General features: G+C 55.5%; 43 protein-coding genes, 5 tRNA genes, 2 rRNA genes and 3 pseudogenes. 11 read left to right on the forward strand and 42 right to left on the reverse strand.

The genetic code is table 11. The features are described from left to right. From AC5LBQ_RS03870 to AC5LBQ_RS03890, 5 genes are all read right to left on the reverse strand, one after another. On the reverse strand, positions 1-1,901 hold a 1,901-nt coding region (locus AC5LBQ_RS03870; RefSeq protein WP_493264686.1), incomplete at its 3' end, for an ATP-dependent Clp protease ATP-binding subunit. A 77-nt stretch (positions 1,902-1,978) separates the two neighbouring features. Then, positions 1,979-2,461 carry a D-aminoacyl-tRNA deacylase gene (dtd, locus tag AC5LBQ_RS03875; RefSeq protein ID WP_493264687.1) on the reverse strand — a complete coding sequence of 161 codons (483 nt, stop codon included), beginning with the start codon at positions 2,459-2,461 and terminating at the stop codon, positions 1,979-1,981. 50 nt (positions 2,462-2,511) lie between these two features. Further along, a complete protein-coding gene (locus tag AC5LBQ_RS03880) occupies positions 2,512-2,868 on the reverse strand; it encodes a DUF2516 family protein (protein ID WP_493264688.1) in 357 nt (118 codons plus the stop codon). A gap of 1 nt (position 2,869) precedes the next feature. Further along, on the reverse strand, positions 2,870-3,973 hold the full coding sequence (gene ygfZ / locus AC5LBQ_RS03885) for a CAF17-like 4Fe-4S cluster assembly/insertion protein YgfZ (RefSeq protein ID WP_493264689.1): 1,104 nt from the start codon (positions 3,971-3,973) through the stop codon (positions 2,870-2,872). Between the two features lie 48 nt (positions 3,974-4,021). Continuing rightward, positions 4,022-4,972, reverse strand: a complete 951-nt coding sequence (locus tag AC5LBQ_RS03890) for a beta-carotene 15,15'-monooxygenase (RefSeq protein ID WP_493264690.1) — start codon at positions 4,970-4,972, stop codon at positions 4,022-4,024. A 448-nt stretch (positions 4,973-5,420) separates the two neighbouring features. Here AC5LBQ_RS03890 and AC5LBQ_RS03895 point away from each other — a divergent pair, with 448 nt between their 5' ends. Both AC5LBQ_RS03895 and AC5LBQ_RS03900 read left to right on the forward strand, forming a co-directional pair. Then, on the forward strand, positions 5,421-6,041 hold the full coding sequence (locus AC5LBQ_RS03895) for a DUF47 domain-containing protein (RefSeq protein WP_295026402.1): 621 nt from the start codon (positions 5,421-5,423) through the stop codon (positions 6,039-6,041). A 12-nt stretch (positions 6,042-6,053) separates the two neighbouring features. After that, positions 6,054-7,085, forward strand: coding sequence for an inorganic phosphate transporter (locus tag AC5LBQ_RS03900; protein WP_493264691.1), 1,032 nt, complete (start codon positions 6,054-6,056; stop codon positions 7,083-7,085). Positions 7,086-7,159: 74 nt separating this feature from the next. Here the strand turns inward: AC5LBQ_RS03900 and AC5LBQ_RS03905 are convergent, their stop codons facing one another. From AC5LBQ_RS03905 to AC5LBQ_RS03915, 3 genes are all read right to left on the reverse strand, one after another. Continuing rightward, positions 7,160-8,149 (reverse strand): NUDIX hydrolase, encoded by a 990-nt coding sequence (locus tag AC5LBQ_RS03905; RefSeq protein ID WP_493264692.1) that lies wholly within the window; start codon positions 8,147-8,149, stop codon positions 7,160-7,162. Between the two features lie 121 nt (positions 8,150-8,270). After that, on the reverse strand, positions 8,271-10,745 hold the full coding sequence (locus tag AC5LBQ_RS03910; protein ID WP_493264693.1) for an RNA degradosome polyphosphate kinase: 2,475 nt from the start codon (positions 10,743-10,745) through the stop codon (positions 8,271-8,273). A 96-nt stretch (positions 10,746-10,841) separates the two neighbouring features. Further along, positions 10,842-11,477 carry a hypothetical protein gene (locus AC5LBQ_RS03915; protein ID WP_493264694.1) on the reverse strand — a complete coding sequence of 212 codons (636 nt, stop codon included), beginning with the start codon at positions 11,475-11,477 and terminating at the stop codon, positions 10,842-10,844. 250 nt (positions 11,478-11,727) lie between these two features. Between AC5LBQ_RS03915 and AC5LBQ_RS03920 the strand changes: the two genes are divergently transcribed. Next, a tRNA-Lys gene (locus AC5LBQ_RS03920) sits at positions 11,728-11,800 on the forward strand. A 293-nt stretch (positions 11,801-12,093) separates the two neighbouring features. Here the strand turns inward: AC5LBQ_RS03920 and AC5LBQ_RS03925 are convergent. The 8 genes and pseudogenes from AC5LBQ_RS03925 to AC5LBQ_RS03960 form a co-directional block, all read right to left on the reverse strand. Next, positions 12,094-12,306, reverse strand: coding sequence for a TOBE domain-containing protein (locus AC5LBQ_RS03925; protein WP_493264695.1), 213 nt, complete (start codon positions 12,304-12,306; stop codon positions 12,094-12,096). Positions 12,307-12,521: 215 nt separating this feature from the next. Continuing rightward, the gene (locus AC5LBQ_RS03930) at positions 12,522-12,803 is read right to left on the reverse strand and encodes an addiction module antidote protein (protein ID WP_493264696.1); all 282 of its coding nucleotides are present in this window, start codon (positions 12,801-12,803) and stop codon (positions 12,522-12,524) included. Then, positions 12,800-13,108, reverse strand: a complete 309-nt coding sequence (locus tag AC5LBQ_RS03935) for a type II toxin-antitoxin system RelE/ParE family toxin (protein ID WP_493264697.1) — start codon at positions 13,106-13,108, stop codon at positions 12,800-12,802. The genes AC5LBQ_RS03930 and AC5LBQ_RS03935 overlap by 4 nt, the downstream gene beginning before the upstream one ends. Positions 13,109-13,209: 101 nt before the next feature. Further along, positions 13,210-13,416 (reverse strand): annotated as a pseudogene (locus AC5LBQ_RS03940) (type IIL restriction-modification enzyme MmeI); the annotation flags it as partial. A 367-nt stretch (positions 13,417-13,783) separates the two neighbouring features. Further along, positions 13,784-14,023: pseudogene (locus AC5LBQ_RS03945) on the reverse strand (HNH endonuclease family protein); the annotation flags it as partial. A gap of 15 nt (positions 14,024-14,038) precedes the next feature. Next, complete coding sequence (locus tag AC5LBQ_RS03950) at positions 14,039-15,475, reverse strand: DUF262 domain-containing protein (RefSeq protein ID WP_493264698.1); 1,437 nt, start codon at positions 15,473-15,475, stop codon at positions 14,039-14,041. A gap of 140 nt (positions 15,476-15,615) precedes the next feature. Then, positions 15,616-15,714, reverse strand: a pseudogene (locus AC5LBQ_RS03955) (type IIL restriction-modification enzyme MmeI); the annotation flags it as partial. A gap of 171 nt (positions 15,715-15,885) precedes the next feature. After that, on the reverse strand, positions 15,886-17,250 hold the full coding sequence (locus AC5LBQ_RS03960; protein ID WP_493264699.1) for a DUF5692 family protein: 1,365 nt from the start codon (positions 17,248-17,250) through the stop codon (positions 15,886-15,888). 250 nt (positions 17,251-17,500) lie between these two features. Here AC5LBQ_RS03960 and AC5LBQ_RS03965 point away from each other — a divergent pair, with 250 nt between their 5' ends. Then, on the forward strand, positions 17,501-18,553 hold the full coding sequence (locus AC5LBQ_RS03965) for a hypothetical protein (RefSeq protein WP_307742127.1): 1,053 nt from the start codon (positions 17,501-17,503) through the stop codon (positions 18,551-18,553). Positions 18,554-18,555: 2 nt separating this feature from the next. Further along, complete coding sequence (locus tag AC5LBQ_RS03970) at positions 18,556-19,569, forward strand: DUF5692 family protein (protein WP_295027730.1); 1,014 nt, start codon at positions 18,556-18,558, stop codon at positions 19,567-19,569. A gap of 91 nt (positions 19,570-19,660) precedes the next feature. On the opposite strand, the gene AC5LBQ_RS03975 is transcribed toward AC5LBQ_RS03970, so the two are convergent. The 4 genes from AC5LBQ_RS03975 to AC5LBQ_RS03990 all read right to left on the reverse strand — a co-directional run bounded on the left by AC5LBQ_RS03975 (position 19,661) and on the right by AC5LBQ_RS03990 (position 20,646). After that, positions 19,661-20,257 carry an isochorismatase family protein gene (locus tag AC5LBQ_RS03975; protein ID WP_295027731.1) on the reverse strand — a complete coding sequence of 199 codons (597 nt, stop codon included), beginning with the start codon at positions 20,255-20,257 and terminating at the stop codon, positions 19,661-19,663. A gap of 101 nt (positions 20,258-20,358) precedes the next feature. Further along, positions 20,359-20,434, reverse strand: a tRNA-Phe gene (locus tag AC5LBQ_RS03980). A gap of 35 nt (positions 20,435-20,469) precedes the next feature. After that, positions 20,470-20,543: transfer RNA gene (locus tag AC5LBQ_RS03985), tRNA-Asp, on the reverse strand. Between the two features lie 30 nt (positions 20,544-20,573). After that, positions 20,574-20,646, reverse strand: a tRNA-Glu gene (locus tag AC5LBQ_RS03990). Positions 20,647-20,758: 112 nt separating this feature from the next. On the opposite strand from AC5LBQ_RS03990, the gene AC5LBQ_RS03995 reads away from it, so the two are divergent. Next, positions 20,759-22,315: a mechanosensitive ion channel family protein gene (locus AC5LBQ_RS03995; protein ID WP_295027732.1), complete on the forward strand. Its 1,557-nt coding sequence runs from the start codon at positions 20,759-20,761 to the stop codon at positions 22,313-22,315. Further along, positions 22,312-23,358 carry an endonuclease/exonuclease/phosphatase family protein gene (locus AC5LBQ_RS04000; RefSeq protein WP_493264700.1) on the forward strand — a complete coding sequence of 349 codons (1,047 nt, stop codon included), beginning with the start codon at positions 22,312-22,314 and terminating at the stop codon, positions 23,356-23,358. The genes AC5LBQ_RS03995 and AC5LBQ_RS04000 overlap by 4 nt, the downstream gene beginning before the upstream one ends. Positions 23,359-23,474: 116 nt before the next feature. Here AC5LBQ_RS04000 and eno read toward each other — a convergent pair whose 3' ends face one another. The 5 genes from eno to AC5LBQ_RS04025 all read right to left on the reverse strand — a co-directional run bounded on the left by eno (position 23,475) and on the right by AC5LBQ_RS04025 (position 30,455). Then, the gene (gene eno / locus AC5LBQ_RS04005; protein ID WP_295027734.1) at positions 23,475-24,752 is read right to left on the reverse strand and encodes a phosphopyruvate hydratase; all 1,278 of its coding nucleotides are present in this window, start codon (positions 24,750-24,752) and stop codon (positions 23,475-23,477) included. 168 nt (positions 24,753-24,920) lie between these two features. Then, on the reverse strand, positions 24,921-25,511 hold the full coding sequence (locus tag AC5LBQ_RS04010; RefSeq protein WP_321075752.1) for a hypothetical protein: 591 nt from the start codon (positions 25,509-25,511) through the stop codon (positions 24,921-24,923). Positions 25,512-25,578: 67 nt separating this feature from the next. Then, positions 25,579-29,076, reverse strand: coding sequence for a transcription-repair coupling factor (gene mfd, locus AC5LBQ_RS04015; RefSeq protein ID WP_493264701.1), 3,498 nt, complete (start codon positions 29,074-29,076; stop codon positions 25,579-25,581). A 51-nt stretch (positions 29,077-29,127) separates the two neighbouring features. Next, the gene (gene pth, locus AC5LBQ_RS04020; RefSeq protein ID WP_493264702.1) at positions 29,128-29,796 is read right to left on the reverse strand and encodes an aminoacyl-tRNA hydrolase; all 669 of its coding nucleotides are present in this window, start codon (positions 29,794-29,796) and stop codon (positions 29,128-29,130) included. 32 nt (positions 29,797-29,828) lie between these two features. After that, a complete protein-coding gene (locus AC5LBQ_RS04025; protein WP_491680454.1) occupies positions 29,829-30,455 on the reverse strand; it encodes a 50S ribosomal protein L25/general stress protein Ctc in 627 nt (208 codons plus the stop codon). A gap of 401 nt (positions 30,456-30,856) precedes the next feature. On the opposite strand from AC5LBQ_RS04025, the gene AC5LBQ_RS04030 reads away from it, so the two are divergent. After that, positions 30,857-31,606 (forward strand): NADPH-dependent oxidoreductase, encoded by a 750-nt coding sequence (locus tag AC5LBQ_RS04030; RefSeq protein WP_491680453.1) that lies wholly within the window; start codon positions 30,857-30,859, stop codon positions 31,604-31,606. Positions 31,607-31,629: 23 nt separating this feature from the next. On the opposite strand, the gene AC5LBQ_RS04035 is transcribed toward AC5LBQ_RS04030, so the two are convergent. The 3 genes from AC5LBQ_RS04035 to AC5LBQ_RS04045 all read right to left on the reverse strand — a co-directional run bounded on the left by AC5LBQ_RS04035 (position 31,630) and on the right by AC5LBQ_RS04045 (position 34,261). Further along, positions 31,630-32,601, reverse strand: coding sequence for a ribose-phosphate diphosphokinase (locus AC5LBQ_RS04035; RefSeq protein ID WP_493264703.1), 972 nt, complete (start codon positions 32,599-32,601; stop codon positions 31,630-31,632). 83 nt (positions 32,602-32,684) lie between these two features. Continuing rightward, positions 32,685-34,148, reverse strand: coding sequence for a bifunctional UDP-N-acetylglucosamine diphosphorylase/glucosamine-1-phosphate N-acetyltransferase GlmU (glmU, locus tag AC5LBQ_RS04040; protein WP_295027741.1), 1,464 nt, complete (start codon positions 34,146-34,148; stop codon positions 32,685-32,687). Positions 34,149-34,190: 42 nt separating this feature from the next. Then, a tRNA-Gln gene (locus AC5LBQ_RS04045) sits at positions 34,191-34,261 on the reverse strand. A gap of 269 nt (positions 34,262-34,530) precedes the next feature. Between AC5LBQ_RS04045 and AC5LBQ_RS04050 the strand changes: the two genes are divergently transcribed. After that, positions 34,531-35,052, forward strand: coding sequence for a MarR family winged helix-turn-helix transcriptional regulator (locus AC5LBQ_RS04050; RefSeq protein ID WP_295027742.1), 522 nt, complete (start codon positions 34,531-34,533; stop codon positions 35,050-35,052). Here the strand turns inward: AC5LBQ_RS04050 and AC5LBQ_RS04055 are convergent. From AC5LBQ_RS04055 to AC5LBQ_RS04100, 10 genes are all read right to left on the reverse strand, one after another. Beyond that, complete coding sequence (locus AC5LBQ_RS04055; RefSeq protein ID WP_307742099.1) at positions 35,049-36,194, reverse strand: ABC transporter ATP-binding protein; 1,146 nt, start codon at positions 36,192-36,194, stop codon at positions 35,049-35,051. The two genes, AC5LBQ_RS04050 and AC5LBQ_RS04055, sit on opposite strands and share 4 nt — an antisense overlap. Then, complete coding sequence (locus AC5LBQ_RS04060) at positions 36,184-37,104, reverse strand: ABC transporter permease (RefSeq protein ID WP_493264704.1); 921 nt, start codon at positions 37,102-37,104, stop codon at positions 36,184-36,186. Before AC5LBQ_RS04060 ends, AC5LBQ_RS04055 begins: the two co-directional genes overlap by 11 nt. Then, positions 37,095-38,030, reverse strand: a complete 936-nt coding sequence (locus AC5LBQ_RS04065) for an ABC transporter permease (protein ID WP_295027745.1) — start codon at positions 38,028-38,030, stop codon at positions 37,095-37,097. The genes AC5LBQ_RS04060 and AC5LBQ_RS04065 overlap by 10 nt, the downstream gene beginning before the upstream one ends. Before the next feature lie 58 nt (positions 38,031-38,088). Then, on the reverse strand, positions 38,089-39,234 hold the full coding sequence (locus AC5LBQ_RS04070) for an ABC transporter substrate-binding protein (RefSeq protein WP_295027746.1): 1,146 nt from the start codon (positions 39,232-39,234) through the stop codon (positions 38,089-38,091). A gap of 99 nt (positions 39,235-39,333) precedes the next feature. Further along, positions 39,334-40,305 (reverse strand): 4-(cytidine 5'-diphospho)-2-C-methyl-D-erythritol kinase, encoded by a 972-nt coding sequence (gene ispE, locus AC5LBQ_RS04075; protein ID WP_493264705.1) that lies wholly within the window; start codon positions 40,303-40,305, stop codon positions 39,334-39,336. Beyond that, complete coding sequence (gene rsmA, locus AC5LBQ_RS04080) at positions 40,302-41,231, reverse strand: 16S rRNA (adenine(1518)-N(6)/adenine(1519)-N(6))-dimethyltransferase RsmA (RefSeq protein WP_493264706.1); 930 nt, start codon at positions 41,229-41,231, stop codon at positions 40,302-40,304. The genes ispE and rsmA overlap by 4 nt, the downstream gene beginning before the upstream one ends. Positions 41,232-41,240: 9 nt before the next feature. Then, positions 41,241-42,413 (reverse strand): resuscitation-promoting factor, encoded by a 1,173-nt coding sequence (locus tag AC5LBQ_RS04085; RefSeq protein WP_493264707.1) that lies wholly within the window; start codon positions 42,411-42,413, stop codon positions 41,241-41,243. Between the two features lie 129 nt (positions 42,414-42,542). After that, positions 42,543-43,514 (reverse strand): TatD family hydrolase, encoded by a 972-nt coding sequence (locus AC5LBQ_RS04090; protein WP_493264708.1) that lies wholly within the window; start codon positions 43,512-43,514, stop codon positions 42,543-42,545. A 21-nt stretch (positions 43,515-43,535) separates the two neighbouring features. Further along, positions 43,536-45,353, reverse strand: coding sequence for a methionine--tRNA ligase (gene metG, locus AC5LBQ_RS04095; protein WP_493264709.1), 1,818 nt, complete (start codon positions 45,351-45,353; stop codon positions 43,536-43,538). Between the two features lie 30 nt (positions 45,354-45,383). Next, entirely contained in the window at positions 45,384-47,138 is a 1,755-nt protein-coding gene (locus tag AC5LBQ_RS04100; protein ID WP_493264710.1) for a dolichyl-phosphate-mannose--protein mannosyltransferase, read from the reverse strand. A gap of 35 nt (positions 47,139-47,173) precedes the next feature. On the opposite strand from AC5LBQ_RS04100, the gene rsmI reads away from it, so the two are divergent. Next, entirely contained in the window at positions 47,174-48,040 is an 867-nt protein-coding gene (rsmI, locus tag AC5LBQ_RS04105) for a 16S rRNA (cytidine(1402)-2'-O)-methyltransferase (protein WP_493264713.1), read from the forward strand. Here the strand turns inward: rsmI and amrS are convergent. Further along, a complete protein-coding gene (gene amrS / locus AC5LBQ_RS04110) occupies positions 48,037-49,089 on the reverse strand; it encodes an AmmeMemoRadiSam system radical SAM enzyme (RefSeq protein ID WP_493264711.1) in 1,053 nt (350 codons plus the stop codon). The two genes, rsmI and amrS, sit on opposite strands and share 4 nt — an antisense overlap. A gap of 22 nt (positions 49,090-49,111) precedes the next feature. Between amrS and AC5LBQ_RS04115 the strand changes: the two genes are divergently transcribed. Further along, the gene (locus AC5LBQ_RS04115) at positions 49,112-49,849 is read left to right on the forward strand and encodes a glycerophosphoryl diester phosphodiesterase (RefSeq protein ID WP_493264712.1); all 738 of its coding nucleotides are present in this window, start codon (positions 49,112-49,114) and stop codon (positions 49,847-49,849) included. Between the two features lie 22 nt (positions 49,850-49,871). On the opposite strand, the gene AC5LBQ_RS04120 is transcribed toward AC5LBQ_RS04115, so the two are convergent. From AC5LBQ_RS04120 to AC5LBQ_RS04130, 3 genes are all read right to left on the reverse strand, one after another. Beyond that, positions 49,872-50,699, reverse strand: coding sequence for a Sir2 family NAD-dependent protein deacetylase (locus AC5LBQ_RS04120; protein ID WP_297346596.1), 828 nt, complete (start codon positions 50,697-50,699; stop codon positions 49,872-49,874). A 148-nt stretch (positions 50,700-50,847) separates the two neighbouring features. After that, a 5S ribosomal RNA gene (gene rrf / locus AC5LBQ_RS04125) occupies positions 50,848-50,964 on the reverse strand. Between the two features lie 178 nt (positions 50,965-51,142). Continuing rightward, a 23S ribosomal RNA gene (locus tag AC5LBQ_RS04130) occupies positions 51,143-51,399 on the reverse strand; the annotation flags it as partial.

Raw genomic sequence — 51,399 nt, forward strand, 5'->3', positions numbered from 1 at the left:
CCCACTTCATCTAACAGCACTACGCTGAAGGGCTTGCGGCGCACCTTTTCGGTGAGCTGACCGCCCTCGTCGTAGCCGACATAGCCCGGAGGCGAACCGAACAGTCGGGAAGCCGTATGCTTCTCCGAGAACTCGGACATATCTAGCTGTACCAGGGCGTTCTCGTCTCCAAAGAGGAATTCTGCCAGTGCCTTGGCGAGCTCGGTCTTGCCCACCCCAGTCGGGCCGGCGAACACAAACGAGCCGCCGGGACGCTTCGGGTCTTTCAGACCAGCACGGGTGCGACGAATGGACTGGGACACAGCTTTGACCGCTTCGTCCTGACCGATGATGCGCTTGTGTAGCTCGTCCTCCATCCGCAGCAGTTTCGAGGATTCTGCCTGGGTGAGTTTGAACACCGGAATGCCGGTGGCCATCGCCAAAACCTCGGCGATTTGTTCTTCGTCAACCACCGACTCGGAGGTGTCTTCACCTTGTCGCCACTGGGATTCCTTCGCCGCGCGTTCTTCCGTCAGATTCTTTTCTTCGTCACGCAGCTGGGCAGCCTTTTCGAAGTCCTGGGCGTCAATGGCGGCCTCTTTCGCTTGACGGGCCTTGGCGATTTTCTCGTCAACTTCTTTCAGCTCCGGAGGTGCCGTCATCCGCTTGATGCGTAGGCGCGCCCCAGCTTCGTCAACCAGGTCAATCGCCTTATCTGGCAAAAACCTGTCAGAAACGTAACGGTCAGCGAGCTGAGCCGCGGCAGCGAGAGCCGCGTCAGTAATCATGACCCGGTGGTGGGATTCGTAGCGATCCCGCAGCCCTTTGAGGATGGCGACGGTTTCTTCCACACTGGGTTCTTCGACTTTCACCGGCTGGAAACGGCGTTCCAGAGCGGAGTCTTTCTCAATGTACTTGCGGTACTCGTCAATGGTGGTAGCGCCAATAGTCTGCAACTCGCCACGTGCTAGCATGGGCTTCAGAATCGAGGCGGCGTCAATCGCACCTTCTGCCGCCCCCGCACCAACCAGGGTATGAATCTCATCGATGAACAAGATGATGTCCCCACGGGTGCGGATTTCCTTCAGTACCTTCTTGAGACGTTCCTCGAAGTCACCGCGGTAGCGCGAGCCCGCCACCAAGGAACCCATATCCAAGGAATAAAGCTGTTTATCTTTCAAAGTTTCCGGGACGTCGCCGCGGACAATGCCCTGAGCCAGGCCTTCCACCACGGCGGTTTTACCCACCCCGGGTTCGCCGACCAAGACGGGATTGTTCTTGGTGCGCCGGGACAGGATTTGCATGACGCGTTCCATTTCCTTGGTCCGCCCGATAACTGGGTCAAGTTTGGACTCGCGCGCAGCCTGGGTGAGGTTGCGTCCGAATTGGTCCAAAATCGCCGAGTTGCCCCCCGCGTTGGGATTATCCGCTCGCCCGCCGCCGACACCCACCGTGTCGCGACCGCTCTGTTGAGGCTGGCTGCCTTGGTAACCGGACAGCAGTTCAATGACAGTCTGGCGCACATTGTTCAGGTCAGCGCCGAGTTTGATGAGGACTTGGGCGGCGACCCCATCGCCTTCCCGCAGCAGCCCCAGCAGGATATGTTCGGTACCGATGTAGTTGTGTCCCAGCTGCAGGGCCTCACGCATAGAAAATTCCAGCACCTTGCGGGCGCGCGGCGTAAAGGGAATGTGGCCGGTGGTAGGCTGTTCACCTTCACCGATAATCTCAATGACCTGAGCGCGCACGGCCTCCAGCGAGATACCCATCGTTTCCAAAGCCCGCGCCGCAATACCGTCACCTTCGTGGATTAGCCCCAGCAGCAGGTGCTCCGTGCCGATGTAGTTTTGGTTCAGCCGGCGGGCTTCGTCTTGGGCTAACACCACCACCCGGCGGGCTCGGTCGGTAAATCTTTCAAACATACGCACTCCCTTTTACACTCGTAACCAATTTATGCCCCCGCGTCGTGAAAACGCGACCGTGTTCACTACCGGCTAATTCACACTTCCAACAGAATCGTGAAAGGCCCGTCATTGGTGAAACTAACTTTCATGTCTGCCCCGAAAATTCCCCGTTCCACCCGCATGCCTTGATCCTGCAACGCTGCCCCCACCGCATCGACCAGCGGCTGAGCGACCTCTCCCGGCGCCGCCGCTACCCACGAGGGCCGATTGCCCTTGCGAGCGTCTCCGTAGAGCGTGAACTGACTAATCAACAGCACCGGCAGACCCAGCTGGAGCGCGGAAACTTCCGCACCACGCGCTTGTGCCAGCTTCTCAGACCCGCCAGCAGCATCGTAGGCACCCGGGGCATCAAAAATACGCAAATTCGCAATCTTGCGCGCCATTTTTTCGACCTGTGCCGTACCGTCAGTATGCGTGACTCCCAACAGTACCACCAGTCCAGGTCCGGCAAATTCGCCGGTAACCTCGCCGTTAACCGCGCATTTTGCGCCTGCAACACGTTGAATCACTGCCCGCATGAGTTTTCGCTCTCCTGTTCTGTGCCGTTTTGGCCGGTCTGTTACGGGGTTCACCAGGGCGTGGGGGGACGTTGGCCGGTTCCTCGCGAGTTCTTGCCCCGCCGGCGCCACGAAGCCACGGCGGGACGCACATCCGCCAGGTAAACCGCGGGAATAATCAGAGCCATCATCACCCCGAACAAGCCAACAAAAGCGTTGGGCGTCAGTCCCAGAAAGGAAATCACGAGTGCCAGCAGATTCAGCAGAGCCCAAAAATTGCGAGTTCGTTTACCTTCCGTTGGAAAAGCCTGGACGGGGGTAGTCAGGGCGTGTATCAAGGCATACAGGCTCATTCCCACCACGACCAGGACCAATCCCAGCACCAGTAACGTTTGCACCGAGTTGATGGCCGCGAAAACATTCGACATTTTATTTCCTCGCTTTCAAGCCCAGTAAGCCGCCCAGCTGGCTGTCATCCAGGCGGCGCGGGTTTTCCCCGCTCGGATCCACGATGATGCTTGGGGCGGCACGCATTCCTTCCACCAGCAGCATTTCCGCAGGGTCAACCTGACGTTTGACCAAACCCAGACCGATTTGCCCGTCCGTGGGATGGTAAGCCACCGAGGTCAGCACCCCAACTTCGCAACCGTCAGACTCCAAAGTCAGGGGGGAACCTATGGCTGGAAGTTCCTCGCGGGACCCATCTAGGTCCAAAAACGTGAGTCGGCGCGGAGGACGTCCCCGGTTGGTTAGTTTCGCCACGGTTTCTTGACCGGGATAGCAACCCTTTTGCAAACTGACGGCGACGCGCAGCCAGTCCAACTCATGAGGGAGGGTCCCCGGTTTGCCTTCACGTCCCAGGCGGGGGCGCCACAGGGCAATTCTCACGGCTTCCCAAGCACCCAAGTCCGCTTTCACCAGACCGCTCACTGCAGCTTTGGCCTCGAACTTGGGCAGGTCTGTACGCGAAACTACCGCCAGTTTACGGTGCGGGGCTGCGGGGTTGTCTCCCGGATGGCTGGTGCCCGCTGTGGTGAAAGTAGTCGTGTTTCCCACCGGACCGGGCCACGGATCAGTCCAAGTCACAGGGGAATGCTCGCTCCAGAACCGGTCCGCTGGGGAGATAGCATCGCCAGTGTTCAGAAAGCCCAAGACCGCAAAGTCCGCGCTCACATCGGCAATTTCAACGCGGGAACGGAATCGCATCGACTGGAAAAAATTGGCGGCACCCCCCGGTTCTTCAGTCAAAATCCACACGGCGCTGTCATCATCGACTGCGAAAAAACTCAGCTCTATGTGTCCGGTGGGGTCGAGGATGAGGGCTTCGCGCGGCGAGGCAGGCTCCCAGTTGGAGAAGTCCTGGGTGCTGATAGAGTTCAGCCAAGCCCAGCGATCCGGCCCGGAGACTTTTAGCACTCCCAGAGGAATAGTGGCGTAGCCACGGCCTTCGAGCAGTTCTGTGCCGTGATTCCAGCCCGCCTCTATCGCCGTTCCCGGCCAGGTCCGGTCGATACTCGGATAGGTGACCTGCATTTTTACCCCCTGTTCACCACTTTGGACGCTGACGTGAGAAACAATCCCTCAAGCAAGTGTAGGACCCTGCCCCACTAAGAGCCGCGCCAGAATGTATAGCGGAACGGACGCCGCCAGAACGGGAATGAAAGCCTGGCTCACCGCAGCCGAAACTGTTGACGGAGCCAAGTCTCCGCTGAAAAGCACGGTCAATGACGCGAACGCGATTCCAAACACCACTCCCAACAGCAGGCCGGAAACTAGGGCTACGGTCAGGCTGGGGAGGTGGCCTCCAGCGAAAAGCACCAGCTGATCCCGGGAGGTTCCTTCCATCACAAGGATGGCGGCCCCGGCTGCCAAACCGAAAATTACCGAGAACAGGATTCCCGTGAAAACTCTCCATTTCAATTGCCAGTTGGCGCTCATCGCCATCCCGATGCATCCTCCGATGAGAGTGACTGCTCCGGGCACCAAGAGGAAGTACCACAGTGTTTCCGTCTCTAGCATGACCCAAGCCCCGGCAGTGGAAACGATGAGGATTCCCGCCACGTTGCCCGCAACTGAGTTCAGCAAGTCCTGCCGGGGGCGACGCACCATTTCCGCGATGAAAGCCCCAATGACTCCCAATCCCACGACTTCTGCCACTATCGAGAAATCTCCAAAGATTCTTCCCGACAACAAAGCCAACACCCCGAATACGGTCAGCAGGATGAAAGAGGCTCGCGGGGCGGGCAGATGCGCCAAATGCGCCCAGCCGTAAGCAAAACATACCACCGCGATGGCTGCAGCTACGGTCAGAAAATCGGAAGGAAGCAAAAAGATCAGGGACATTCCCAAAGCAGCCAGGGCGGTAATAATCTCAGGGTGGGCACAGATAACTCGCCCTATCAGGGACTCAGGAACTTTCGGCAGCTTTTCAATCTTTTCTGCCTGGTGTTCCTCCCGCCGCACGCGGCGCGTAATTTTTACCGTATCGGTCAGCGAAGGATCCGGCATCTCCACGTTGGGCTGGGAAGTCATATTCCGATTCTCTCATAAGTTGGGGAACTCTCAGGAACTGACCGGATTACGTGTTCCGAGAGGGTTAAACTTTGAAGGCTCCGACGAGCGGAGCCTTCAACGACACCGAAACCGTAAAGCGCCTGTCGGCGCGAAGGCCGCTCGTAGCGGCAGTATATGGAGCCCGGGGCTTCTACGGACATCGATGTCTTATATTTAAGTTACCACACCCGCGAACCCTTGTCTCTAGATTTAAAATAAATTTCTCTTTAACTTGCCTTTAACCTGACAAAGCTCCAGGCGATGCCCTCAGTACCGCGCGCATTGCCCCAGAATTTACACCGTTTTTACAATGAAGGCTCCGAACGGATAGAGTAATCAAGGCTGACAAAACGGACTCTGCCAGAACTGTTAAACAGGTTCTCAAAGTCCCCAAGTTCGCCGAATCCATCACAAAGAAGGGTGAAAAATGGGCCTGTTCCATCGCGCCAAAGACGAGAGATTTTTCGAGCAGCTCACCGAAATTGCCGGTAACCTGATTGAAGGTACCGATATCTTGGCAAAGTTGATGGCTCTCCCCCCCGCTCAGCGCGACGCAGAGCGCAACGACTTGCACGCGGTCGAGAATTCCTCCGATGATTTGACCCACGCGTTCATGAACAAAATTAACCAGACTTTTGTCACCCCTCTCGATCGTGACGACCTCAGCGAACTGGCTTACCGACTCGATGATTGCATGGATTTGATTGATGAAGCCGGGAACCTCATCGTGGTCTACCAGTTGCAGGAAATCCCCGAGTGCTTGCACAAACAGGCGGCTATCCTCCAAAAGTGTGCCGCTGTTACCGCTAGTGCTATGCCCCGCCTGAAAACTTTGGACGAACTGCGCGAGTACTGGGTGGAAGTCAACCGCTTAGAGAACCAAGCCGACCAGATTTATATGCACTGCCTGTCCGACATTGTGAATAATAATCCTGACCCGATAGCGGTCATCAAACTAAAAGATGTCACCGAGCGGCTGGAGGATGCCTGCGACGCATTCGAGCATCTGGCTGCTCTGGTCGAAGGCATTGCGATTAAGGAATCTTGAGGGTTCTCCCAGATGGACATTTCTCTGGTACTGGTTGTTTGCGTCGTTATCATCGCAGTTGCTTTTGATTTCACCAATGGTTTTCACGATGCCGCCAACGCCATCGCCACCGCAATTTCCACGCGAGCTTGGGAACCGCGTACCGCCTTGGCTATGGCTGCGGTCATGAACCTAGTGGGATCTCTACTGGGAACTGAAGTAGCAAAGACCATCGGGTCTGGAATCATTGATATGTCTGGATATGCTACGGCGGTTTCCCACGCTGAAAGAGCCCACGGCCTGTTGATTATTCTTGGTGGCTTGATTGGGGCCATTTGTTGGAACATCATCACCTGGTATTTCGGATTGCCTTCCTCGTCCTCTCACGCGCTGATTGGTGGCTTGGCGGGAGCGGGTTTAGCTGCGGGAGTCACCGTGAACTGGGCGACGATTACTTCTCACGTCTTGATTCCGATGGTGGTTTCCCCGCTCATCGGTTTCACGTTTGCATATGTGCTGATGAGCCTGGTCATGGTGTCTATGAAGAACCTGGCTTACCGCCGAACCATGCGTAAATTCCGGGTTGGTCAAAAGTTTTCCTCCGCGGCTCTAGCCCTAGGTCACGGTTTGCAAGATGCCCAAAAGACCATGGGGGTCATTTTCATTGCTCTGGTAGCTTCCGGTCACGTTGACTTGGACGACCCCATTCCACTGTGGGTCAAGTTCACGGCGGCTATGGCCATTGCGGCCGGCACTTTCGTAGGCGGGTTTCGCATCATGAAAACCTTGGGTTCTCGCGTGATTCATGTTGATCCGGCCAATGGTTTTGTCTCCGAGACAGTTGCCGCGGGGGTGCTGTACTTCACGGCGTTTATTTGGCACGCTCCGATTTCCACCACTCATACCGTAACCACCGCCATCATGGGAGTGGGCGCGACCCGCAGGCTTTCCGCAGTGCGCTGGGGAACAGCCGGAAACATTGTGGTGGCCTGGGTTCTGACTCTCCCCGCCGCCGCGGTTGCAGCCGTGGTCTACACCCTGTTGGAATTCCTGTTTCGGATTTAGGCAACGCTGCCCACCGACAACCGAGAGAACTCGAAAAACCGGCCGAATAAACTTGTGATTACCGAAAAATCACATTAATCCAGCACGTAACCGACAGGAGGTTCGGCTCCTGCGTGCTCGGCGGCAATGAGCTTTGGGCTGCCCTCGGCGTCTGAGATTACGTGAACAATCAAGGATTCCCCGGTTTCCAGAGGCACCAGGGTTTCTTCTAAGAAGTCGTTGCCCAAAGCTCGAATCAGCGGAATCAGGACGGGAGCATGGGAACACAGGGCAGTCGGGCCTTCCGTCAGCGCCGCCTTGAGCTGTGTACGCAACAGTTCCAAGCCGCCATAAGGATTGGAGGCAAAGCCGTCCTCGCTCAACACATCCGGGTATTCACACCTAATCCCGCTAGCTTTCAAGTACGGGCGTACCGTTTGCTCGCAACGTTTCCACGGCGAACAATACAGCCGAGAAATCCCGAATGCACTCAAGGTGGAGGCCAATGCCGCGGCCTGGTGCTTACCACGTTTTTTCAAGGGACGCAGCGAATCATCAGTCTTCCACTTCAGTCGATTCTTGGCTTTTCCGTGGCGAACCAACATGACTGGAGCCGAGTCGCCCCACCCCTGCGACAGACATTGCTCCGCGTGGGCTACCAGATTGCGGTCGTATTCTTGAGTCAAAAGCTCCTGCGCTTGGGCCTGGTCGACCCAACGGGTTTCGTTTATCTCGTATGGCGAGGCCGGTTCCGCATAGGGGCGGGCCAGTATCGCCGCACTGTGGCGCACCTGAGCCAACCAGTACGTCACCTGTTTCTCGGCACCCTCCACCGGGTAAGTCGTGACCCCAAGCTGGGGGCCCAGGCAAACCTGAACTCCCGTCTCCTCGGCGATTTCACGTACCGCACAAGCAGGTAGCAGTTCACCGAGTTCCAGTTTTCCCTTTGGCAGGGACCAGTCGTCGTACTTTGGCCGGTGGACGACCAAAAATTCATAAGGGGTTTGGGTGGGTGTCCCCTCCAAGGCAGGACGAACTTCCCCACCGCGCCAAACCACCCCGCCGGCAGCTAAAACTTTGCTCATTCACTTCCCTTTTCTGTCTACCCAACCTTGCGAATCTCACCGACCGGGCTTTTCCGTACCGTTCCGACACGGTCTAGCCTGGCTCATTACGTCACAACTCGGATACCGCGGCACGTCGACCTCAATGCCGGGAGACACCGCCACGTCCCGACACGCGCGAGGAAGCGCGGCTCATCAAGGTTTCCTGGATGTCCTCCAGACGCAACCCAGCCTCATTCGTATTGACTCGCACCCACTGCTGGTCGGGCATCAACCGCCACGAAGCGGTAGTGTCTGCCATGCCGTGTTTGACCAGATCAACCAAATATTGAATCTGTTCCGGGTCCACAATTTTCACCAGCGCCTCGACGCGGCGATCCAAGTTACGGTGCATCAGGTCCGCGGACCCAATCCAGACTTCCGGATCCCCATCGTTCTTAAACGCATAGACTCGCGAATGCTCCAGGAATCGTCCCAAGATAGAAACGACCCGAATGTTATCGCTGAGGCCGGGGATACCTGGCTTAATGGAACAAATGCCGCGAACCTGAATCATCACCGGAACCCCCGCTTGGGAAGCCCGGTACAGTGCGTCCGTCAGGCGTTCATCCACAATCGAGTTGATTTTGAACAGGATTTCCGCTTTCTTACCCGCTTTCTTGTTAGCAATTTCGCGGTTAATCCGCTCAATCAAACCATCACGAATGGAGCGGGGCGCGACCAGCAAACGGTGGAAAGACGAACGCGGCGCGTATCCGCTGAGCTGGTTGAACAAACGCGTCAGGTCCTGGGCAACCTCGCGGTCATCGGTCAGCAGACCCAGGTCCTCGTACCCGCGAGCTGTCTTGGGGTGATAGTTGCCGGTACCAACGTGGCAGTAGCGATGCAGCCCATCGGGTTCCTGACGCACCACCAGGCACAGCTTACAGTGAGTCTTGAGACCGACCAGGCCGTAAACCACATGAACCCCGGCGCGTTCCATCTTGCGAGCCCAGCCGATATTGGCTTCCTCATCGAAACGCGCTTTAATCTCGACGATAGCCACGACCTGTTTACCGGCGCGAGCCGCGTCAATCAGGGCCTGAACAATAGGGGAATCGCCAGAAGTACGGTACAGGGTCTGTTTGATTGCCAAAACGTTCGGATCTTGAGCCGCCTGCACGATGAATTGCTGCACCGAGGTGGCGAAAGAATCATACGGAAGGTGTATCAGCACATCGTGATTACGAATAGAGCTGAAAATATCCGCGGTTTTCGATGATTCTTTTTCGGCCAGCCCGGCCGGGGTCACGGGAACATAGGGGGGATATTTGAGTTGGGGAATATCCAGATCATGCAGGTCGTTGAGACCGCGTAAGTCCAGCGGCGCGGGGAGCCGGAACACGTCGGAAGTCCCGATTTCGAGGTTTTCTTTTAAGAAGTCCAGCAGGAACGCCGGCATGGATTCTGCCACTTCCAGACGTACCGCCGGCCCGAAACGCCGTTTCGCGAGTTCGGATTCCATTGCGGTCAAAATATTTTCCGCATCGTCTTCCTCGACTTCCAAATCTTCGTTACGGGTCACCCTGAACTCGTGGGCTTCTTTAATTTCCATACCGGGGAACAAATGGTCCAGGTGCGCAGAAATAATCTGTTCGATAGGCACGAAATGGACCTTTTCTCCCGCCAGAATCACACTGGAGGGGTCATTTTCGACCCCGTTTTCGGTCACTGCCACGAAACGCGGCAGGATGGGCGGCACCTTAATCCGAGCAAAGTGTTCTTTGCCGGTGTTGGGGTTGCGCACAATTATCGCCAGGTTCAGCGACAGCCCAGTGATGTATGGGAAAGGGTGCGATGGGTCTACTGCCAGCGGCGACAGGATAGGAAACACCTGGTTGCGGAAGTAGCGGTGCAGGATTTCGTGATGGGTTTCGTTCAGGCTATCCCAGTCGGTGATGACCAAACCAGCTTTATCCAAGGCCGGGCGAATCTCGTCTTGGAAATAATGGTAGACGTTACCGGTCATCTCATGAGAGCGACGGCTGATTTCGCCCTCCAACTGACGCGGTGTCAACCCCGAAGCGGACACTGTCGCGAACCCAGCGGCGATGCGGCGCTTCAGACCCGCGACACGCACCATATAGAACTCGTCCAAGTTGGAACAATAGATAGTCAAGAACCACGCCCGCTCCAACAGGTGCAGGCGGGGGTCTTGGGCCTGCTCAAACACGCGTTGGTTAAAGGCCAGCCAGGACAGTTCCCGGTCGGCGAAGCGTCCTTTGGGTAGCTTCGGCAGTCCGTCGGGGGTCAGTCCGTCTTCTTTCCTAAGCGCCAGAGGCTTGTGGTCGGATTTCTTTGACGATTTGTTCTTTTTGACCTTCGAGCCCAAGGCGTCCGCACGAGCAATCATTACCGAGTCGGGCAGTTGTTCCTCTCGGGGGGTGTCCGGTTCCGTGAAGTCCGCGTCATCGTATTCTTGGGAACCACCCGCGCTGAGATCTTTTTTCGGGAACATTTCCTCGGCGGTAGCTCCCTCGAAAAGGGATTTCTTTACTTCCCCGGGCAAGGGAGGAGGAGTCGGAACTCCTGTCTCATTGTTTTTCTGTGTATCTTGGTTTTCCTGGTTCTCAGACACCTTATGTCCCCTCAACTTTTTCGTTAATTTTGCTCAAGTATTGCCTGGTTGCACAGCTTTCTGTGCCGCCGCTGAGCGCGGCGTGCGGCGCAGTGGTCAATCCAAGCGGCCTTCGCGGTACATCGTCGCCGCGTCTAGCAGTTCGTCGGCGGTAGCCAGCAAGGCGTTGTCTCGCAGGGTCACCGCGTTGGCCAGCACGTCCTGAGGATTTTCTTTCATCCAGACCGACTCGCTGGCTGCCAACACCCGCAGCACAGCTTGAGACGTATCCAGAAAATCGGCGAAATTATCGTCGAAACTGCCTCCCAAGATTTGTCCTAGCTGTTTTTTCCATCCCGGAAAATCCAAGGAATGAGCCCCTTCGATATCAAGGTGTTCAGACAGTCGCGGCGAATTTAAACCCTGCTTAAAACGGGTATTCACGCCTTCCGGGTAACGTTTCACCCACTGGTCTATCAACAGAAGCCGCCACAAAACGCCCGGCAAGGTATTGACCGGGGAACGTGACCACAGCTCAGCCAGTTCGTCTACGCCGTTATCCTGCATATGCTTCAACAGGCGTTCCTTGGTTTCCGGATCGGGATCAGACCACTCCCCATTGGGGGATTTCACCAATATCCGGGCTGAGGTGTGGGCTGATTCGCTGGACAGCGCCGGGTCTTCCTCGCCTTCCAAGTATTCCAAGGTCTCTGGTTCGATGATGGCCGGGCGTCGCGGTTTCCTGGTTTCCATGGTTCCTCCCTGTTCGATTCACTTTAATTATCCCCGTTCACCCGGGATTTTGTGTGGACTTGGTAATACTTCCCTGCGGACTTGACCTAACTGGTAACAATGGTACGAACACCGCAGAGAGCTGCAGTACTTGCACTCTGGGTGCATGTTAGGCCGGAATACGGGACAATCCGTTGCTGGGCCTGAGTTCCAGAATGAACCAGCCGCTCAGTTGTCGTTAGGCAGACTTTTTACCTATAATCTTTCCTACGGGCCTATAGCTCAGTTGGTAGAGCAGCGGACTTTTAATCCGTGGGTCGGGGGTTCGAGCCCCCCTGGGCCTACCTTTGTGGGGTCGGGCGAGTTGCACTCGCCCGACCCCACAAATTTAACGCCACGGGGCTCGAAACCTCGACGCAGTCGCGCGCTGGCAGCAGCCGAAGGCTGCATGCGCCAGCGCGTTACAGCGCGGAGGCGTTAAAAAACGGCACCGATGTGCCGTTTTAGCCGAAGCATCAAACAGAAAAAGTCCCTCTTGGGCCTACCCACAACCCAAACCCCGACCGATCAACCCAACCGCACGAAAGTATTAAAAAACGGCACCGAAGTACCGTTTTTTAACAGTTACTCGGAGAGATTAAGCGTCAACGCCCACCATTACAGAGGATGCTTTCACGATGGCGTAAGCATCTGAGCCTTCTGTGAGCCCCAGATTATCAACCGAAGTGTTGGTAATGGACGCCGCGAAGCAAACCCCAGGTGCAACTTCAATCTCCACGATTGAATTGACTGCGCCGCGTTCAATGTTCTTTACCTTGCCCTTGAACTGGTTACGTGCAGAAATTTTCATGTTCATACCTCTTCTATTGTCTCTGTCCCAGCCATCTGCGGGACTCCATCAACTTCCAGGCAATACACCCCTGGATTCACCCCATTTTATCATGACGCTATCTCCGCATTTGCTTGCAAATACAACGTTTTAAGCCTCTACTGCTGCCTCTCTCGGCCAGTATCAAGCTAGGGTCAGAGAGGGGATGCGTCAATCTTTTACGGCGAGGATTTTTCCTACGCCAGAGTTAGCTTCAGCCCCAAAGCATTCATAATTTTCGTGATGGTTTCAAAAGATGGATTCCCGTCTTTTGACAGTGACTTGTAAAGGGATTCTCGGTTGAGTTCCGTTTGCTTTGCAAGCTGGCTCATGCCGCGAGCTTTGGCGATATCTCGTAATACGACTTGTACAGTTTTCGTGTCCCCATCTTCAAGGGCTATGGCTAGGTAGTCGTGAATCGCTTCGGGACTATCCAAGTATTTACTTGCGTCAAAAGCTGCAAAACTCACATCTTTCATGATTGCTCCTCTCGGATTTGTCGGGCTAATTTTTGAGCCAGCTGAATGTCTTTGGGCTGAGTTGATTTGTCCCCTCCAGCTAGAAGAAACACCGTAATAGCGCCAATCTGGGTGTAGTAAACACGATAGCCAGCCCCAAAATGGAACTTCAACTCGCTAACTGCACCTCCTACCGACTTGATATCTCCAAGCATCCTGCCATGCGCTTCACATCTGGCGATTGCGTGCAAAATGCGACGTTGAGCATGTTTATCTTTCAACCCATCAAGCCAGGCATCGAACAGATTGCTGGAAAGAATCTCCACAAATTAAAGTGTAGCCTACAGGCTACACATGTCAAGAGATAGACAAATATTGACCCGTACCTCTCATTACACGTCGCCCAGAACGTGGATAAATGCCGAGGCTAGCGGGTTTTGGCGGCATAGAGAGCAAAGAGGTGCGAGACGATGTCCGCCTCATCACTATCGGACGGCAGGCCGTAAGCTGCCTCGACCGCGCGGTCGTTTTCGCGGTGTGCCGCCCGCAGCTCCGCGGGCATCAAGTCGGGGTCGTAGAGTGTGGCGAGGGAAGCGTCTGGATAGAGCGCACGCGCCTCTAAAATCCCCTGCGACCAATGCGGCTCATGGTACGGATTGAAAACCTGGCACGCGGGCACCAAATACGAGAAAAGCATCTGGCACTACAACCACAAATACGACGGTGAACAAAAATGCGCCACCCCAAGCCTCGATTAAGAAACCATCGAAACCGCATTCACAACCGTTCTGCAGCAGATGTTGGACGGACAGACCGGCGTGGACGAGGTGCTTGATCAGGCTGTGCGGGCCGAATTGGATACCAGTGTACTCGAAAGCCGAAACCGAGAAACTCCTCGCAGAAGTTGAATCGGCCGCACCGTCGTCAAGACAGACGCACCATCGAATTCACTTTCAGGGACGGCTCGACAATGACGACCGTGCCCCGTAGCGGGAACTCGCTTAAAGATCCCACTCCTCAGTGAGAAGGTTCAGTAGTTTTTGTTGGCGTTGCCGGATGATTGTCGGCGTCCACTCGGATTCTGTAAGCACCTGCGTTGTTAGGGCGAACACAGACACGCCCTTGCCCGAGGTGAAGTATTTTTCTTTCTTTACTGTGAAGTCATAGTTCTGGGCTGCAGAATTCGCGCGCCGACTCAGCAACAGCAGATTGCCTAACTTATGGGTCCATTCTGCCGTTTCCTCTTCGGTGAAATCTTAAACCCACCGGCTATCAGCTGTAGGATTCTGCGGGAGCACGTGCTCGACCGTGACGACCCGATGGTCATAAGACGCTCCCGGATCTTGCGCCAAAATAGAGTCAAGGCGAAGGAGAACATATCGCCGTACCGGTTTTGAGAGATAGATGTCTCCAGCTAAACGTTCCTTTGTATCGGCGCGCTCCTCGTTCGACAACTTGAAAGCCGCTGAGTCAAGGCCGTCACCAGCCGCAAGCTCCTTGAGCAGATCCATGTAGCGGCGCTGTCGGGGTGTTGTATATACCCGACGCACCAGCATACTTGCTGCCAGCCGCTCAAGCTTTGCGAAGAAACTAACCAAAAACTCTGGGTTCTCACCATACTCAGTCAATGCCCATAGTGCCGATGGTCGCCAGTCATCATTATCGAGCTGATCAAGTCGTTTAAGCCAATGATTGACCCGGCTCCATCGAGGATCATCTCCTTGGAAGTCTTGATCCAGTAGTCGAATATCTGCCTTGGCGTATGGCTCAAGAACTTCACGAATAAATCCGGAACCATTATTTGGCAAGTACTGTTTGAGGACCTGTTCAGGGAATTCTTGAAGCAAGCTCTTCACCCCACGGGTGCGTGCCTTAATCGCACGAATATAAAAGAAAAGATTACCAAACTCGTCGCGTCCGAGATTTTCTTCAAGACGCTCCCAGAGATCAGCGTAATGTTGTTTTTCATTCTCATCAATAGTGCCAATGACCTGTGATTTGAAGATATCTTGAGGAGACAAGGGCAGACCACGAGCGTTCATGACTGAAAAAATACGGTAAGCGCTATTGAGATCTGAAGTTGACACTGTCACCAGGAAAGCTCGTCCAGCAATCAGGCGAAACAGCTCTTTAAGCTGCTCCGGGCTCAGCTGAATTAGTTCATCACGAAGAACCTTTGCATTGTCACGAAGGCCACGCTGTGAATCAGTTTCAGGGATATTATCACTAAGCTCAACCAACTTGGTTGTGCCATCCATTGCCTGCACGTACTCATAGAAGAACTGGTTGTCGCGAGGACGTATCTTTAACCGGCGACAGGCCGGTTGGTTATCCCATTCTACGGCTGGCTTCTCAATCAATGAATGAATGCTACGCCGAAGATCGCCACCTTCAACGAGATCACGGATCAAAGCTAGCAAGAGCGTCAAAGTTGTGATTCGTTGCTGCCCATCAATAACCTCGGAACGGGGCTCGTTTGGAGTCTTCACCAGCACGATTGATCCTAGGAAGTAAGGCTCATCGGTATCTCGGTCAAGAGCGCCTAGAAGATCAGATAGCAGCTGGCTGGACTCTTCCTTCCCCCATGCGTAAGGTCGTTGGTATTCAGGAATCACAAATTCGTAATCACCGCTAGTTAGCAGTGTCCCCACGTTGATCTCAGCCGCTTCCAGTCTTCGAGTCATCCCAGTCATTGTTTTCCTTGCTCGAGTAAGTTCGGTTCTGCCTCTATTGAACCCCTGCCCCTATTGTGAACCCGCTAAGCCGCGAGCACCGGACATTCGCTGTTATGTATCCAATCCGAGTAGCAAGTTTCCAGGAACCGCAAACTGAGCAACAGCAGCGTCCAGAACTTCTGGCACTCGCCTTTCTCGTAGCCCTTGCCAGCCCATTGAGCCGCAAACTCCCGAGCAGCTGCCAAATCCGCAACCATCACCAACCCGACCTCTCCAACGCGCCTTGTGCCAACACTTCAGTATCTCACCACGTCCAGACGGAAAGTCGAGAAATCGAAAACAGACCGACATACCAAGTCTGTTAGACAAGGTCGAGCATCGTCCCTGCGCGGGAAATCTGGGAGGGCTAGCGCGTCGCCGCCCCCGTCTCAGGAGTCAGATTTTGCGTCCCCGTCAGGCTTCTCCCGCGACTTCTCTTCCAGGCGCGCTTGTACGACCGGGTCAGCACTAAGAGGGGTATGCGGCTTGCCCAAGTAACGTTTGTCCTGACGCCACCACGGCATGATGCCCACCCAGCCGTCATCCGGGGGAACCAAGGTGTCTGGCTTAAAGCCCAGCTCCATGGGGGTTTGCGGGATTTGGTCGACGATGAAGTACTTGTCTTTATTGTCAAAGTGGGTCAGCATGACCTTGCGGAACGCCCCGAGTTCACAGAACAGAACTCCGGTAATCGGATTGCGTTTCTGTCCGATGATTTTGTACAGCCAGTAGCCAAACAGAGCCACATTGGAAATGAGCGCCAGCCAGGCACACACGATGTTGGCCACCGGGTTCATCGTCGCGTAGTTGAACATTCCGGAGGGCTGCACCAGCAGTTCGGGCAGGATGTTGTTCGCCGCAATCCAGAACATGAGTGTGAAGCACCTGAACCATATCCACTGACCTTTTGCCCACGTGAAAGCGGGAATGGTACAGGCCAGCAACAGGGCGAACGTACAGTACCAGGTGTAATCAGCCAGCGAGTTGTACAGGAAAGCGTGATTCCACAGGTCGTAGGCGATAATCCAGGGCCACACCATATCCACCCAGATGAGTCCCTTAACCTTTTGCTTCGGATTTGAGGTGATGGCAATCTTGCCGAGGCCGGTAATGGTGATGATGTTGAGCACGCCCGCCAGCGCCGAAAGCAAGTTCCAGTACCCCCCGATGGTGCGGAACCCGGTTGCGGGATCGATACCGATGTGGGCTTGGGCAAAGTTGGCAGCCACCGCCTGATACCACGCCTCGGTTCCCACTGCCGCCGCAACGCCGCGAGTTTCGGGCAGTCCCGGAATCATGGGTATACTGTGCGCTTGGTCGATAGCCTGCAGGCACTGCCAATCAGCGGCACAGGAATAGTATTCGCTGGCTTGCAGGAATATGGTGACATCGCGGATATTGGCTTCCATGATGTTTACCGCCAGCCCAATCCACAGCGCGAGCCCGAACCAGAAAGCATAGCGGTGTGCCTTGAGCGGATGACGTTTCCCGTAGAACAGCAGGAATCCGGTCATGGTCGCGGTTAAGACCATGATGGTGAATTTTCCAAAGGGGAACCACCCTACCATGGGGATTCCGTGGGTAATCACATAGGGCATGACCGCGATTCCTCCCACGGTCCACAGGACGAAAATCGTCCAGTTCCAGCGACGGTTTATCTCTGCTATCGCAATCTGTGCCAGCAAAACCACGATCCAGAACAAATAGACTCGCGGAGTTCCGATTTCCCACAATCCTAGAAAGGTATTCACCACTGCTCCTTTGTAGCTGCTTATTGGCTTATAGTGTAAAACCACTATTCAATGTTTTTGTTAGGACGTTGGTCCTGAAATGTGTTTTTATAAATTTATCGACCGAAAGGGACACATTTTTCACAATAGTGTGCTAGTTTCCTCTCAATAGGTGTTCGTACTCGGTATGTCCTCAGAGCGAATTCTTTTAAAATCTGTCAGCTTCGCCCTCTCGGCGAAAAAACCACGAGGAGTTAGGAACTAGGTGATTGAAATGACTACTTCGTCAAAAAGCCACAATTTTTGGAAACTTGCCGGTCTAGCGGCCCTTCCTATTTTCGGGGGAGTGTTCGCGTTTTCGCAGCTTAGCGGTAAAGCGACTCGGGCAGAACAAGACTGGGTCTACCCTGCCGATGACATTATTGACCTAAACTACACGAATGGTAAATCTTCTACTTATGCTATTGATATTGACGCCCCCGCCTATGCGGTTTATCGCATTCTGAAACAAATCGGGGTACAAAAATCAGGCTCATTCAGCAGCGAATTTCTCGAAAGAACTTTCGCACGTCTCCCATTTTATAATCACTATGAAATCCAGGAAGAATTCCAAACTCCAGATGCTATTCAGCCCGGTGATATTGCCGGTTTTGATTACCACGGCATGTCTATGGAGTGGGCCGATGTCGTCCCCGGAAAATACCTGGTGCAATGGGTCGATACTAAGAACCCGCCCGCCGCCCCCGGCAGTTACGCTTTCCGGTTCCCCTTCATGAAGCACTACGCTTCCGCCTGGTGCTTTTACGTTATCCCCCTCAAGGGCGAGCGTTGCCGCTTACTCAATCACTGGCGAGTCGGTTTTGAGCCGGACAACCTCTATACCCGTGTCGTCAACTGGCTCAATATCGAACTGGTCGGTGGGGTGATGGCCCACATGCAAAATATTTACGTAAAACGCGTTGCGGAGTTCCGCAAGAAACAGCAGTGGCACGGAAAGTTTATGCGCGGAGTCCTGGGCGGACGCTTCTTCCGTTCCGAAACCCCCGCTGGCCGCTGGGACGGAACCCCCCTGTTTGAGGACACCTATACGCAATGGTTCCGTTACGGGAGGCGCAGCCCGGCGGTGGCCGAAATCCGTCCCCCCGTCACTGACAACCCGAACTGGCCGCCCGCCGAACCGGGCAACCCGTGGGAGGACATCGTCGACCCGGACTATTTCGTGGACTGGAGCGAGCCGGAGTTCAGCTGGGATGAACAGATCCGCCAGAAGCGCGAACGCACCTACCTGCCCGGCTGGGGAAAGCATCAGTCGAAAGAGGGTGACTAATCATGTCCATGCCGCTCGAGGCTCCCAACCTGTTCTTTTTTGAAGTCGGACAATGGTGGGATTTCGCGATGCTTTTCCTGGTCATCGCGGTGTTAGCCACCCTCGCCTGGCTCGCGATTCGCTTCAAGTGGGCTGCCATAGCGCTGTTTATCGTCATACCCGTGCTGCTCACGATTTTCTGGTGGCCGCACTCGATTCCGGGTACCCAAAGCGAAGGCTGGTTCGCGATTGCCAAACAGTATTCGGCACTCGCCGGCTCACTGTGCTTGGTCGCTTTGCAGTACTTCCCGAAGCTGCGCCGCAACCGCTTCTACCTGCTGATTCCCCCAATCATTCTGTCAATCAACATCCTCGAAGCCGTGATACGTGACTTCCAATGCTATTCCCTGCACGGAAATGTCAACAACGGCATGTGGGTCTGGGGCGGTCCGTGGAACATCATGAACGGGATTGCAGGGATTCTGAACCTGCTGATGATTGCCGGCTGGACCGGAATCTATGTGTCGAAAACGAATCGTCACATTATCTGGACTGACCTCACGATTGGCTGGATTATCGCCTACGACCTGTGGAACGTGGCCTATTGCTACAACTGCCTGTCGGATCGAGCCTGGTATTCCGGCGTGGCGTTGCTGCTGTCCTGTACGATTCCGGCATTTATGGTGATGGGCAGGGGCGCCTGGATTCAGTACCGCGCCTACACCCTGACTTTCTGGTCAGCATTCGTGCTCTCGTTCCCGCACTTCACCCAAGACTCCATGTTTAGCCACGTGGCGAGTCAAAACCACGCCGCGCTGTTCCTGCTGTCTTTCTTGGCGTTGGCAACCAACGCGGGACTGGCCATCTACCACGTGTGGAGGATTGTAAAGACAAAGCGCAATCCGTTCAAGACCGAGCTGTACGCGGATTTGCCGCAAAACGTTAAGATTATCCGCCGCACCGCGACTGATGAAGTCAAAGAGCGTATCGCAACTCGTTTAGGAAAGACGCCACAGGAGCTGGGGTATCTGGACTAACTAGGCTATCCGTAACCGGTTCGAGGGCGCGCTCTCGAACCGGTTACACTTTGCCCCCCGAGATGCTCTCCGGCACAAAAAGCCCAGAGGATCAGTCCTCTTCTTTGAAAGCGTCAGCGCTAGGAATTTCGTCTACCCCGGCCTGTGCCATTTCTATGCGCGCAGCTTGACCGAGCTCAGCCGAAACCGGGACAGTGAGGTCCTCAAGAACTCGTGTCGGCCAACCCAAATCTAGGGAATCCAGAGCGGTTTCCTTCACGCAGTGTGATTCCGCGATACCGACCACATCCACGTCGGTGATGTCGGCACGACGCAAAATCTCTTCTAAGGTATCCCCCGCCTTGTTCACCCCTTCAAAGCCTGAATAAGCGGCTGCGTACTGGCCTTTCTTAACGGAGTCGTCAAAGGGGAGGGCGGCAATGGCGTCGTGCAGTTCCGCCTGCGCCGTGCCCGCCACGCCGTGAGGCGGCCAGGTGTCGACGAAGTCAGGATGGTCGGAAAAATGTTCCCCTGGATTGATGTGCCAATCCTGAGTGGTGACGATAATCTCGTATTCGTCCTCGTACTCGGTGACAAAGTCCGCAATCCGCTCCGCGACATCGTTACCGCCCACCACTCCTAAGGCTCCGCCCTCGCAAAAGGTCGGTTGGACATCAACAATCAGCAGTGCGCGTTTCATTTCGGCCATAGTTCCTCCGTTGTTTTGGGGATACCTCTATTATGACCTGGAACAGCCGTTAATCTAACCGAAGTGTAAAAAACCAAAAGTCCCCGCTTTACGCGAGGATTTGGTGGCTCCGACCGGCGTCGATCCGGTGACCTAACGATTTTCAGTCGTTCGCTCTGCCAACTGAGCTACAGAGCCAACGTTCGTCTTAGCTTGTGGCCATCGACGAACTGCGACCCTGACGGGACTTGAACCCGCGACCTCCGCCGTGACAGGGCGGCGCGCTAACCAACTGCGCTACAGGGCCATTCAAAGCGCAAACCCGAAGGTTTACATGTACTCCCAACGGGATTTGAACCCGTGTTGCCGCCGTGAAAGGGCGGAGTCCTAGGCCGCTAGACGATAGGAGCGTCGCCTAAGCCCAGGGGGCTAAGGACTTGAAATAGTTTAGGTGAAAAAAGCCTAGAGTGCAAAACTTCCCGTCCCCCGGTCATCCCGAGCGCGATAACCTATGCTAGAGACATGAGTTTTGTGTTCAGCCAGACCCCGGAGCCGAATCCAACCCCGGATACCGCCGTCAAGGAAGTCCTGGAAACTTCCCTGGACATCATGGCAGTTCTGGCTGCCAGTTTGGTCTGCATCCTAGCTTTACTGGTGGCTTCCCAGGTCATCGGATTTTTGTTGCGTCGCTGGGGACGCAAACACCGCCTGATTAAATATCTGGAGCGTCGTTCCCGGGTGGGCGGATCTCTGACCTGTGTTGCTCTGGGGGCGACAATCGGGTGGCATTGGACGGTTCGCAACCCCAACGTTCCTGGTTACGACATAGTTTCACACAGCTTGCTGATTTTCATGATTGTAGCCGTGACGGTGTGGATGATTGAACTGTGCGCTGTCCTAGAGGACATGACCCGGACGCAGATTGAGGGCGGGTCGAAGCCGAACCGTCTGGTTACGCAAGCTCAAGTCCTACACCGGGTTTCACAAGTTTTCTTCGGCGTTTTTGGGGCTATCGCGATTGCGTTGACGTTTCCAGAAGCGCGTGCCGCTATGGGGTCGGTGCTGGCTTCTGCCGGCATCATCTCCCTGATTGCTGGTATCGCGGCACAAGGAGTGTTGGCCAATATGTTCGCTGGGCTCCAGATTGCTTTCTCCGACCCGATTCGGGTGGGTGATGTAGTCGTTGTGCAAGGCCAGCAAGGCACGATTGAAGAAATCACGCTGACATATATTGTCATTCATCTGTGGGATGAACGCCGCCTCATCCTGCCGTCCAAGAAATTCACCGAGGAACCTTTTGAGAACTGGACCAAACGGGACACCAATTTGTTGGGAATAGTGGAACTGCGTGTGGACTGGCGTCTGCCGTTGGCGGCATTCCGTAACGAAGTGGATCGATTGCTCTCAGAAACGGATTTGTGGGATGGACGCACCGCCAGTGTGCAGGTCACAGACAGTTCCGAAGAAACCATGCTGGTGCGTTTGGTGGCGAGCGCCGCGAACTCCGGGGATTTGTGGGATCTCAAGTGTTTCCTACGAGAACGCCTCATTGAGTGGATTCAAGGCGAAGCCTCCTACGCCCTGCCACGCCGCCGCATTGAAACCGACAAAGTGACAGAAGTCAAGCTGCCCGTAGATGAAATCGAGATTGAGAAACAGGCTCGCGAGCTGGCTATCGCCACAATCCGGGAAGCAAACAGCGATCGCCACGCCGCGGCCGCCGCGAAACAGGAGCACGAAGCTGTCCCGACTAACCCTTACGGGGAGCCGCTTTTGGACCAGTATGCCCGCAAAATTCAGGAAAGACGCCGCTCTTGGCGCTCTAAGGCACGACATCTGGATGCAACCCAGAGCGAAGCTCCCGGACAGCTTCTCCCCTCCCAAGATGCCCTGCAAGATACCAAGTTGATGAGTACCACCGCCACGATGACTTGTGACCGGCTCTATTCCGGGACTCCCGATGCAGAGGAACGCCGCAAACTTGTCACGGGACCCAAACAAACTGACCGCAAGCCAACTGCTGACAGTGACAACACAACTAAAGACACCATCCCACCTTCTGAGGAGGCACAGAAATGAGCCGGAGTAAACGCTCTCGGAAACCTGCCCCCGCCCAAACCCGCTCGGCCACCCACACTATGCCGAATCCGGATTACCTGCGGATTATTACCTGCAATTTACAGTGGGGTACCCCGGCGGAGGGCTGGCCCGATATCCAAAAGGCGAATTCAAGAACGGGAGCATTTATCCGAGGTTTGGGGGAACGCTGCCGCAGTCTGTTCAAATCGGGTTCGGTCAATACTCGCACCCAGCTGACGGAGGAAAATCTGCGACAGACTGCCCTGGTACTCAAGCGGTTGAAACCGGATATTTTGGCGTTGCAGGAAGTCGACAAAGGACAACGACGTTCTGGTTACCTCCACCAGGCGCGCATACTGGCGCAATCTTTGCACCTGCCCTATTGGCGTATCGGAGCGTCTTACGCAGGTCAGTCCCAAGTCCTGCACCGCCGCCCTTTGGACAGCGAGTTAAAGGCGGAAAGCGGGTACGGTATCGCCCTGCTCTCCCGCTGGCCGGTGAAATCTTGGCACTTTAAACGGCTCGGCAGAGTCCGGGCCCGCATAGTGTGGGGCAGCGACCCGTGGAAGGGATTTTCTCACGGCTTTCTCGAGGGTTTACGCGACCTTCCCGATGCTGCAAAAGGGACCGGGATTCGGTTTGGTCAGATGCGGGTGCTGTTGGCGGCCCGGCTGGCTACTCCGCTGGGGACCGTTGCTCTAGGCACAACCCACCTCGAAATTCACCGCCCCACGGCCGCTTCTCAGCTGCGGCGTGCCTGGCGGTCCCTCTACCACCTGCGTTCTGAATCATGCCTGCTAGTGGGGGATTTCAACCTGCGCGATCACCACATCGACAAAGTGCTACAGCCTTTGCCCACAGAACAACACCCCGAACTGCATGCGGCGATCCCGTCGTATCCGGCAGACAAGCCGTGGATTACCCTGGATCAGTTGCTGGGCAACGGTTGGGAGTTGGTGGGCGAACCGCGAGCTTTGCGTCTGCCCATCTCGGATCACCAGGCAGTCATCTACGATTTGCGCCCCGTAAAGGCCACGCAATAGCCCTTTGGCATCGCAGTAGTAGCCATCCGGGAGGAAGCTCGCGAGCCCGAGCGGGTAAAAAGTTTCCCAGGCCGATGATGACGCCAGCCTGGGAAACTAATGGAAACGAAATGAACTTAGCCGCGGAAGCGCGGGAATGCAGACTTACCGGCGTAAACGGCGGCATCGCCAAGCATATCCTCGATACGCAGCAGCTCGTTGTACTTGGCGACGCGTTCGGTACGAGCCGGGGCTCCAGTCTTAATTTGGCCGGCATTGGACGCTACCGCCAGATGCGCAATCGTGGTGTCCTCGGTTTCGCCCGAACGATGCGAAGTCATGGTGTGGAATCCCGCCCGGTGGGCCATCTCGATAGCTTCGAGCGTTTCGGTGAGCGAACCAATCTGGTTGACCTTTACCAACAGAGCGTTTGCCACACCTTCCTTGATGCCACGCTCTAGGCGTTCAGGGTTCGTGACGAACAGGTCGTCGCCCACCAGCTGTACCTTGTCGCCAATGGCGGCGGTGAGTTTCTGCCAGTCCTCCCAGGCTTCCTCATTCAGCGGATCTTCAATGGAAACAATCGGATACTTTTCAATCAGTTCCTCGTAGTATTTCTCCATGTAAGCCGCATCGCGGGCTTCGCCCTCGAAGTTGTACTTGCCGTTCTCGTAGAACTCAGAAGAAGCTACGTCCAGAGCCAATGCCACGTCCTTGCCGGGCTTGTAACCGGCCTTTTCGATAGCAACCAGAATCAAATCGAGAGCTTCCGCGTTAGACTCCAGGTTCGGCGCAAACCCGCCTTCGTCGCCCAAACCGGTGGCCAGACCCTTGTCCTTCAAAACGGACTTCAGGCAGTGGTACACCTCAGCGCCCATCCGCAACGCTTCGGCGAACGTCTCGGCACCAATCGGGGCAATCATGAACTCTTGAATGTCCACGTTGGAATCCGCGTGGGATCCACCATTCAGGATATTCATCATCGGCACTGGCAAGACGTGAGCATTAGGACCGCCGAGATACTCGAACAGTTCCAGACCGGCATCCTCGGCCGAAGCCTTCGCCACTGCCAGGGACACGCCCAGAATCGCATTCGCCCCCAGTTTGCCCTTATTGGGAGTGCCGTCCAGGTCCATCATTGCTGCGTCAATACTGCGCTGTTCGACGGTATCAAATCCCACCAACTCGGGAGCAATAATGTCGTTTACCGCCTTGACCGCCTTTAATACGCCCTTACCTTGGTAACGTCCCTTATCACCATCGCGGAGTTCCACCGCTTCGAACTGGCCGGTCGATGCGCCAGAAGGAACCGCAGCGCGAACCATACCCCCTTCGTACTCAAGCTCGACTTCGACCGTGGGGTTACCGCGGGAATCGAGAATTTCGCGACCGTAAATACTTTCGATGATTGCCAACTGAGTCTCCTTATGTGACAGGTTGTTATTTTTCCGCCGCTCCGCCCGAAAGAGGGCACAGGCAGCCACTACTATTCTTTCGTAAAAATGCGCATTTGTCCGGGGATTTCTCCCCGGACAAACAAATTTTTCTCGATTTAACTTTCCAGTTCTCGCCGCAGTTTTCGCTTACTGCTGGGCCTGACCCATCATCTGCATTTGCGCGGCACGTTGCTGAATCAGCTGAATAGTTTGATTCATCCGATTCGACAGCTTCGCATTATCTAGGTCGAAACCGGCCTGGTAAGCCTGTTCAATCTGCGCCGCCACCTGCGAATTGACCGGTGACACACCCAACTCGTGAGCGACTCCCTGATCTGTGGCGGTGGCGCACAGCAACAGTTGCATGACATCGCGAGTTTCGGGGGACATCTGTGCAGGGTCCACCTTGAACAGGTCGGTTTTAATCTCATCAAGCTGCGGGCACTGCGAGAGCAAATCCTTGCCGCCTTCGTTGAGAGTCCGCAGATAACGTAGGGCATAAATGCGCGCGGTCTGCATATCCGGCGTGTCGTTGAGGTTAATTCCCGCTTCGGCCAGTTCTTTGGTGACCGTTCCGATTTGCGCTTCGGTAACGACCCATCCATCGCCATAGGCGGCCACTCCTGGTTTTGCTTCGCATCCGCTCAGCAGTCCCCCCGCGAGCGCCAGCGCGGCAACGCCCGTCATCAGCTTGGTTGCGGTTTTTGTGGTTTTGGTCACGAGGGACTTTTCCGCCATCGTTTTTCCCTTCAATAGTCCGGCCCAACGTTCCCATCTTAGCTTTTCTTTGACTGGGGAGGGAATTTTAAACCAAGGGTTTGATGATGCCTCGAATGACTTTCTGTACCCATTCCATAAGCTCCAGGTCCACAATCGGAGTTTCGCTCAACCCATTTTTCCTGGTTGGGGCGGGTATGAACAATTCGCGCGTAGTCAGTTTCAGCCGCGCCCCCGGATACAGGCGCTGCAGACGTGCCATCTGCGAATCTGCCAACTCAACGGGCGCAAAGCGAATAAATTTACCCAAGACCTTTATTTCCTGCACCTTTTGAGTCCGCGCCAGGTTACGCAGTTTCGCGACTGCCCCCAAGCGTTCAAACGGTTGCGGAGGTCGTCCGTACCGGTCGGTCATTTCCTCCAGTAACTGGTCAATCTCCTCATCAGTGGTAGCCGAGGACAGACGCGTATAGGCATCGAGACGCAGCGACTGCACATCCAGGTAGTCCTCGGGAATGTAGGCATCTATGGGAAGCTCAATAGACACACTAGTGTCTTCTGGGGCTTCCTGGCCTTTATAGGCCGCTACCGCTTCGCCCACCATGCGAACATACAGGTCAAAACCGACTCCGGCGATGTGTCCGGACTGTTCGCCACCCAACAGGTTCCCGGCCCCGCGAATTTCCAGGTCTTTCGTAGCGATAGCCATCCCAGACCCCAGCCCGGTGTTGGTTCCAATCGTTTTCAGTCTCTCAAAAGCCGTTTCATTCATAGTAATGCCGGGCGGATAGAGGAAGTAAGCGTAGCCTCGTTCCCGCCCGCGGCCGACTCGTCCGCGCAGCTGATGCAGCTGGGACAGGCCAAAACGATCCGCACGGTCCACGATGATTGTGTTGGCGCTGGTTACATCCAACCCGTTTTCGACAATAGTTGTGGACACCAGCACATCGAATTCTTGGTTCCAGAAATCCACCATGACCGATTCCAGCTGTTTTTCCGACATTTGCCCGTGGCCCACCCGAATCCGCGCTTCGGGCACCAGCTCGGCGAGGTGAGCGGCAACCTTATTGATGGATTGCACGCGATTATGCACAAAAAATACCTGACCGTCACGCAAAAGCTCGCGCCGGATAGCGGCCGCAACCTGCTTATCCGAGTAGGCTCCCACGTAGGTCAATACCGGGTGGCGGTCCTCCGGCGGGGTGGTGAGGGTGCTCATGCCACGAATCCCGGTAATAGCCATTTCCAGGGTGCGCGGAATCGGGGTGGCGCTCATGGTCAAAACGTCAACGTTAGCACGCAAAGCCTTGAGGGCTTCCTTGTGCTCCACCCCGAAACGTTGTTCTTCATCAATCACCACCAGACCCAGGTCTTTAAACCGAACATTGCCCGACAGCAGGGCGTGGGTTCCGATTACGACTTCGATAGAGCCGTCTTTCAACCCGGCCTTAATCCGAGTGGCCTCTTTGGCAGTAGTAAAGCGCGACAACGCCGCTACCGTCACCGGGAATCCCGCAAAACGGTTCGTAAACGTTTCCGCATGCTGGCTGACCAGCAGGGTCGTCGGAGCTAGAATTGCCACCTGCTTGCCGTCCTGAACAGCTTTAAAGGCCGCGCGTACCGCTATCTCGGTTTTTCCGTAACCCACGTCGCCGCAAACCAACCTATCCATCGGAACGGTTTGTTCCATGTCGTGCTTGACTTCATCAATGACCGTGAGCTGGTCGGGAGTTTCCACGAACTCGAAACTATCTTCCAACTCGCGTTGCCAGGGGGTATCCGGGCTGAAGGCATACCCGGTGGTGGCTTGGCGAATAGCGTAGAGACGCACCAGTTCGCGAGCGATTTCTTTCACCGCTTTCCGGGCTCTGGACTTGGTTTTTGCCCAATCTGCCCCGCCCATCTTTGACAGCGCCGGGGATTCTCCGCCCACATACTTCGAGAGCAAGTCCAGGGAATCGGTAGGAACCCAGAGCTGATCAGCGGGCCCGTTGCGTTTGCTGGGGGCGTATTCCAAAACCACGTACTCTTTCGAGGTGGCTTCTCGACCTCGTCCCATGGTGCGCTTCGCCAGTTTTACGAAACGTCCGATGCCGTGGTGCAGGTGAACCACGTAGTCTCCCTGGTTCAACGTGAGAGGGTCAATAGCTTTACGTCGTCTGGCGGGAAGGTTTGCCTTGTCGGAGGCATGGCGGGACTTCTTTTTGCCCAAGACCTGTGCCTCACCCACCACCAAAAGTTGCGCTGCGGGGACCTGGTACCCCTCGTCCAGGGGTGCCACCGTAATCTGTACCGCGCCGCTGCTCGTCGCTGTGGCATCAGCAACCACCTTCGCCGGGACATCCGCCTCGCTGAGGACATCCCGCAGACGGCTCGCCATCCCTCTACCTGTCGTAGTAATCACGACATTCCAGTTTTGTGACACCAAATCGCCGATTGTACCAATCAGTCCAGTTTCTCCGGCGGGAGGCTCCATCACGATTTGCGCCCCTACGTTCTGGGCGTTTTCACCTACCGCAAAAGGAGAGACGAACACGGTTTCCATACTCGCCTCTCGGGCGGCGGCGTGGAGCTGTTCCAAGGTTAGAAATGAAGCCTGTTCAATCTCCAGGGGCACTTCCCCGCCGCCCGCGGCCGCTGACCAGGAAGCCGCCAGGAACTCTTGGGTCGTTTCCACCAGTTCTTTCGCGCGTGCTTCCAAACGGGGACGATCGGTTGCCACCAGACGGGCTCCAGGCGGTAGCAAGGAAAACAGGGGCACCATTTCCGCTCCCAGCAGTGGACTCAAGGACTCCAATCCTTCGCCGTACTTGCCCTCAGCTGCGAGATTCAGTATTTCGCCAGCTTGGGGCATTTGGTCGGCCAGGCTGGCGGCCCGCTCTCGCGCCGCGTCGTCGAGGAGCAGTTCGCGGCAGGCCGGGGCAACCAGCTCCCGGATGTCGCCACCGAATGTCCGCTGATCCCTAGCCGTAAATGCCCGGATGGTGTCTACCTCGTCGCCAAACAGTTCGATACGCACGGGATGGGCGGCTGTGGGCGAAAAAACGTCAATCAGACCCCCACGCACCGCAAACTGACCGCGCGTTCCGACCATATCAACCCGTTCGTAACCCAAACGCAACAGGTCCGCAGCCATGGCGTCACGCTCATAAGTGTCTCCCACCTGCACCGTAAACAGGGGATAGTCAGCGATATGCGCGTTCACCGGGGCTAGAGCGGCTCGCATGGGCATGACCAGAAAATGTACCGCATCTGACGGATGGGGATGCGTCACCCGATGCAAAGCCCAAATTCGGCGCGCCATCGTGTCTGCCCGGGGGGAAAGCCTCTCGTGCGGCAAGGTTTCCCAGTCAGGAAACAGCTCCACTCCCGTAGTGTAGGCTCCCAGTTCACGTGCCAATTGGGTGGCGGTACGAGTGCTCGGCGCGAGGACCACGGTTAGACCTTCGCGGCCACCGGGCAAACCCGCAATGAGCGGGGCATAAAACCCGGGTGGCGCCACGTATTCGCACACCGAACCCGCCGCATCAGGCTCCAGGCCTACCAAAGCAGCCCCGGTCGCCTCCAGTAAACCGTGCAAACTCATGAATGAACCTGACCCCCTCAGCTCAGACCAGACTTGGGAACGCGCCGCCCCTTACTTGGGGTTGCCCAAATGTAACCTGGCTTGAGCTTTCGCCAGTCCGTTTTCCGCAATATCCGTCACGCATTGTACCGCTCGGTCCAAAACCTCATCGAGGATACTTTGCTGGGACTTCGGGATACGTCCTAGAACCCAGTTGATGACGTCAGACCCCCCACCGGGCAATTTGACCGGACGCCCGATACCAATGCGTAAACGCGCAAAATCTTTCGTCCCCAAAGACTTTTGGATGGATTTCAACCCGTTGTGCCCGCCATCGCTGCCGCCAACTTTCAGCTTTGCGTAACCCATTTCGAGGTCTAACTCATCATGAACCACCAGCAGGCGCTCGGAGCCAAGCCGGTAGTAATCCAGCAGTTCTTTCACTCCCGAACCGGATTCGTTCATGAACGAGCCGGTGTGAGCCACGATAATCTTGGGGGCATCGACCCCGTAGCCCAAGCTCACTGTTGCCACGCGCGCCACCACTCCCGCACGCGCCAGGGACTGATTCCGATACGTTTGGCCAGATTGCTTTACGAAGCGATTAGTCACCAGGTATCCACAGTTGTGCCGGGTTCCGGCATATTTTTCACCGGGATTGCCGAGCCCCACCACGAGCCAGGTTCCCTCCTCGTCTACCAGACGAGAAGGATCCAAACGTGGTTCGTGAGTGGGGCTCATCAGCAATCCAAGCAAGTGTCAGAAAACCGCTACTACTCAGCGGATTCTTCGGTTTCTTCCGCAGCCTCAGCCTCGGTAGTTTCTTCTTCCGCAGCCTCAGCCTCGGGAATTTCAACTTCCTGCGGAGTGGTGACGCTCAAGACAATCGCTTCCGGATCGGTCTTGGCTTCCACGCCCTCAGGCAACTTGATGTCGGCCACGCTCAACACCACGCCGTCTTCCAATCCGTCCACGCTGACCTCGATCTTTTCCGGAATAGCAATAACCGGAGCAAAAATTTCCATGTTCAGCAGGTCTTGGTTGGCAACCAAACCAGCCATAGGCTCGCCGATGATTTCGATAGGCACTTCCACGTCCACCTTTTCATCGGCCTTCACCAGCAGCAGATCCATGTGCATAATCTGGCGCTTTACCGGGTGGCGCTGAATGTCCTTGACCAGGACCATCGCCGGGTCTTTCAGTCCCTTCAGGGAAATAACGGCATTCGCGTTGTCCTTCACCAGCAGGAAAGTGTCGTGGTAGGGCAGCAGCAGGTGCACCGGATCGGTGCCGTGCCCGTAGAGAACTGCCGGAATCTTGTCGGCGACCCGGGCGCGGCGAGCAAAGCCCTTACCAAAATCCGTGCGCTGTTCGACTTGCAAAGTGGGGTTATCAGCCATGTTTTGTATCCTCCAAAATATGTAATCAGTTTGTGTTTTCCCGGGAGGACCGCGGAATTCTGTTGCGGGACCGCCTGTCCGAAGTATCGTTGCTCCCCTCACGGGTGAGCAGACGACTCCGTTTCCTGCCACGAGACAGAAAAACCCGCCATGCTCAAAACAGCAAAAGCGGGCGAAGGGCATCCAGCAAAGTTACCGGGCCGCGTCGATAACGGTTCACGCCGCGGAATGACCGCCACGTTCCCCCTCGCCGAGGCAACCCGACAATAATAGCGAAAACACCGCAATTTTGCTAATTTGCGGAGGCGTTAACCTTCTCCGTTACTCGCCGGTCAAACAGTAATCTGGCCAGATTCAATATTTGGGGATACCTAAAGGTAAAAACGTGAAACAATAGTTTTATGAATGAAACCATCGATGTCCAGCTCAAGCATCGCACTATTCGTGAGTTTAAATCGGATCCTATTCCCGAGGATACTTTCCAAACCCTGATGGACGTAGCCATGCACACTCCTTCGTCCCGCGGGATTCAAAATGCCTCGATTATTCGGATTAAGGATCAAGCAAAGCGCGAAAAGCTGGCTGAAATTGGTGGTCAAGAATATGTTGCCCGCGCCCCGGAGTATCTGCTGTTTATTGCAGATTTAGCTCGGGGCGCAGCCATTCTGGAGGAAATGGGGTTGTTTCCTCAATCGGCCGCCACGATAGATACATTCCAGGAAGCCTTCACCGATGCGGTTCTCATGGTGCAAAACGTGGTGGTCGCAGCCGAGTCGTTGGGGTTGGGGGCCAATATTTTAGGCAATATTTTGAACGACCCCAAGGCGGTGGTCACGGCTATCGGGCTGCCTCCTTACACCTTCCCAGTACTGGGCCTAACCTTGGGATATCCCGGCGAGGAACCGCAGCTCAAACCGCGGATGCCCAAAGAATTCCGGGTCATGACTGACACGTATGTGCGTCCGGATTCCTACCTGGAAGCCCTCAAGGATTACGACGCGCAGATGCGCGAATACTATGACCTGCGCAATAAGGGCAGGCGTGAGGACAAGTTTACGAGTCAAATCTTTCAGAAGCTCGGCAAGGTACGCAACCGCCGCGCTTCCCTCCTGGATGATATCGAGTCTCAGGGATTCCTCATGCACCCCTAGACTCCAGGGGAATCGCGCCCGTTTTACTCGAACAGGGCCGTCACGGAGCCTTCCTCAAAGACCTGGCGAATTGCCCGGGCCAGCAACGGCGCAATCGGCAGAACCTTGAGCTGCGGGAAACACTTATCCGGAGGAATCGGCACCGTATCCGTAACGATGACCTCGCGGGCTCCACATTCGCTCAGCCGCTTTGCCGCGGGATCGGAAAACACCGCGTGCGTGGCCGCCACCAGCACGTCTCTCGCCCCGGCGTGCTTCAAGACCCCCACGGCTTCCGCGATTGTGCCGCCGGTATCAATCAAGTCATCGACCAGCACACAGGTGCGTCCTTCAACATCGCCCACCACGCGGTTGGCGACAGCCACATTGGGACGGGAAGTATCGCGACTCTTGTGCACGAAAGCCAGAGGGTATCCGCCCAGGCGGTTCGCCCACTTTTCAGCCACGCGAATCCGGCCCGCATCCGGTGACACCACGGTCACGTTATTCAAATCCACGCGGGTGCGGACATAATCAATCAGCACCGGCATCGCCTGGAGGTGATCCACCGGGCCGGTAAAGAAACCCTGTTCCTGCGAGGAGTGCATATCGATGCTCATCAAACGAGACGCTCCGGCAGTCTTGTACAGATCCGCAATCAGACGGGCCGAAATCGGTTCGCGCCCCTGATGTTTCTTATCTTGACGGGCATAGGGATACAACGGGGCGACCACGGTGATGCGCTTGGAGCTGGCTCGCTTCAGGGCATCAATCATGATGAAGTGCTCCATTAGCCACTTAGAGACATTGCCGGAAATGGACTGGATACAGAACACATCGCAGCCGCGCACTGACTCGTTGTAACGCACATAGATTTCGCCCGAGGCAAAGTCGTAGATGGTCGTAGGCAGCACCTCCACGTCAAGTTCCTTAGCAACCTGTTCAGCCAGTTCGGGGTGCGATCGACCCGACACAATCACCAGGCGCTTGCGCGGGGTATCAAACAACTCTGCCATTTGTTTTCCTTCTTTTATCGGAGTTTTTCTGTTGTTGCAAAGGTTTTCATAAGGGTGGTTGCCCTCCCTTTCATTCACCGGGACTATTTCGTACCGTCTGTTTTGTCTGGGGAGTTCCCTTCGGCTTGTTTAGCCCGCATCGCCTCGATGGCGGCGATAGTTTCTGGACGATTCTGGGCGACCCAGCCGGGAATTTGGCGCATCTGGAAGTCATTGACCGCCAAGCATCCCTCCGGGATGTCTTGGCGCACGATGGTCCCCCCGCCGGTATAAACGCCGTCTCCGATATTGACCGGGGCAATGAACACGTTATTCGCGCCCGTTCGGCAATGCGACCCAACGTTGGAGTGATGCTTATGTACCCCATCGTAGTTTGCAAAGATGGTGGCGGCGCCGATATTGGTGCCTTCCCCGATGGTGGCGTCCCCCACATAAGACAGGTGAGGAATCTTGGTGCCTCGCCCGACTTGAATGTTTTTCGTTTCGCAAAAGCCTCCGACTTTCGTACTTTCCGACAGGATGGTTCCCGGACGTAGGTAAGTGAAAGGCCCGATATAGGAATGGGCGCCAATTTCGGATGATAGGCCATGAACCCGAAAGACTTCCGCGTCGTCTCCGACTAACATGTCGATAAGCGTCGAGTCCGGTCCGATACGGCAGTCCTCTCCGATGGTGGTGTGGCGGCGCAGCTGCGTATTGGGGTAAATCGTGGTGTCCTGACCAATGGTCACGTCGGCATCAATCCATGTCGTCGTCGGATCGATGATGGTGACACCCTGCAGCATCCAGTACCGAGTGCGACGGCGATTGTATTCGGCTCGCAGTTCGGCCAACTGAGCCCGGTCATTGCAGCCTTCCGCTTGCGCCGTGTCTGCCAGCAACACCGAAGAAACTTTTAATCCTTCCCGGCGGGCAGCCTTAATGGTGTCGGTTAGATAGATTTCCCCTTGGTCGTTGTTTGTCGACAGGGTCGGTAAGCAGCGGTTTAAGAATTCGGCATCGAAGGCATAAATCCCGGCGTTGACTTCTTTGATTTGCTTTTGAGCATAGGTTGCATCACGTTCCTCAACAATGCCGGCGACGTGTCCGGCCACTCGCTGAATTCGCCCGTAGCCGAAAGGATTGGCTATCTCGGTAGTTAGCAAGCACAAGGCCGCCCCTTCGTCCTCGCGAGTTTCCGCCAGGGACAGAATAGTGGAGGAATCGAGCAGGGGTACATCAGCAGAGGTCACCACCAAAGTTCCCGTCGCAGCCCCCAGTTCCTCGAGCTTTTGTAAAGCACACCACACCGCGCGACCGGTACCGGGCACATCGTCCTGGTGAGCAATCGCAATGTCGGGATTGACTGCTAGAGCTTCGGCGGCTACAGCATCGGCCTGGTGACGGACCACTACCACGATCCGTTCCGGTTCGACTTCCATAGCGGTGTGGATAGCGTGAGAAAGTAGGGTGCGCCCTGCGAAAGAGTGCAAGACCTTGGCCTTCTTAGACTTCATACGGGTGCCTTGGCCTGCAGCCAAGATAACGATGGTGCTGACGTTGGTCATGTTCCTATCCTAACGCCTTGCCCGCCCCTAAAAAGCAAAACGTTCCGCCCCCAGGATTCGAACCCAGACTAAAGGTACCAAAAACCTCTGTGCTGCCATTACACCAGGGCGGAATGCGCCGCTGACTACAGTCGAAAACAGCGCCCGTCCATTTTGCCATTTTTCAACTTTTTTAGAAAGTTGAAACCGAGGCTTAGCGTGGCCATAATCTGCAAGTGCTACACAGTTCTGCAACACGGCTGGAAGTTTTACAGCCACTCCCCGCAGTAGGCCGCCGGTAGCCGCCACGGAAAATTTCACTACGTCACAGCGCTTTTCTCCGCGACAAAGAATCTCGACCTCAAGTATTATTAAAGAAATTTTCCTCTAATAGGACGGTGCTATGGTTCCCCCCTCAGATTTATCCGAAGGCGACGAAGTCGACGGCATCCTCAAGGCTTGGCGTTCCCTGCTTCCCCGTGCCGATTTAACTCCACTTTCAGTGTTCTCCCGAGTTTCCCGCCTCGCTCGTCACCTTGACCAGGCACGTCGCGAAGCGTTCTCCTCAGTAGATTTGGAGCCCTGGGCTTTCGATGTGCTTTCTGCCCTACGCCGGGCAGGAGAACCATTCTCCCTGACGCCCGGCGTACTCATGCAGCAATCTCTGGTGTCCTCCGGAACCATGACGAACCGCATCGATCGGCTGGAAGAACGCGGACTGGTACGCCGCTGCGCCCACCCGGAGGACCGCCGTGCCATTCTGGTGGAACTCACCGAGGACGGCAAAAGGCACGCCGATGCCGCGATAACTAAGCTGATGGCTACGGAACGGGATTGGCTGGGCGACCTTTCCGAAGCAGATGTGAACGAATTGGCACGGCTGTTGCGAGCCGTGCTCCTCCCCTTCGATGCCCAGTCACGCTAGGAGACCTGCGAGGGTTGTTTCTCCTCGACCCGCGTCACTACTTTGATAGGGTCAGCCTGGGGGACATCGTCAGGTGCTACAGCAAGTACAGCTTTCGGCTCGATTCGCAGCGCCACGCGTTGTCCCTTCGTGACCATCATGGATTCCGAAGGGGTGATCTGAGCCGTCAACGTGATTCCCGAAGGCATCTCTACCTCAACTTTCGCGGTTGATCCCAGGAAAGTCAGGTTCTTCACCACGCCTTGATTGGCTAATCGGGGGGCGTGAGGCCGCACCATCTCCAGCTGTACAGATTCGGGACGCACCAAAATTGTGGCCTCCCCGTTGGTGCGTTTCGTTGAGGTTTTCAGAATCGGAATTTCTTGGTCTCCTACGAAAGCCGAACCATCCCGTATCACAGCGGGAATACGGCTGGATTCACCGATGAAAGTCGCCACAAATTCGTTGGCGGGTTCGTTGTATAGCTCCCAAGGCTCGGCGATTTGCTGCAGCTTGCCATCTTTCATCACACCGACCCGGTCTGCCACAGCCAAAGCCTCCTCCTGGTCATGCGTCACGAACAAGGTTGTCAGACCGGACTGCAACTGAAGCCGGCGGATTTCTCCACGCAACTGCACCCGCACTTTGGCATCCAAAGCCGAGAGCGGCTCATCGAGAGCCAACACCGCGGGTCGCAACACCAACGCTCGCGCCAGGGCCACCCGCTGCTGCTGCCCTCCGGACATTTGGTGAGTGTACTTATCAGCTTGGTTAGCCAGACCCACCATCTCCAGGGCTTCCATAGCCTGACGAACCCGACGTTTAGAGTCGACTTTGCGTACCGTCAGACCGAACTCTACGTTCTGGCGCACCGTCATATTGGGAAAAAGGGAATACTGTTGAAACACCATGGCCATATTTCGCTTTGCTGCGGATGTGTGGGTGATGTCTCGCCCGTTGACCACAATCTGGCCCGAATCAATCTGCATCAAGCCTGTCAGAGCCCGCAACGCGGTTGTTTTCCCGCATCCTGAGGGTCCCAGCAGCACGACCAGTTCTCCACTGTGGAATTCACAGTTGAAATGATCCAGAGCCTTGGTGTGTCCATATCGTTTGTTCAGGTCCCGAAATTCAACCTCGGCACCGACAGCCTCATTTGGCATTTTTCTCTCTCTTCTTTTTCAATTCGTAGCTTACGATTTCCAACGTCATCAACACCACGATGCCAAACACCATGGTCAGCAGGGCCAGCGCGGTGGCGGTCATAGAGTCGTCTTGACCCAACTGGAATATGGCGACCTGCAGGTTGTTGCGGTTCAACAGCGATGCAATGGTGAACTCTCCCAACACCACGGAAATCGTGATGAAGGATGCGGCTCCAATGGCTCCACGAAGGTTGGGGATAATGACTTTGAACATAACCGTTGGCCACGGCGCACCCAAGGAACGTGCAGCTTCTACCAGTGTCTTTACCGGAATCGTAGAAAATCCAGCATCGAGCGCCCGGTACGCGAAGGGCAACGCCAAGATGGTGTAGGCAAACGCCAACCAGATTGGATCCGTGTTTAGCAGGTTAATCGAAATAAAGCGGTATATCGGTCCTAAACCCACCACCAGCACGATGGCTGGAATCGCGAGGGGAAGCAGACAGATAAACTCCACTACGCGAGACAGTTTGGAAGGTCGGATTTTTAGCGCCAGCATAGTTGGTAACAGCAACGCCAACATCAGCACCACGGTAAATACGCTCAATCCCAAGGAATTCAGTACGCCGTTCCACAGAATAGACATGTCCGCCCCGGAGGCGGTGGTTCCTGACAAACTAAAGATAGACTGCCAAGCCCCGCCTGACCACGCCCCGGTAAGCGGAAACCGCACCGAAAAAATTAACATACCTAACAACGGTATAAATAAAAACAGCAGTACAGCGACGAGGATGACCCACTGGTAAATGGCTACGCCTACGTGTGCAGGCCGCTTCCGGCTTGTGCGGCGTGGCGCGACCTCGATAGAGGACGCGGTCAACGCATCCTCCGGCTTAGAATCTACGGAATCCGTGAGGTTTACTCCCATTTCGCCGTCCTCTTTTGCAGTTGTGCGTAAGCTGTCATCACCACAGCCACTACGACCACCATCAACAAGGCGAGGGACTGCGCGAACCCGTTTTGCCCGATGTCTTGCTCGTTACGCAGTGCGCTTTGAATCATCAGCGGCACCAGGATGGAGCGTTGCGTAAACAGTGCTGCCGCGGTGGCGTAAGCAGAAAAAGCGTTTGAAAATAACAGCAAAAAGGCACCGAGGAATCGCGGCCACAGAATCGGACCTGCCACCCGGAACCAATAGTCCCAAGTCGAGCCCCCCAAGTTCACGGTCGCTTCCTTCCACTGGGGACGCAGCGAGTCCATCGCCGGTAAGAACACGATAATCATCAGGGGAATCTGGAAGTAGCAATACACCAGCACCAGCCCCGGCAGGGAGGCCAGCCAGTTAGGATCCAGCTGAATTCCGGTGGTCGCGAACAGAATCTGAGTGCCGATACCGTTAATCCCGATGGTGGCGATGAATGCAAAAGCCAGCATGACCCCGCCAAACTGAGCCAATACGGAAGATACGGCATTGATTAGGCGGCGCAGCAAACCGGTTTGGCTGGAACGAGCCACCAGGGCATAACAGGCCAGTGCCCCCACTACGGCTCCAATCAGAGCCGAAGCGATGGAGACAAAAACTGAGGTACCCAGCGATTCTAGAGTGTTCTTTTCACCCAGACGCGCCAAGTTTGCCAAGGTAAATCCCCCCGTCGCGCTGGTGAAGGCTCCCGCAATCACGATTGCAGTGGGGGTGAGCAAGAATATTGCCACATAGAGGAAAAACGGGATAGTGACCAGGTTCGTGGACTTGCGCCGCCGCCCTGACGAGGGGTACCAGGTCTTTGACTCGGCTAGTAACTGTCCGCGCCAACCAGTTCGTTTATTGACCTCTGGTTTTACATCTGTAGGCACGAGCCGGGAGCCCGGATCGGTATCCGAGCTCCCTGGCCGTGTATCTTCTTGAAAAGACTTAGTTGCCAATAGCCTTGTCCCAGTTCTGCTGCAACCAACTGGTGATTCGAGCTGAATCATCTGGGCTGTAAGTCAACGGAGGTTGAGAGGTTTCAATCAAGGTGGCTTTAGCCTCGGCATCAATAGTGCCGTCCTTTTCCATCTGTTCCATCAGCACCGGCATTGCCCCACCCTTCATCCACAGGTTCTGGGCTTCCGGAGTGTAAAGGAATTCCTGCCACAAACGTGCGGCCGCCGGGTGGGGAGCTTCCTTGTTGATGGCCTGCTGGTAGTAACTGCCGACCTCGGTGCCGGGGAACACGATGACGCTCCAATCAACTCCCTGACCCTTTAAGCGGTCACGAGTCGAAATTTGGTTATAAGACCAGTCGAACACCGCGGCGGTCTGGCCGGAATCGATGGTAGCCGAGGTCACATCAATGGTGTTCAAGTTGCCGATGCTCTTGAGTTCTTTAAAGAAATCCAGACCCGGCTGGAGGTTTTGCAAATCCCCACCATTGGCCAGATTCGCCATAATAAAGCCATTGAATGCCGCCCCGGCTTCCGCGGGTTTGCCGTTGAGCGAGACGACGCCGGCAAACTTCGGGTCTTTCAAGTCCTCGATGGACTTGACATCACCGTACTTGGTCTTATTCCAGCCCAGAGACATCACACCGGTGTAATCAGGGGTAAAGAGCTTGTCTTTATTCTTAAGTTTCGGATCAATCTTTGCTGCCCCTTGAGTTTCATACGCCGCGAAATACTGGGTGGAATCCACGGCTACGGCTAAACCAACGTCAACGGTGTCCGGAGCTTTATCCGTCCCGGCGTTCGTCTTAATGGCATCAATTTCTTCTTTCGAAGACGCGTTGGGGCTCTGTTCGTTTACAGTGATTTCGGGATATTTATTTTTGAACGCCTCAATCACTCCCCCCCAGTTTGACCAGTCGTGCGGCAACGCGATGAGGTTCAACTGACCTTCTGCCTTCGCTGCTTTTTCCAGTCCTTCCATTCCGCCAAAATCATCGATGGAAACGGCTGCCTGGTACTTCGTCTTGTCTGCGGCGCTTTCCGCATTTGCCGCGCTGCCACCGCAAGCCGTCAATCCTAACGCGGCGCTGACAAGGATTGCAGTGCCTGCCATCAGAGAAAATGTCTTGTTCAAGGGTTTTCCTTTCCTGAAACTTTATTAGCGTCTCTAGGTTAGGAAACTCGCGTTAGGACTTACCTGCTTAATTTGTTAAAACTAGGTAAGTTTACCTTTTCACTGGTTAAAACTCGCGGATTCAGAGTCTGTGGTATCCCCTCTTGCCGGTCCGGCAGCACTGAAAACTCGTGCTACCAAAGGGTGAGCGCCAAGCCTCGCCGCTACATTTTCTTGGGAGGGCGCGTCTGGGCACAGAGCGGCGATGGTCGGACCAGAACCCGAAACTACGGCTTTCAGAGCTCCGGCCTGCTCTGCCGCGGCGATGACTTGGGATAGTTCAGGGAAAATGTCGAGGGCAGCGGCCTGCAAATCGTTGTGGAGGTATCCGGCCAGCTCGGCGACGTCCCCGTCCAGTGCTGCCACAAAGTCTGGTGAGAGCGTAGCGGGCAGCGGTTGCGGATCAGGAATCAACCGGTCGAAGGCCCCAAAGACTTTGGGGGTGGACAGTCCCCGGGGGAAAACCGCCAGGACCCAATAACATTTTGTACCGCCCGGTAAACTCAGCATTTTATCTCCGAAGCCGAGCCCCAAGGCGTTTCCACCGGTTAACCCGAAGGGCACGTCCGCACCTAGTTTCGCCCCCAGAGACTGCAGTTCAGCGAGGGTGAATCCCAGTTGGTAAAGCGCGTTCGCTGCGTAGAGCACGCCGGCGGCATCGGCTGACCCTCCAGCCATACCTCCCGCCACCGGAATATTTTTCTCAACCTTAATGCTGGTGGGGGGCACTTTGGCGCCGTTTACACGCAAGGCCTGGATTGCTTTGAGCGCCAGATTTCCCGGCCCGTCCAGGTTCTTTGGTCCAGTCAGTCCCGGCGCCAGCACAGTCTGAACCACATCCATTTTGCCTGAAATACGAGGCCTCACGGTCAAGCACTCCCCGAGGTCCAGGCCCTGAAATACCGTCAATAACTCGTGTCGGGGCTGGTTCGGTGGTCGCTCGCCCACTCGGAGCAGCAGATTGACCTTTCCGGGAGCAAAGACTTTGAGACGTCGCCCCGGTTCATTTTCAAGGATTCGCACTCCGCTCATTTTGTATCGCTCGTTCCATAAAGTTTTGCACCCGCGATTTTTGTGAAATCTGTGACACTGAGACGTTCGGCGCGTAATCCGGGAGTTATACCAGCAGTCTCGAGCAAAGCCGCGGCCGCATCAGGGGAACCGGCGTATTTAGCCAAAGACTGCCGCAAGGTCTTACGGCGCTGCGAAAATGCCGCATTTACCGCCGCGAACACTTCCTTCCGTAACGTTTCGATTGCTTCATCCGTCAAGCCTTCTGCGCTCAGTTTCAGGTCCTCCTTGAGTCGCTGACGAACCTCTAAACGCTGAAAATCTACCACGGCTGAATCCACATTCGGGGCCGGATAGAACACATTTCTCCCTACTTTAAAAGCGCGTTTAGCACTGCCCCACCAAGCCAGTTTTACGCTCGGCGCCCCGTAGGCTGCGTCAGCGATTCCAGCCACCCAACGATCAGCCACTTCAGCTTGCACCATGACCAGGGCGCCCTCCAGACCTGGCAAGACTTCCAAGAAACGCAGCAGCAGGGGGGTGGCCACATTGTAGGGCAGGTTCGCGACCAACCGACTCGGCACAGCCCATCCCTCGGGGAGGTCCAGGTCGAATACGCCGCTAATCTCGAGAGCATCTTGCGTCATGACGCACAAGTTTGCGCTGTTCGCGCCGTGTTGTTTTACTGTCACCGGTAGGGCGGCAGCCAAACGCGGATCAATCTCGATAGCGATAACTTTGCAACCCTGTTCCAACAAGGCCAGGGTCAAAGAGCCCAATCCCGGACCAATTTCCACCACGGTATCGCCTGGGGTAACTCCCGCTGCAGCCGCGATACGCCGCACAGTTCCGGGATCAGTAACGAAATTTTGACCCTTTTTCTTGCTCGGAGACACCTCTAGGGCAGCACAAAGCTCAACAATGTCGCGCGCACCTAACAACATCACCTCAAAATTTTAGCGCAGACCGAGCTTCCGGGAGCACGCCGGCCACTGCCCCCAACCGGAACGCGCTTGCAGAATCTGAGCCCGGTGGGTCTGTTCTTCTGCCGAAGCCTCAGACGGCAAACCAGAACCCCCTACTGATCGCCAAGTCGGCAGCGTGAACTGGTACATTCCGTAAAAACCATTGCCCGTGTTCGTGTCGGGACGCCCGCCGGCTTCACAAAATGCCAGTTTGCTCCAGACATCGCCGGTAGCGGCGATAGGTTGAGAGGCGGGACGTTTCTTGGTGCCGACCGTAACTTTTTCGCTAACCGGTTGAGTCACGACTTTTTCGCTTAAGGTTTCTTCGGAGGAAACCACACCGTCAATACTGCGCACCTTCTTGGTGATTTCTTTTACCCCGGCAACGCCTTTTTGTGTCACGACCTTTTCGTCAGTGAACTTTGAATCATCGTTGGTGGTTTCGGTTTCAAACTGAATCGGTTCGCTGGTCGTGACGTTTTCTTCCGTAATGCGCTGCACCTGCACAATCGGCGCCGCACCGGGGTTGAACAGCACTTGGACCTGATCCAACCCAGTCAGCTTCACTTTGTTGCGAGCGAGGATGTCCTCTGGGGTAATGTCGGACTTCGCGGCTTTCATCTGGGCGGTAGCACCATCGTGAACCAACTGATAGACCTCGCCGGGAGCAAAGAGAGCCAGGGGCATACCTTGTAAATCCTTGCCACTGGTGCCCACAAATTGCACCGCTTGATCTTCCCAAAGAGCCTTAATCGCTGCACTCGCCGATTTTTCTGTCGTGTCCACGTCTTTCCGGACGTCATTAACCATGACGGTTAGCCCCCGAGAGCTTTCGATAGTGATCTTCATCCCGTTCTTGACGGCGGTTGTAGGTCGGGGGACGATGGAGTCTTTAGCACTGAAATTCACGCCATTTTCAGTCAATAAATCGGATACGGTCGCACCCCAGCCCCCGAGTTCTTGGGCTTTTCCGTCTGCCACCACGGTTGCGGTTTTATGCGCCATCGCAAATGCGGTACCGATGCCTGTACCCAATACCAACGTGGCAACCAATGCACCAACGAGGGGCGCAAAAAACTTTCGAGGACCTCGAACCGGCTTAGCTTGAAGGTGACGCGGGGCTCGTTTGGGGGATACGCTCATAATCGCAGTGTTCTCTTCCATTAACAAAAATGTTATCGATTCGTTATATTTTTGTCCAGCTCGTTATCTATTGTACACCTTTAGTTGACAATAACCACTACTTTCACACTTTTAACTTTTCTAACATTAAGGCGCTGAACTGCATAAATCCTAAAACTCGTAGACCGCGGCGGCGTTACGAAAAGTTTGTTCACGCAGTTCCTCGCTCGTAACCTGGGTCAGTTCGGCCAAGAAGTCTGCGGTGTGCCCGATGAGATAGGAGGCGTTGGGCTGGCCTCGATAAGGCTGAGGCGTCAGATACGGGGCATCTGTTTCAATGAGGCGCAGATGCGCCGGCATTGCGAGGGCTCCAGCTTGGATATCTCGATTGGCATGGTAAGTAACATTCCCCGCAAAAGACGCGTACCAGCCATTTTCTGCCAAAATTTCGGCCAACTCAGCATCTCCGGAAAAGCAGTGAAAAACCGTTTTTCGTGGCGCACCACAGCGCTGCAGCATTGCTACGCAATCCTGATGAGCGTCACGGTCATGAATTTGCAGGGGCAGATCCAAGGCCTTCGCCAACTCGATATGCGCTGCGAATGCTTGTTTTTGCGCTTCCTTGCCCGTTTCGGCAGTGCGAAAATAGTCCAAGCCGGTTTCCCCGATGGCCACCACCGCCTCGGGAAATTCGCGGGCTGTTCGTTCCACCGCCGCCAAAGCGTCGTCAAGGGGCGTTTCCTGCCAGGGTTCACGCGTTTGCGCCACGTTATCCGGTGCCGTATCCAAAATCCCCAAGTGACGCGGGGCATCGTTGGGATGAATCGCCACCGCAAACCGCACCATTTCAAAAGCGGAACCGGAGAACCGTTCGCGGTCGTCACCTAGCACCTGAACTTCTGGAAGGCTGCACAGGGAGACAACGACACGTTGAACTCCGGATTGTACCGCCCGTTCCATTTGTTCTTCTGCGCTGAGCCGCACCCCGGAGGAATCGCTGACATAGTCCCCCGGCAGCAAAGGCAGGTGCGTGTGATTGTCAAACAATCTACCAGTACCAAACGGCCTTTCCCCGCCGTCAAAAGGCTGGCCGCTCACCGGTACGGGCGGCCAAACCTTTGGCTTTGACTTGCGTTTACTCACCGGAGTCCTCAGTGCTTCTGGTTACTTGCGCAACAGATTCGCGTAACGTTCGTGTTCTTCTTCAACGACAGACTCGTCTAGCTTCTGGAATACCGGAGCCGGTTTCGCCACCGCTTGCCCCACCTGTACCGGATGACGCTCCCACGTCGGAGCATGGCGATAGTCCCCGGTGATGATTGGGTAAGTGCGGTCGCTCCCGTCCTCGTTTTTCACATCCAAGTCGACGACTTCCTCGATACGCGGCAGGGGCGCCACCTTCCCGGCTCCACCCAAGACTTTGTCGATGGCGTTGGACGAAGTCGGCAAGAATGGCGACATCATCAGATTCAAATCCGTCACCACCTGGGCTAGAACGTGCAGGATTGTCCCTAGCCGTTCCCGCTGCGACTCGTCTTTTAGCTTGAAAGGTTCAGTGGTGGCAACGTAACGGTTAGCCTCCCCCACCAGACGCATAATCTCCGCTAGAGCAGCCTTTTGGTGATGGCTTTCGATGAGGCCACCTACCGTTTCGAATCCGGCACCGACAGCATCCAAAAGTTCCTGATCCTCAGCCGTGAAATCGCCGGCCGGAGGAATCTCGCCAAATTTCTTTGAAATCATGGAAGCTGTGCGGTTTACCAGGTTACCCCAAGCAGCCACCAACTCAGAGTTCGTACGCCGCACGAACTCGCTCCAAGTAAAATCAGAATCCTGATTTTCCGGTCCCGCCGCGGAGATGAAATACCGCAGTGCATCGACTTGATAGCGGGACAGCATGTCGCGCACATAAATCACAATTCCCCGCGAAGAAGCAAACTTCTTGCCCTCCATGGTCAAAAATTCTGAGGAAACTACCTCAGTAGGCAGGTTCAGGACTCCTAAGTCACCGGGTTGCCCACCCAAGTCTCCACGTCCGTTGTAGCCCAGCATTTCGGCGGGCCAAATCTGGGAGTGAAACACGATATTGTCCTTGCCCATAAAGTAGTACGACAAGGCTTCGGGGTCATTCCACCACTGACGCCAATCTTCTGGGGACTGACCAAAACGACGCGCCCACTCAATGGAAGCCGAGAGGTAACCGATTACCGCGTCAAACCAGACATAGAGACGCTTAGGCTGATCCTCCCATCCGGGAATGGGGATACCCCAGTCAATGTCACGAGTCATAGCTCGCGGTTTAATATCCTTTAAAAAGTTCTTGGAGAACTTGATGACGTTGGGCCGCCAATTGCCGTTCTTTTCCCGGTCATCAAGCCACTCATTCAAGGCGCTCGCGAGAGCCGGTAAATCTAAGAAATAGTGGTCGGTTTCGACAAATTCCGGGGTCTCGCCGTTAATCTTGGAACGCGGGTGAATCAGGTCGGTAGGGTCGAGCTGGTTGCCACAGGCATCGCACTGGTCCCCCCGGGCACCTTCCGCTCCGCAGATTGGGCAAGTTCCCTCAATATAGCGATCCGGAAGGGTCCGACCGGTGGAAGGAGAGATTGCGCCCCGGGTGGTCTGTACCTTCATATAGCCGTTGTCTCGCACGACTTTGAACATGGCACGAACAGTCTCGTAGTGATTGCCCGTGGTGGTGCGAGTGAACAAATCGTAAGACAGACCCAGCTGACACAAATCCTCCACAATCGCCCGATTGTTCTGGTTCGCCAATTCTCGCGGGGTCAGCCCGGCAGCCTCGGCTGCGACCAAGATTGGCGTGCCGTGTTCGTCCGTACCGGACACCATCAGGACATCGTGACCACGCATCCGCATATAGCGGGAAAAGACGTCTGAGGGAATTCCGAAACCAGCAACGTGTCCAATGTGACGCGGGCCATTAGCATAGGGCCAAGCGACGGCAGAAAGTATATGAGTCATGACTCTATCCTAACGCCGCCGGTAAGTTCCTCAGATCCAATACGCCCACTTCATGTTGGGATTATTGAGCCACATTCGCCACCCATAGTGGTCTTCGGGAATAGGCATACCGGTCCAGATAGGGAAAAAGAACACCGCTGCCAAGAAAATGAACGCCACAATCACCAGGGCAGTGATGAACGCGCCTGGTGAAGCCTTACTAGAATCGGGCACCAGATTGTATCGACCAGTCCAATTTCGGTCTTTGGTGATTCGCCAAGCTCCCATCAGCAAACCCAACAGATACACCACAGCCATAATCATGAAAGGAGAGATAACCACCGTATAAAAGGTGAATATGGTCCGATTTGAATACACCAACCAAGGCAGCCAAGTGGCCATATAACCAGTAAAAATCAGCCCGGCGCGCCAATCGAGAAACCCGAAAGCCGCCACAATAATCAGGAAGAACGCCACAAATCCGACCCACCATAGAACCGGGTTACCCAAAGAGTTGACCGCCTCAACGCATCTGCTGGATCCACAGTCTCCCGGCACTTCTTCGTAATAAAACGAGGTGGGACGCAGCTGCAAAAGCCAGCCCCACGGGTTAGCCATGTAGGGGTGGGTGGCATTGAGATTGGTATGGAAAATGAAAATTTGGCGATGATAATCGAGCCAATCCGCTACCAAACCGCGATTGGTGTGGCCCCACGCTTGTGAATGGGTAAACCATCCCATCCAAGAAACTACGTAGGTCAGGAAGGCAATCGGCACTAGGTTCACGAAAGCAGGAATCCCTCCGGTCAGGACAGACGACCCAATCCATCGTGGTTCGGTGCGCCACCTGGCGGATAGCTCTCTAATAAATACGAAAATCCCAAAGACCGCCACGACATAGAGCCCAGACCATTTCACACTCATGGCCAACCCGAAGGCTATGCCCGCCACGAAAAGCCACGGCCGCCACCAGTAGCTCGGCCCCCAAGACAGCGCAAAGCGAGAAAAGTCCGGGGCGATTCCGGAGCTGGATGTCCGGCGCTTGCTACCGGGCGAAGTTTTTGCTCCCGCAGTGTCCCGCCGTCGACGCAACTGTTCAGTGTGTCTGGCCGCATCGATGTCTTGGAGGGCAGCAATGAGTCGGGGACGGTAGCTGAGTTGATCGCGAACGACGCACAGCACCCCCAGAAGGATAAACAGTTCCAGGATAATGTCGAGGATAGCGGTGCGGGACAGAGCAATTTGTACTCCGTCTAAACCCATCAGAACGGAGGCGAGAGTGGCCATTTTGGCGTTACCAAACAGCTCCCAAACGATGCGCCCCACCAGGTAGACCGCCACCGCGCCCGCCACGCAGACCGCGATGCGCCACCCAAAAGGTTGATTGCCGAACAGCTTAATTCCCAGTCCAATCAGCCATTTTCCCACGGTGGGATGAACCACGAATGAACCTTCCAGCGGAGTTTTGAAGTTCCCGGTGATAAAGGTGGCATCGTAATCTTTGGGCCACTGCACTTCGTAGCCGCGCTTAATCAGGCCGTAGGCGTCTTTGACATAATAGGTTTCGTCAAAAACCAGGGTTTTGATTGCGCCCAGACGTACCACTCGAGTCAAAAACACCAGAAGAGCCACCACCAGGGGTCCCAGCCAACCCCAGAGGTATTCCCGCTCCCCGCGTTGGGGCCTAGCCCGGAAAGCACTACCCAAGAAGGCCGGTCGGTTCCTCCCCGGACGCAGCAGCAGGGCCAGGCCGGATGCGGGAGCGTTTCGGTACTCCGTGGGTGCGGGTCGAGGTGGGATATTCACGCCCTCAAGTTTAATGGAAGAATGGAATGGTGAGCATGGATTATCCCCCGGTGTTTGAGGAAGTACACCTGGTTTTGGCCGGAACTCCAATCGGAAATGTCGGCGATGGCTCACCCCGTCTACGCGAGGCGCTTCGCACCGCTGACATTGTGGCTTGTGAAGATCCCCGCCGGACCCGCGACTTAGCCCGCCGCCTGGAAGTCGAAATGTCTGCCCGCCTATTGGCTTACCATGAGCATAATGAAGCGGCGATAACCCCGGAATTGTTGAGCCTAGCCCGCGATGGCAAACGGGTTCTGCAGGTTTCGGATGCGGGAATGCCGGGAATTTCAGACCCCGGGTTTCGCCTGGGCCAAGCTGCCGCAAAGGCTGGAATACCGTTTACGGTTCTCCCCGGGCCTTCCGCTCCGCTCCTAGCTTTAGTGGGTTCGGGTTTGCCTACGGATTCTTTCACCTTCGTGGGATTCTTGCCACGCAAAGCCGCCGCTTTGTACCAGACGTTACAATCTCTCGCGGCTCGCAGCGAGTCCCTGATTTTCTTGGAGTCGCCCCGCCGGACCATCGAGACGCTGGACGCTATGGTCCAGGTTTTCGGCCCCGGTCGACCAGCTGCACTAGCGCGGGAACTGACGAAAACTCATGAAGAATTCATCAGGGGCACCTTGGAATCTGTGCATTCCGAGTTGTGCTCACGCCCCGAGGTTTTAGGCGAAATCGTTATCGTCGTCCAAGGGGCACCAGCCGAGGGCCAGGCTGAACCCCCGACACAGCACCTCGAGAAAATGGAACAGCTGGTACACCAAGGGGTGAAGGCGAAAGCGGCGGCCAAGCTCATTGCGACCTGGTTCGGGGGTTCCGCTAATGAACTTTTTTCCTCATATCTTGAGGGAAAACGCGACTAAGCCCAGACTCCGGGTATGACGGCTGCGCAGCGGGGACATTGTCCCGACTCCCCAACCGTGTTTTCGCAAACATCAAACCAGTCCCGCACGATGAGCAAATCTCCGCACCCGGGACAAAACGTGGTTCCCCCCTCACGGTCGCGTATGTTGCCGATATAGACAAACCGGATTCCTTCGCCTCGCGCAATTTCCCGCGCACGTTGCAGTGTGCTTGCCGGGGTTCGCGGCACATCGCGCATCTTCCAGTCGGGATGGAAAGCCGAGAAATGCAGTGGAACGTCCGGTCCAATATTTTCTACTATCCACTTCGAAAGATTTCGAATTTCCTCGCCAGAATCATTGTGACCGGGGATTAGCAGCGTGGTCAGTTCCACCCAGCACTCAGTTTCGTTGCATACATAAGCAATAGTTTCCAACACGTCGTGCAAATGAGCGCCGGTCAAATGCCAATAGAAATCTTCAGTAAACCCCTTTAGATCGAGGTTCGCCCCATTCATTTCCGCATACATCTCTCGCCGTGGCTCGGCACAGATATACCCCGCACTCACCGCTACTGTCCGCAGCTTCTCGACGTGGCAGGCCCTGGCGGTATCTATGGCGTATTCTGCAAAAATCGTGGGATCGTTGTAGGTAAAAGCGACCGATTGTGCCCCGTAGTGCACCGCCAAATCCGCGATTTCCCCAGGACTGACAGCCGTGGTTAAACGGTCGTTTTCCCGGGCTTTGGAGATGTCCCAGTTTTGGCAAAACCGGCAGTTCAGGTTACATCCTGCCGTTCCGAAGGACAGCACCTGAGAACCTGGCAGGAAATGGTACAGCGGCTTTTTTTCGATGGGATCGAGCCCCAAACCGGAACAGCGCCCGTAGGTATCCAGCACCATTTTTTGACCTTGAGCCATCCGGGTATAACAAAATCCTCTTTGTCCATCTCGCAGCGTACAGGCACGGGGGCATAAGTCGCAGCGAATTCGGCCGTCCTCAAGCAAAGTCCACCACTTTGCGACTCGGTCTCGACTTTTCATGTCAGTAGTTTCAAACCCATCACCCATAAATCAACCTTAGACTGAAACCATGAAAATTTTTGCGCACCGAGGTCTGAACCGGAAAGCACCGGAAAACACGATGACCGCCTTCCGGCTGGCTCACGAAGCCGGTGTGGAATGGATGGAAACTGACGTCGATATTCTGGGAGACGGCACCGCTGTTATCCTGCACGATTCCACGTTGGACCGTACCACAGACCACAGCGGTTCAATGTATGACCTGAAGTTCTCGGATCTCTCTGAGATTTCTGCGGGAGCAAAATTCGGTGACGGCACCAGTTACCGCCACGAAAGAATTCCCCTGCTCACCGACCTTTTGGCATTCCTCAGAGAAAGCCATATGAAGTGCAATCTGGAAGTGAAATCTAACGAAGCTGGCGGCGCGATGTCTCGCCTGTTGATTGACACTGTTTTACGCGAAATCCGAGACGTACGGCCTGAAGATTTGTTCATCAGCTCGTTCAATCACGTATTTCTGTACCAGATTCACCAGCAACGTCCCGATCTACAGCTGGCCTGCCTATTTACTAAAGAATGTCTGTGGTATGACGCGATTAGCCGCTGCGAACAGGTCGGCGCCACAGCGATTCATCCCGAGGACAGCGGACTCACCGCCGAAATAACTCGGCGTCTCAAGGACGCGGGGCTACAGATAAACGTGTGGACCGTCAACGATCCTTCCCGCGCTCGAGAATTCGCCAGTTGGGGAGTCGATGGGATTTTTACTGATATAGCTGATGAGATGCGCGCAGCTTTGGACCACTGAGCGACCCTGAGTTATCCTTCCGTCAGGCTCCCAGTAAATCCGCCAAGGCCGTCAAGCATTGGGAAGCTCCGCCTTCGATACGCAGGTCCGCCGCCCGGTCGTACATGGTGCGCCCCCGATTGATGATGGCTAACGGAGCTCCTTTTGCTAAGCCGGCCTGCATCACATAAGTCGCTGTCCCCACCACCAGCGAAGAACCGACTACCACCACTACGTCTGCCTTTGCCGCGGCTGCATATGCCCGAGACATCACCTCTGTGGGCAGCAATTGTCCGAAAAACACGACAGCGGGTTTCAGCAATCCGCCGCAACGCTCACAAGGCACGGTTTTGAACGTGCAGGCCTCAGCGGCTTTCCGGTCCGCCACCGCCAGGATAGCGACGTGCGCAGGATTCAGGTCAAGTGGATAATCCGGGTTTGCCTCAGTGAGCCGTTCGTGCAGCGCTTGCCTGTCGGTCACTTCCCCACAATCCACGCACTCCACTCGCACGAAAGAACCGTGCATCTCATAGACTTCCTTACACCCGGCTTTCAGATCCAGGCCGTCAACGTTTTGGGTAGCGATGCCGGTCAACAGCCCGGCACGTTCCAGTCTCGCTTGCGCTAGATGTGCTGGAGCAGGGTCAAGGGACAACATGGTTTGCCAAGTCTGGTGGTTGCGAGCCCAGACCCAGCGCTGCCACACCGGGTCACTCACAAACTGGTCGTATTCCACCGAGGGAATCTCGGTGTTACCTTTACCACGATAATCGGGAATGCCGGTGTCGGTAGACATGCCAGCCCCCGTGACCAGCACCGTCTTTTTCCCTCTCATCCATCCCGCCAAAGTATCCAGCTGTTGGCGTGTCATTTCATCAAGATTGTCGAGGTTGCTCACGTTTCCATCCTACGCCGAGCAGCTCGGTGCAAAGCCGTGTTTACGGGGTTCTCTAGTTGGGTGGGTGTTTAAACGGGTTTCGCCCCCCAGGGGTGGGGGGCGAAACCTTTTTGAAGTGTTAGTGCGGCGGTTTCCTACTCTCCCACACACCGGCGTGTGCAGTACCATCGGCGCGGGCAGGCTTAGCTTCCGGGTTCGGGATGGGACCGGGCGTTTCCCTGCTGCTATGACCGCCGCCACAATCGTGGACTCTAGTCACTAACCATATATTCTGTTAGCAAACCCATGAACACAAGCCACGGTAAAACAGTGTTACCGGGTTGGTTGGTTCTTATTTGTATAGTGGTCGCGAATACCTCGACACAAGTAATGTTTCTCGTTTCATTGTTTGTTCCACGTTTTTGGTGGGACTGTGTTTTAGTGTTGTTATCGGCCGATTAGTACCGGTAAGCTCCACACCTCACGGTGCTTCCACGCCCGGCCTATCAACCCCGTAGTCTACAGGGGGCCTCACGACAAAATGTCACGGAGTCCTAGTCTTGGAGCAGGCTTCCCGCTTAGATGCTTTCAGCGGTTATCCCTCCCGAACGTAGCAAACCAGCCATGCTCTTGGCAGAACAACTGGCACACCAGAGGTTCGTCCGTCCCGGTCCTCTCGTACTAGGGACAGGCC

Source organism: Mobiluncus sp., assembly GCF_985070215.1.

Excerpts from the sequence above, each read along its gene's own strand:
- dtd (WP_493264687.1), bottom strand. The coding sequence starts at position 2,461 with ATGCGGGCAGTGATTCAACGTGTTGCAGGCGCAAAATGCGCGGTTAAC.
- AC5LBQ_RS03880 (WP_493264688.1), bottom strand. The coding sequence starts at position 2,868 with ATGTCGAATGTTTTCGCGGCCATCAACTCGGTGCAAACGTTACTGGTG.
- ygfZ (WP_493264689.1), bottom strand. The coding sequence starts at position 3,973 with ATGCAGGTCACCTATCCGAGTATCGACCGGACCTGGCCGGGAACGGCG.
- AC5LBQ_RS03890 (WP_493264690.1), bottom strand. The coding sequence starts at position 4,972 with ATGACTTCCCAGCCCAACGTGGAGATGCCGGATCCTTCGCTGACCGAT.
- AC5LBQ_RS03895 (WP_295026402.1), top strand. The coding sequence starts at position 5,421 with ATGGGCCTGTTCCATCGCGCCAAAGACGAGAGATTTTTCGAGCAGCTC.
- AC5LBQ_RS03900 (WP_493264691.1), top strand. The coding sequence starts at position 6,054 with ATGGACATTTCTCTGGTACTGGTTGTTTGCGTCGTTATCATCGCAGTT.
- AC5LBQ_RS03905 (WP_493264692.1), bottom strand. The coding sequence starts at position 8,149 with ATGAGCAAAGTTTTAGCTGCCGGCGGGGTGGTTTGGCGCGGTGGGGAA.
- AC5LBQ_RS03915 (WP_493264694.1), bottom strand. The coding sequence starts at position 11,477 with ATGGAAACCAGGAAACCGCGACGCCCGGCCATCATCGAACCAGAGACC.
- AC5LBQ_RS03925 (WP_493264695.1), bottom strand. The coding sequence starts at position 12,306 with ATGAAAATTTCTGCACGTAACCAGTTCAAGGGCAAGGTAAAGAACATT.
- AC5LBQ_RS03930 (WP_493264696.1), bottom strand. The coding sequence starts at position 12,803 with ATGAAAGATGTGAGTTTTGCAGCTTTTGACGCAAGTAAATACTTGGAT.
- AC5LBQ_RS03950 (WP_493264698.1), bottom strand. The coding sequence starts at position 15,475 with ATGACTGGGATGACTCGAAGACTGGAAGCGGCTGAGATCAACGTGGGG.
- AC5LBQ_RS03965 (WP_307742127.1), top strand. The coding sequence starts at position 17,501 with ATGACTACTTCGTCAAAAAGCCACAATTTTTGGAAACTTGCCGGTCTA.
- AC5LBQ_RS03970 (WP_295027730.1), top strand. The coding sequence starts at position 18,556 with ATGTCCATGCCGCTCGAGGCTCCCAACCTGTTCTTTTTTGAAGTCGGA.
- AC5LBQ_RS03975 (WP_295027731.1), bottom strand. The coding sequence starts at position 20,257 with ATGGCCGAAATGAAACGCGCACTGCTGATTGTTGATGTCCAACCGACC.
- AC5LBQ_RS03995 (WP_295027732.1), top strand. The coding sequence starts at position 20,759 with ATGAGTTTTGTGTTCAGCCAGACCCCGGAGCCGAATCCAACCCCGGAT.
- AC5LBQ_RS04000 (WP_493264700.1), top strand. The coding sequence starts at position 22,312 with ATGAGCCGGAGTAAACGCTCTCGGAAACCTGCCCCCGCCCAAACCCGC.
- AC5LBQ_RS04010 (WP_321075752.1), bottom strand. The coding sequence starts at position 25,511 with ATGGCGGAAAAGTCCCTCGTGACCAAAACCACAAAAACCGCAACCAAG.
- mfd (WP_493264701.1), bottom strand. The coding sequence starts at position 29,076 with ATGAGTTTGCACGGTTTACTGGAGGCGACCGGGGCTGCTTTGGTAGGC.
- pth (WP_493264702.1), bottom strand. The coding sequence starts at position 29,796 with ATGAGCCCCACTCACGAACCACGTTTGGATCCTTCTCGTCTGGTAGAC.
- AC5LBQ_RS04025 (WP_491680454.1), bottom strand. The coding sequence starts at position 30,455 with ATGGCTGATAACCCCACTTTGCAAGTCGAACAGCGCACGGATTTTGGT.
- AC5LBQ_RS04030 (WP_491680453.1), top strand. The coding sequence starts at position 30,857 with ATGAATGAAACCATCGATGTCCAGCTCAAGCATCGCACTATTCGTGAG.
- AC5LBQ_RS04035 (WP_493264703.1), bottom strand. The coding sequence starts at position 32,601 with ATGGCAGAGTTGTTTGATACCCCGCGCAAGCGCCTGGTGATTGTGTCG.
- glmU (WP_295027741.1), bottom strand. The coding sequence starts at position 34,148 with ATGACCAACGTCAGCACCATCGTTATCTTGGCTGCAGGCCAAGGCACC.
- AC5LBQ_RS04050 (WP_295027742.1), top strand. The coding sequence starts at position 34,531 with ATGGTTCCCCCCTCAGATTTATCCGAAGGCGACGAAGTCGACGGCATC.
- AC5LBQ_RS04055 (WP_307742099.1), bottom strand. The coding sequence starts at position 36,194 with ATGCCAAATGAGGCTGTCGGTGCCGAGGTTGAATTTCGGGACCTGAAC.
- AC5LBQ_RS04060 (WP_493264704.1), bottom strand. The coding sequence starts at position 37,104 with ATGGGAGTAAACCTCACGGATTCCGTAGATTCTAAGCCGGAGGATGCG.
- ispE (WP_493264705.1), bottom strand. The coding sequence starts at position 40,305 with ATGAGCGGAGTGCGAATCCTTGAAAATGAACCGGGGCGACGTCTCAAA.
- AC5LBQ_RS04085 (WP_493264707.1), bottom strand. The coding sequence starts at position 42,413 with ATGGAAGAGAACACTGCGATTATGAGCGTATCCCCCAAACGAGCCCCG.
- metG (WP_493264709.1), bottom strand. The coding sequence starts at position 45,353 with ATGACTCATATACTTTCTGCCGTCGCTTGGCCCTATGCTAATGGCCCG.
- rsmI (WP_493264713.1), top strand. The coding sequence starts at position 47,174 with ATGGATTATCCCCCGGTGTTTGAGGAAGTACACCTGGTTTTGGCCGGA.
- amrS (WP_493264711.1), bottom strand. The coding sequence starts at position 49,089 with ATGGGTGATGGGTTTGAAACTACTGACATGAAAAGTCGAGACCGAGTC.
- AC5LBQ_RS04115 (WP_493264712.1), top strand. The coding sequence starts at position 49,112 with ATGAAAATTTTTGCGCACCGAGGTCTGAACCGGAAAGCACCGGAAAAC.
- AC5LBQ_RS04120 (WP_297346596.1), bottom strand. The coding sequence starts at position 50,699 with ATGACACGCCAACAGCTGGATACTTTGGCGGGATGGATGAGAGGGAAA.